The sequence below is a fragment of the Celeribacter halophilus genome (assembly GCF_900114135.1).
In the GTDB taxonomy this organism is placed as follows: domain Bacteria; phylum Pseudomonadota; class Alphaproteobacteria; order Rhodobacterales; family Rhodobacteraceae; genus Celeribacter; species Celeribacter halophilus.
On sequence record NZ_FORY01000020.1, the window covers coordinates 1 to 41,006 of the forward strand.

The 41,006-nt window shown below is 55.6% G+C and carries 28 protein-coding genes; 12 read left to right on the forward strand and 16 right to left on the reverse strand.

Annotated elements, in window-relative coordinates:
• Positions 1–216: 216 nt before the first annotated feature.
• On the reverse strand, positions 217–1,641 hold the full coding sequence (locus BM152_RS15745) for a hypothetical protein (RefSeq protein ID WP_139222522.1): 1,425 nt from the start codon (positions 1,639–1,641) through the stop codon (positions 217–219).
• Positions 1,642–2,330: 689 nt separating this feature from the next.
• Between BM152_RS15745 and ggt the strand changes: the two genes are divergently transcribed.
• The gene (gene ggt, locus BM152_RS15755; protein WP_066608254.1) at positions 2,331–4,055 is read left to right on the forward strand and encodes a gamma-glutamyltransferase; all 1,725 of its coding nucleotides are present in this window, start codon (positions 2,331–2,333) and stop codon (positions 4,053–4,055) included.
• Between the two features lie 595 nt (positions 4,056–4,650).
• Here ggt and BM152_RS15765 read toward each other — a convergent pair.
• Positions 4,651–5,589, reverse strand: a complete 939-nt coding sequence (locus tag BM152_RS15765) for an alpha/beta hydrolase (RefSeq protein ID WP_066608263.1) — start codon at positions 5,587–5,589, stop codon at positions 4,651–4,653.
• 1,593 nt (positions 5,590–7,182) lie between these two features.
• Here BM152_RS15765 and BM152_RS15775 point away from each other — a divergent pair.
• Complete coding sequence (locus BM152_RS15775) at positions 7,183–8,415, forward strand: Hint domain-containing protein (protein WP_074914453.1); 1,233 nt, start codon at positions 7,183–7,185, stop codon at positions 8,413–8,415.
• 689 nt (positions 8,416–9,104) lie between these two features.
• On the forward strand, positions 9,105–10,922 hold the full coding sequence (locus BM152_RS15785; protein WP_066608269.1) for an autotransporter outer membrane beta-barrel domain-containing protein: 1,818 nt from the start codon (positions 9,105–9,107) through the stop codon (positions 10,920–10,922).
• A 135-nt stretch (positions 10,923–11,057) separates the two neighbouring features.
• On the opposite strand, the gene BM152_RS15790 is transcribed toward BM152_RS15785, so the two are convergent.
• Positions 11,058–11,402: a hypothetical protein gene (locus tag BM152_RS15790; RefSeq protein ID WP_066601885.1), complete on the reverse strand. Its 345-nt coding sequence runs from the start codon at positions 11,400–11,402 to the stop codon at positions 11,058–11,060.
• A gap of 364 nt (positions 11,403–11,766) precedes the next feature.
• On the opposite strand from BM152_RS15790, the gene BM152_RS15795 reads away from it, so the two are divergent.
• A complete protein-coding gene (locus BM152_RS15795; protein ID WP_066608271.1) occupies positions 11,767–12,414 on the forward strand; it encodes a hypothetical protein in 648 nt (215 codons plus the stop codon).
• Between the two features lie 149 nt (positions 12,415–12,563).
• Here the strand turns inward: BM152_RS15795 and BM152_RS15800 are convergent, their stop codons facing one another.
• The 3 genes from BM152_RS15800 to BM152_RS15810 are packed head-to-tail and all read right to left on the reverse strand — an operon-like array spanning position 12,564 to position 15,417.
• Positions 12,564–13,514, reverse strand: a complete 951-nt coding sequence (locus tag BM152_RS15800) for a hypothetical protein (RefSeq protein ID WP_066608273.1) — start codon at positions 13,512–13,514, stop codon at positions 12,564–12,566.
• Positions 13,511–14,488: a formylglycine-generating enzyme family protein gene (locus BM152_RS15805; RefSeq protein WP_082715460.1), complete on the reverse strand. Its 978-nt coding sequence runs from the start codon at positions 14,486–14,488 to the stop codon at positions 13,511–13,513. Before BM152_RS15805 ends, BM152_RS15800 begins: the two co-directional genes overlap by 4 nt.
• A complete protein-coding gene (locus BM152_RS15810; protein WP_066608277.1) occupies positions 14,485–15,417 on the reverse strand; it encodes an alpha/beta fold hydrolase in 933 nt (310 codons plus the stop codon). The genes BM152_RS15805 and BM152_RS15810 overlap by 4 nt, the downstream gene beginning before the upstream one ends.
• 136 nt (positions 15,418–15,553) lie before the next feature.
• Here BM152_RS15810 and BM152_RS15815 point away from each other — a divergent pair, with 136 nt between their 5' ends.
• From BM152_RS15815 to BM152_RS15825, 3 genes are read left to right on the forward strand one after another with little or no spacing between them, the layout of a single operon-like run.
• The gene (locus tag BM152_RS15815) at positions 15,554–17,818 is read left to right on the forward strand and encodes an alpha/beta hydrolase (RefSeq protein WP_066608279.1); all 2,265 of its coding nucleotides are present in this window, start codon (positions 15,554–15,556) and stop codon (positions 17,816–17,818) included.
• Positions 17,815–19,953: a sulfatase-like hydrolase/transferase gene (locus BM152_RS15820; RefSeq protein ID WP_066608281.1), complete on the forward strand. Its 2,139-nt coding sequence runs from the start codon at positions 17,815–17,817 to the stop codon at positions 19,951–19,953. Before BM152_RS15815 ends, BM152_RS15820 begins: the two co-directional genes overlap by 4 nt.
• Before the next feature lie 13 nt (positions 19,954–19,966).
• Entirely contained in the window at positions 19,967–20,716 is a 750-nt protein-coding gene (locus BM152_RS15825; protein WP_066608284.1) for a hypothetical protein, read from the forward strand.
• Between the two features lie 81 nt (positions 20,717–20,797).
• Here the strand turns inward: BM152_RS15825 and BM152_RS15830 are convergent, their stop codons facing one another.
• Positions 20,798–23,023 (reverse strand): glycosyltransferase family 2 protein, encoded by a 2,226-nt coding sequence (locus tag BM152_RS15830; protein WP_066608286.1) that lies wholly within the window; start codon positions 23,021–23,023, stop codon positions 20,798–20,800.
• A 168-nt stretch (positions 23,024–23,191) separates the two neighbouring features.
• Here BM152_RS15830 and BM152_RS15835 point away from each other — a divergent pair, with 168 nt between their 5' ends.
• Entirely contained in the window at positions 23,192–24,196 is a 1,005-nt protein-coding gene (locus BM152_RS15835; protein WP_066608293.1) for a hypothetical protein, read from the forward strand.
• Positions 24,197–24,433: 237 nt separating this feature from the next.
• Here BM152_RS15835 and BM152_RS15840 read toward each other — a convergent pair whose 3' ends face one another.
• The 3 genes from BM152_RS15840 to cysD all read right to left on the reverse strand — a co-directional run bounded on the left by BM152_RS15840 (position 24,434) and on the right by cysD (position 28,000).
• On the reverse strand, positions 24,434–24,757 hold the full coding sequence (locus tag BM152_RS15840) for a hypothetical protein (protein ID WP_066608295.1): 324 nt from the start codon (positions 24,755–24,757) through the stop codon (positions 24,434–24,436).
• Between the two features lie 372 nt (positions 24,758–25,129).
• Entirely contained in the window at positions 25,130–27,037 is a 1,908-nt protein-coding gene (gene cysN / locus BM152_RS15845; RefSeq protein ID WP_066608297.1) for a sulfate adenylyltransferase subunit CysN, read from the reverse strand.
• 60 nt (positions 27,038–27,097) lie between these two features.
• On the reverse strand, positions 27,098–28,000 hold the full coding sequence (gene cysD, locus BM152_RS15850) for a sulfate adenylyltransferase subunit CysD (RefSeq protein WP_066608300.1): 903 nt from the start codon (positions 27,998–28,000) through the stop codon (positions 27,098–27,100).
• A 102-nt stretch (positions 28,001–28,102) separates the two neighbouring features.
• On the opposite strand from cysD, the gene BM152_RS15855 reads away from it, so the two are divergent.
• Positions 28,103–29,140 carry a helix-turn-helix transcriptional regulator gene (locus BM152_RS15855; protein ID WP_066608302.1) on the forward strand — a complete coding sequence of 346 codons (1,038 nt, stop codon included), beginning with the start codon at positions 28,103–28,105 and terminating at the stop codon, positions 29,138–29,140.
• 236 nt (positions 29,141–29,376) lie between these two features.
• On the opposite strand, the gene BM152_RS15860 is transcribed toward BM152_RS15855, so the two are convergent.
• Genes BM152_RS15860 through BM152_RS15880 form a run of 5 tightly spaced genes read right to left on the reverse strand, consistent with a single transcriptional unit; the run spans position 29,377 to position 34,630 of the window.
• The gene (locus BM152_RS15860; RefSeq protein ID WP_231730584.1) at positions 29,377–30,381 is read right to left on the reverse strand and encodes a TRAP transporter substrate-binding protein; all 1,005 of its coding nucleotides are present in this window, start codon (positions 30,379–30,381) and stop codon (positions 29,377–29,379) included.
• A gap of 21 nt (positions 30,382–30,402) precedes the next feature.
• Entirely contained in the window at positions 30,403–31,695 is a 1,293-nt protein-coding gene (locus tag BM152_RS15865) for a TRAP transporter large permease (RefSeq protein ID WP_066608308.1), read from the reverse strand.
• 4 nt (positions 31,696–31,699) lie between these two features.
• Positions 31,700–32,197, reverse strand: a complete 498-nt coding sequence (locus BM152_RS15870) for a TRAP transporter small permease (RefSeq protein ID WP_231730585.1) — start codon at positions 32,195–32,197, stop codon at positions 31,700–31,702.
• On the reverse strand, positions 32,190–33,614 hold the full coding sequence (locus BM152_RS15875) for a mannitol dehydrogenase family protein (protein WP_082715461.1): 1,425 nt from the start codon (positions 33,612–33,614) through the stop codon (positions 32,190–32,192). The genes BM152_RS15870 and BM152_RS15875 overlap by 8 nt, the downstream gene beginning before the upstream one ends.
• Positions 33,614–34,630 carry an L-idonate 5-dehydrogenase gene (locus BM152_RS15880; RefSeq protein ID WP_066608314.1) on the reverse strand — a complete coding sequence of 339 codons (1,017 nt, stop codon included), beginning with the start codon at positions 34,628–34,630 and terminating at the stop codon, positions 33,614–33,616. Before BM152_RS15880 ends, BM152_RS15875 begins: the two co-directional genes overlap by 1 nt.
• 151 nt (positions 34,631–34,781) lie before the next feature.
• Here BM152_RS15880 and BM152_RS15885 point away from each other — a divergent pair, with 151 nt between their 5' ends.
• The 3 genes from BM152_RS15885 (at position 34,782) to BM152_RS15900 (ending at position 40,444) form a co-directional block, all read left to right on the forward strand.
• A complete protein-coding gene (locus tag BM152_RS15885; protein WP_066608317.1) occupies positions 34,782–35,630 on the forward strand; it encodes a MurR/RpiR family transcriptional regulator in 849 nt (282 codons plus the stop codon).
• Positions 35,631–35,651: 21 nt separating this feature from the next.
• Positions 35,652–37,565: a bifunctional 5-dehydro-2-deoxygluconokinase/5-dehydro-2-deoxyphosphogluconate aldolase gene (locus BM152_RS15890; RefSeq protein WP_066608319.1), complete on the forward strand. Its 1,914-nt coding sequence runs from the start codon at positions 35,652–35,654 to the stop codon at positions 37,563–37,565.
• A 1,265-nt stretch (positions 37,566–38,830) separates the two neighbouring features.
• Positions 38,831–40,444 carry a Fic family protein gene (locus BM152_RS15900; RefSeq protein WP_231730586.1) on the forward strand — a complete coding sequence of 538 codons (1,614 nt, stop codon included), beginning with the start codon at positions 38,831–38,833 and terminating at the stop codon, positions 40,442–40,444.
• Between the two features lie 136 nt (positions 40,445–40,580).
• Here the strand turns inward: BM152_RS15900 and BM152_RS15905 are convergent.
• On the reverse strand, positions 40,581–41,006 hold a 426-nt coding region (locus BM152_RS15905; protein WP_211435253.1), incomplete at its 5' end, for a sensor histidine kinase.

Sequence of the window (41,006 nt, forward strand, 5' to 3'; positions counted from 1 at the left end):
GACGGTTCTCGCAGTAGCGCCCGGCTGAAGCGTCAACTCGAAAGGGTCTCGCGACCCCGGAAAATCCCCCTCCTTCAGGTGGGGGAAGATGTTAATATTTCTTTCACGTCAATCCCATGTCTTTTTTGGCTACGAGGGCCTGATTCCGAAAAGTTATGATCCCCCTTCACAACGGATAATGCGAAGGGGGAATGGTGTGGAGGCGCGGCACTCAAATCAGCGTGTGCAACTCAAGAGAACGCCCGAAAAATTCAGTAGGAAGGAACTGTCATCCAGTTCGTACACCGCTCCCAACTGTCCGTCTTTCAACGCGATGCTGAAGGCTGTGCCGTTCTTCCCGAGGGGTGTGACCTTTTCATAGGCGACGGTCGTGCCCAGGAAGTCGATTTCTACTTCGGTGTCAGTCAAATTGATGTTGGCCAGAACATCCTTCGCACCATCTTCGCGGCACGCCCATTCGCCTTGAAACGGGTAGAGAGAGGTCGCAGATGACATCGCGGGAGGCTCTTGCGCATCCGCCTCACTCACCTCAGGTTCCGGAGTTTCGGCGGGAGCCTTTTGAAGCTGTTGCTGGGTAGGTGCGACAATCGCTGCGGGTTTCAGTAGCCGCCGAACCAGTTCCCGCGCACCTTCTCTGCTTTGCATATCGGGCACGACGCCGTATTCGTGCGCTGTCACGATTGCCAGATTAAAAATCCCTGTAGCCGTGCCGCGCCCGAACAGACCGTCAATCGAGGAGCTATATTGCCCACGCTCCTTCATCAGCATTTGCAGTTCGCGCCGCTCGTTTGCACTCAAAGCATTGAACGCAGATTTCAAAGATTGATAGTCCGCAATATCCCCCAAGAAACGCGCGAATGTCAGCGGGAGAGGCGTCGTGATCGTGCCCGCGGGGGGGAGAGGGCCATCGCCGTATGGGTTTGTGAAGGCAAAAATCACATCGTCTGTTTCGGGATTTGCCGCCACCGCAATGCGAACCTTGTTGCAAACGCCGCGGCCACAACCCGTTGCAAACCACCAGTTCTTATCTTGGAAGAACGTCTGACCGGGGCCTGAAAAATACCCTCGCGCCTGATTGTATTCGTCTTCTCCCAAGATGCTCAAAATCTTGGGGCCCCAATACTGGTCCCCGAACAAATGACCAATGGAGCTCTCGGCGAAATCCAACGGCGGGGCCTTCAGCGCAGCCTCCGTCTCAAAAGTATACTTTCGTTCGGTGGAAATTTCCGAACCGCCCCAATACTTCGTTTCCCAAACAAAGGGCGCCGTAACAGAACGGGCTACGAGAGTTCCGTCAGGTTGGGCGGTGACATCAACGCTCTCCAAGCAGGCTCCGAAAGCGTCAGTAATTGCCGGCGTCGAGGACGTCAGATCAAGCCAGTAATGACTAACAGGGCAACCTGTTCCACCCGAGTTGGCCGCGACAAGAACCCGATCTCCCCATCGTCCGACGAGGTCAATGGATGCTGCGCCCAGATCGAAGCGCCGGCCGTTTGCCGAGAGAGAGCTACCATCATCGCTTACCTGGACTTCTGGCGCAATGCTGTCGGCGAGTACTGCGCATGGCACGAGCATAACCAGTGCCAATGCGCACCAAATGGTGTGAAGTATTTCAATGTTCTTTAACAGTGTTTTGGGCATGATGCGGCTTTTTCGAGTTTGAAATAGTATGGAGGTTACATGAGCTACTTAGACAGCGAATTTCTTATTCGCCCTCGATATCTCACTGATAAAATGGGTTTGATGGGTTTGATGGGTTTGGGAGGGATCGTTTCCTACGCAGAGAAGATCAATTGACCGGATGTCTTGGGTGAGGTGTTTATGAGCATCCGAGATGATGGGATTCACAATCCAGATGTTGTGTAAGAGCTGTTCAGGAATTTTGTTTGTGTATGTGAAAAATGGCTTTGTGATTTTGGAAAGAAAGCTGCAAAGGAACAAATTCATACCCACACTTAAGACAACGATTCCATCTTTGGTATGTATTGATGCATAGTCAATATCCGTCTGCAATCTAAAATTATGCGTATGCCATTTCGGAAAATCACTGAGCGCGCGTCGGAGAGTGTTCTGTGTTAGATGGATGTATTAGGAAATCATCCACTAGCTTGCAGATTTCTCGTCTAACCTATTGTTTTTAATTGATAGGATAAAAACATGTGACAGGCTGATGTCAAAAGTTGATGGTTTAATTCCCAAAAATTTAGACAGTTAAACCGCCCTAATGTCTCCGAAAACGCGTAGAATTTTCGCAGATGTTAACCTAGTTGCCTCATGCGCAAAAAACTGCAAGCCTTCGCTCACAAAAAATCGTAAGTGAGAGGAGTTTCATGAAACAGATCATCACCGGTGCGATATGTTTGGCCATGTCGACAGCCTCCACGCTATACGCGCAGGAAGCCGCGATCTATTCGGGATACGACCGTGTCCATCCTGTTTATGCAAAGCAAGGCATGGTCTCGGCACAAGAAGCCGTTGCGGCCCGGATCGGCCTCGACATTCTCGAAGCAGGCGGCAATGCTGTTGACGCCGGCGTTGCCGTGGCTTTTGCATTGGCCGTGACCTTGCCGCGTGCCGGCAACATTGGCGGCGGCGGGTTCATGCTCGTCCATGACGCGGAATCAGGTGAGACCAAGGCCATCGATTATCGCGAAATGGCGCCCCTGACTGCGGATCGCGACATGTTCCTCGATGAGGAAGGCAATGCCGACAGCGAACTTTCGCGCTTTACCGGGTTGGCCGTAGGTGTGCCCGGAACGGTTGCAGGCATGCAGATGGCACTGGAAAACTACGGCAGCATGACGCTCGCCGAAGTGATCCAGCCGGCGATTGAGCTCGCGCGCGACGGTATCGCTGTCACCCCCGGTCTTGCTGACAGCCTCGTAGGACTAGAGGCCCGCCTGAAGAAATGGCCGAGCTCCGCGAGCATCTTCTATAAGGAAGATGGCAGCTTCTATGAGCCAGGCGAGATCCTTGTTCAGTCCGACCTTGCCAACACCTTGCAAAAGGTCGCTGATGAAGGGCCGGACGGCTTTTACAAGGGCGAGACCGCGGAAAAGATTGTCGACGCTGTGCAGGCTGCCGGTGGCCGGATCACCCTTGAGGACATGGCCAATTACAAGCCGGTTCTGCGCGATCCGGTGCGCGGCACCTACCGCGGCTACGAGATCGTCTCAATGCCACCTCCCAGCTCGGGTGGGGCACATATCATCCAGATCCTCAATATTCTGGAGAACTATCCGATCTCGTTCCTTGGCCATAACTCCGCCGACACGATCCACCTGATGAGCGAAGCGATGAAACGCGCCTATGCGGATCGTTCGGAATACCTGGGCGACAGTGATTTCGTGGATGTGCCTTTGGCCGAGATTACCTCCAAGGCCTATGCCAAGGATATCAGCAAGCAGATCAGCCTGAATACGGCGACGCCGTCGATCACCATCAAGCCGGGTTCGCTCGCGCCTTACGAGTCCGACCAGACCACGCATTTCTCGATCGTGGACAAGGATGGCAATGCCGTTTCCAACACCTATACGATCAATTTTTCCTATGGATCTGGGATGGTTGCCGATGGCACCGGCGTTCTCATGAACAACGAGATGGATGATTTCGCTGCCAAGCCCGGCGTGCCTAATGCCTATGGCTTGATTGGCGGTGATGCAAATGCCGTCGAGGGGGGGAAGCGGCCTTTGTCTTCGATGTCCCCCACCATCGTGATGAAGGATGGGAAGGTGTACCTGGTTACCGGCTCGCCGGGCGGCTCGCGCATCATCACGACCACGCTGCAGGTCATCATGAATGTCATCGACCACGGGATGAACGTTGCCGAGGCCTCTTTCGCGCCGCGCATTCATCACCAGTGGTTGCCCGACGAGATCCGCATCGAGGATGGCATTAGCCCCGACACTATCGATCTGCTCGAACAGCGTGGGCACAAGGTTAGCCAGCAATCGGTGATGGGATCAACCCAATCGATCCTCGTTGACCATGAAAGCGGCTACTTGTTTGGCGCGTCGGACCCGCGCCGCGTCGACGCCGCGACCCTCGGGTATTAAACAAAGAAGGAGTAGCCCCTGTCTGCGCGCGGGGGCTACTTGCCACAAGACGCCGCTGCACAATTCGAAGGGGTGGAGCACTGCCTTAACATCTTCCCCAGCCTGAAGGCCGGAGATTTCCGGTTTGGCCGGATAGTTCTCGCTTCAACGGAGGCTCTATGGCCTTCCTCCACGAACATAGGCGCCGTGTTCCGACGCAAGATCACCTTTGCCGCATTGGTGTCAGCGGTTTCAAAGTGGCTGCAGCTTGTGCAGACAAAGCTCGCTTGGTTCTTCAACCTGATCTGGCGGACAAAATGCGTGTGTCAAACGCAGCAAAGCACAAACCTAAAACAAATTCCCAGACATCAAGTTACAGAGTACCCATTTATTGGCTCCGCCTGGTGCAAGACGAGCAGGTGGGCGAAATCATTGGCGGGCCCACGCTAGGGCGCGCAGACTGAGGCCTCTTTGGGCAAACGCACGGATGCGCATGCGGTTCTGACTGAGGTCACAAGACAGCCTGATAGGCGCGTGATCCATACATCATGCGACTGGTCCGCTGAAGAATGGTTGGATCTGCGATCTTGTGAGCCTCTTGTCTTGCCCCAACCTCTTACTCGCCATAGCCACGTGTCAGGACGGCATCGATATGCAGAAGGGCCTGTTCCAGCGACGTCCGCCAGAATATCCAGTCATGACCTCCCTCGCTGACCCGAAACCGGTGACGGATGCCCGCGTTGCGCAGGGTGACGTGCAGGTCTGCTGTGCCCTCGAAAAACGGATCATCCGCACCGATGTCGAAATAGAGGCGCGGCACGCGAGAAAAACGCGCTGCGTCTGTCTGCGCCACCAATGTCTCGCCCTGTATCGCGTCCCAAGCCTCATTCAGCCGCGCTTGCCCCTCCAGCTCCGCGCCCAAAACACCGGCGTAGCGGCTGCGATAGGCGTCTGGTGAGAGGCCGAGAACCTGATCTTCGGTCCGGAAGGCCGAGCTGAGTGCGGCAACACCGGCAAAGGCGTCAGGCGCGCGCAGTTGATAGACCACGCCGGCAAGCGCCCCCATCGAGATTCCCAGAATGGCGCGGGCGTCACCGCTGGCGATGGCCTTGTGGCGGGTTTCGACGGCAGGGATGAAATCCTCGAAGAACATGTCTTCCCAGAGCACCACGCCGTCCTGATCATTCAGAAAGTAGGTCGCCACCTCATTCGTCTCATCGCGGCGGCCATCGGGGGCAATGGCGATCAGCGGGCGGATTGTGCCGTCTTCGATCAGACGGTCGAGCATCTTGTCGAGACCGGCAAGGGTGAACCAGTCGCTTGGCTGGCCGCTGCCGCCTCCATGCAGGAGATAGAGGACGGGATAGCTGCGATCATCGGCATCATACCCGGGCGGCAGATAAATGGCGTAACGGACCGGCTGTCCCAAGGTGTCGCTGCGTGTCGCATTGTTAAACCGGACCTCCGCGTAGAGCGGGGTGCCGAGTGAACTGATCGCGAGAGACAGGCCGACCAAAGCCATGAACATGAACCGCTTGATCTCGAGACCCTCCATATGAGCGACCGAGAAGATCCCTGTCGCAAGATTCCTGCCCGTGATCAAAACGCGGGCACTCACAACCTATGATTGAGGAAAGGTCGGACAATGGCAATCTGTAACTTGATCGTCCCGATCAAGCTGTTCGCGTAGACTGAGCCTCCGAAGAGATTGCGCATGGGAAGGCCTCACACAATTGCCAAACCCGTGATCCGGGGTCGTGAAGCAGGGGGGGTGATCCAGTCAAGAGAGTCTCGAGCTTGCGGCGAGAGCTGTTGATGGCAGGGATAGGGCAGCTGCACGGTTTGCGGCTCGCAAAATTCTGCATCGGGCAAATTCATCCTGAGTAACTTCAGCTTTGTGCAACCACAAATCCGGTCAATCGAAGATCCCGCCGAAGATCCCGCGTGCCGATTGCCCGGTTCTCAATTTCGCGGATGTTTCCTCTTGGTGATGGAGGGTTGAAAATTTAGGGCAGCACGCGGCCAAAAATCCCCCAAACGAAAAGCCTCAAAAACGCCCCTCAGAGGCCATTAAAAGTCTTTTGGCTCAGTACACCTAAAAAATCTCAAACGCCACTCAGCGGCCCGCATATCGCCTCTGCGGGCGCTTTGTGCGGCAGGGGAGGGGCTAATGTCGAAATTCGTGGAACCTTTGGCGTGTTGGCAATCAATCAGCTCGAAAAACAGAGCTTAAAAACGCCCGATTTGGTGACGGGATTTGAAGGGTCGCCCGTCACCGGTTTTTGATACACCGAAAATCGGAAAAATTCAATGTTCTCTCGTACATAGTTAGACAGCGGTGTAGGGTTTCGTACACTTTCAAACAGCGGTATAACATACGTTACGCTGTTTACGTCTGTACGAAAAAAACTTAAAATGGCCTTTTTCCGTCAGCGGTTTTCAAACTTTTTAGGTGTCAAATTTAAGCGCTTTTTCGCGGTAAAAAATAGGGGTGCCGACACGCTGCTTGTGAGCCGGAAATCAAACCCCAAAAAGTGCCCAATAGAGGCTGTCAGTCCGCCTTCGCTCTCTCCAGAAACAAGAAGTTTCAGGTCGCACTCAGGGCCCCTCATGTCGCCTCTGTGGGTGTCTTTTGTACTCGGGAATTGGTTCCCGGAAGGCCTTGAGTCAATTGGCGGCTGGTGAGGCCCCATGCGACCGTTTTACGTCGCCAAATTCCCCTTTTGAGCTGTCCGGTTTTTTGGGGGGAGGGCAACTTGATTGCACGTCGGATGGCTATGCGAAATGAGGTGGCGGGGACGCCAGGAACATGAACCGCTTGATTTCGAGGTCTTCCATATGAACGACCGGGAAGACCCTCCGTCGGAAGGTTTCTGCCCGTGATCAAAACGCGGGAGATTTCAATCTATGGTTGAGCGTGGCGGGCAATGGCACGCTTGCAGTGTCGTATCAACTCGACCACGTAGTGCGCGAACATATGAATATCGAGCGCAGTGAGGGAAGGGCAGCCTCAGGCCTTATGGTCATTGCATTCAAGTCATCAACCAAAGCGAACACTGGAAAAACAATTTAATACTTTAAGTTGCATAATCCTTTTAAAGGCGTAGCCTTTTGCTTGGGTGGTGTTGTGATAGAGGATAGATAAAGCATGCCATATTCAACCCAATTGCCTAATGGAGTTATTTCATTAGATGCCGATGGCCTGCCCGTCGTGGATACCAATTTTATCAGTATTCTCAATGATCTTGGAGAAAGCACGGAGTTTACGGATTACAATGTCCCTGGAGAGCAGGGCCTGACGGAACTCAGCTATGGTGATGACTTCAATATCGTCAATGATGACGGTGCGGGAACGAGTACCAGCGTGGGCTCTGGCACGTATTTGGGAAGTTTCACCCTATCGACGGCAGATGTTTCGGCAAATCTTCTTGGTTTGGCTGAGGTCACCGTGTCCTTAAATCCGATTGAGGGCGAACTTTACCAGGATGAAGATGGTAATTTCTTTATGATAACGGATGAGCCTCTCGACGAGGACCATCTCGGGATCACTATCGAAATAGATACGTTCCTTGGGGGCGTGACATCTGTTGATCTTAACCTTTCTGACCCCTTGGACGATGTTCCTGTCGTCGGAAATGCCGTGGCCCCACTGGTTCAAAGCCTTTTGGATACAGCGGTTGTGACTTTTGAAGTCGATACGACCGGCACGCTCGCGTTTAACGATACCGATCTTGTTTGTTTCACCTCGGGTACATTGATCAAAACTGCTCGTGGCGAAGTGCCGGTTGAGAAACTCCAGTTGGGAGATCAGGTTCTGACACTTGATGTGGGGTATCAGGAGGTCCTCTGGATAGGGTCCCGTACTCTTTCTTCAACGCAATTGAAGGCGCATACGAAGTTCCTCCCCATTCGCATTGCCGCAGGCGCACTTGGCGTGAACCAGCAGGAACATGAGCTCCTGGTTTCGCCTCAGCATCGGGTCTTGATTCATTCGATCATTGCGGAGCGGATGTTTGGGCACTCCGAAGTTCTGGTGGCTGCAAAGCAGCTTCTTGAAGTGGATGGAATTGAGATTGCGGATGATGTTGCGGCAGTGACTTACTGGCACTTCATGTTTGATGCTCATCAGATTGTTTTCGCAAATGGCGCCGCGACAGAAAGTTTGTACACGGGCTCTGAGGCATTGAAAGCGGTTGGAAGAGAGGCGCGCCAAGAGATACTCGGTATTTTCCCTGAGCTGGGCAAAGAAGACTTGTATGCTTTTAAGCCTGCTCGGGTTTTGGTTTCGGGGCGTCGTGGTCGTCGTCTGGCGAAAAGGACAGCGCTCAATAACAAAATGTTGGTGGCAAGGCCGGAACTGGCTGTATCAGTCCAGCATTAAGCAGAAGGCTATTGAATAATACCCGTAACACGCAGTTGACGCCTTCCGGGATCAGGCTCACGAGGTGGTCGCCTTCACTCATCGTTTGCCTCGCTGGATACCCGGTCCTTCAGGGCGGGGAGGAATGCGTTGCGATACACTGCAACATGCGTTAATTTTTCGCTTGAGTGAAACGGTGATAACCAAGCCGCTTCTCCTTTTGTTTTAAACGGCGGTGGAACACACCGTTGCTGGACGTGGACGGTTCTCGCAGTAGCGCCCGGCTGAAGCGTCAACTCGAAAGGGTCTCGCGACCCCGGAAAATCCCCCTCCTTCAGGTGGGGGAAGATGTTAAGTCGATATCAAGATCAGGATGGTCGGCGAAATACTCCGGCAGATGCGGCATTACATAATGGCGTGTTAGTGTGACGTGAGCGTCGATGCGCAGTTGCCCTTTCGGCTTGGCTCCGGCGAAGGCCTTTTCGCGCCCCTCAACATCGGCAATGATTGCAAGACATCTTTGCTAGTAGGCTTCACCATCCAACATTGGCGTAACGGTGCAGGAGTATGTTCTGCAGTCATCCGCTCGACGCGCCTATTTTTTGAGGAGTTAGAGGTGCGATCTGAGCGTTTTTCTAGGCGTTGGCACATGTCTGTTACAAACAACCGCTAGGGCAGAGCAAATTTGTCTCCAATCCACAGGTTTGCCTATGCGTGTGACGTTTCTTTGCTCTTTGTCCTCCCTTGCTTTGATCACGGCTCTGGCCTTGCCCCTACAGGCGCAATCTCTTGAAACCTGCACGCCATCGTCGCCCAGTGACGGCGATGATGTTGTCTGTTCGGGTACGGGAACCGGACTTCTCGACGATGGTTTTGACGATGGCACAATTACCGTTTCTGAGGGGGCGGTGATCACGGGGGACGACCAAGGGTTTGAGTTTGATGATGGCGTTGCTTTTACCAATTCAGGCACGATTACAGGCGAAAATGATCATGGTGTGCAGGGTGACAATGATGTGACTGTCATCAACTATGGCACGATCACGGGAGAGGATGGCGACGGCGTTAATATTGATGACGACGGCGTGGTCGAAAACTACGGCACAATCATCGGGTCCGATGATGGGGTGCAGCTTGAAGAGGGCGCGACGGTGGTCAACTATGAGACCGGCGTGATCGAGGCCGAAGATGAGGGCGTCAATATCAATACTGACGGTGCTGTGCTGGTCAATTATGGCACGATCACCGCAGGCGACGACGCGGTGAATGCAGCCGCTGATGCGCAAATTACCAACTATGGCACGATCCGGTCTACCGGTGATCAGGACGGTGTCGATCTCGACAGTGGGACAATTTTTAACGCAGGCCTGATCATCTCGGACGGGGCAGAGGACGGTATTGACTTTGACCCGTCAACAGAGGCCTCGACCGTCACCAATACAGGCCGGATCGAAGGCACCATCGGGATCAATACCGATCCCGCCGATACGGGCGCCCAGACGGTGATCAACTCCGGCACGATTGTCGGGCGCGGCGGCACAGCAATAAGTCTGGGGGAGGGCGACGACACGTTGGAAATCCACGGTGGCACAATTGTTGGCGACGTGGATCTTGGCGCGGGCACGGATACGCTTAGCGTGGTGACAACCAGCTTTGGGGCCATCAGTTTTACCGACGATCCGGAGGTGATCGACCTTCAAGTGGATACGGCACTGTATGCCAATCAGACGCTGGTGATGGCGGATGCCACAGCCTTCGGGGCCGCAGATACCCTCATTGCGGGCTTGGTCTATGACATCACGCGCACAGGCTTTGGCCCGCTGGAGCCGGGGAAATTCTGGGTTGCAGGTCAAACGCAGCTCGGAGAGGACGATTGGCGTGATGGGGCGCTGAGTTTCGGTCGCGATTTTGAGACCTACGGCCTGTTCTTCAGCGTTTCTGGTGGCGATGCAGAGACGGGTGACATCACAACACGCAACGTCGCTTTGGGCGGGCGCTACGCGCGCAACCTCTCGGCGCAAACACAAATGAGCGCAGTGGCGTTTGTCGGCGCGGGTGAGGTAACCTATGGCGATGCGGGCGATGCAGCGACAGATGCGATGTTCGCGGGGCTTGGCGCACAAGTCACCCACGCGATGACGTCGGGCTTCACGATGTCTGGAAACGCCGGGCTCAGCCTCTATCGGATGGACAGTTTTTCCGCCGACTATCTGGCCGGTGCCGCATTTGACGCGCGCACAGTGACCAACGGCTTTGCCGGTCTTGAGGTCGGGTATGACCTTGCACTGTCCGGCCTGAACCTCACGCCATTTGTCGGTGTCGCAGGGCTTTTTGTCGATGGAGACGCTGTCGCCATGTCGTTGGCGGGTGCCAGCACCAGCTTTGCAACAACGAGCGAAGACAGTATTGGATATTTGAGCCTCGGAATGGACGTGAAGAGAACCGATATCTGGTCCGCTCGTATAGAGGCCCGCGTTGATGATGCGGGCGAGCCGTCGGTCGTGCTTTCTGCGCGCACGTCGTTCTAATCGTTAAGGTTTAGGGTTGGCGCTTTAAGTGCTCTTGCCCGCCAACACAAAAATGCCGCCGGGAGGGGACTCCGGCGGCATTTCTGATTTCCATCCACCCTGAGCACTTTGGCTCAGAGCGAACGGGACCACCTTTTATTGGTAGTTATTGATGCTTTTGTCGGCGAGGGTTGCGCCGTTGGAGCCGACGAGGACGAACTCAAGGTTGGATTGAGCAGCGCCTGCGTCAAGGCTGACTTTCACATCGGTGTTTGCGCCGGCGTTCACGTCGGTCGAGCCGAGCAGAGCCACACGTTCGCCACCGTGGACGGAGTAAACTTCGAGAGTGGCCGGAGCTTCGGCCCGCACGAGTTCAACATTGGCGACGGTTTTGGTGGAGGACTGGTTGCCCGGGATGATGTAGTTCGGGCCTGCAACGGCGGCAGTACCTGCAACAGCAACGATAGCGGCGGCGGTCAGTGTTTTGAGGGAGAATGTCATGGTTGTGGTCCTTTTCAATTCATTTCTATTTGTGGGTGACGCGGTCTGTTCGTTTTTGCGTCTCTCGATGGAATAATATTTAGGGCCTCACCCTGAATGTGTAAAGGTGAACAAATATCAGGTTTTTATCTACATTAGTGTGCGTATGCGCATATCAAATTTCAGCGACCCATACGCCGATCTTCGTGATCTCTTGTAACAATGTCGAAAACGATCAGATTCAGGGAATTTCTGTGCATGATCTGTGTATGTGTGAATATGCACTGAACGTCTGGGGTGCAGCGATGCGCATGTTTTTTCCTATGGCGAAGAATGGCCCAGACAGCGATTGCCCTTTTAGGGGCTTTGCCTGTAATTCACCTTAATGACTGCAAGAACATTCTCGATTGAGGCGCAGCAGGGCGGTGGCGCCAAACTCACGCTCAATTATAAAGTGGCCGGACAAAGCGGCTTGCAGCGCATGTCCTGCGCTGTGTCGCAGGGTGACCTGCTGCAACTGGTGCTCTATGCCGAGGCGCTTAGCCTGCGTCGGCACTTCGGGCTTCCTGTGGCGTCAGAGGTTTCGGCGGACGGGCTGACACTGCGCTATGATCCGGACAGTCCTGAACTGCATGTGGAGCGCCGCTCTGGCTACACCACGCAAAGCGCAACGATCCCCGTGCGCAGCTTCCTGTCTCGAATGGCGGAAATGACCGACATCTGCATTGCAGAGGGCGAGGCATCAAAGCACGGGCCTGCTCTGAAGTCGTTGCTGGGTGAATGCGCCAGACCTTCCGGGCTTGGAGCGATTGCGGAGCCGGACGCCGCGGATCAGGCCCTGCACCAGATACAGGAGATCGCGTTTCTCCTGTTGGTCCAAGACACCTCCACGCGTGGCTCGGAACTGGCCCGAAACCTGCGCAAGAAGGCATCCAAGGACCAAGCGTTGAAAATGGCAAATGCGACCCTCTGCGCGCTTGTGACCGAGTTGCTGCCGCCTTGCTTAGAGCTGAATGAAACAAGGAGGCAGTGATGTCAGGCACTAGGTTTTTAACGTGAACTGAACATCAAGACGCTGCTGGGAAGCTTTATGTACGGTTTCTCAGGAACTAAGAAGGCGTTCCTTGGTACGCTAAAGGACGTGGAATCTGAGATGATCCGATATTTCCGTAGCCCATATGATCACGGAGAGATCTTTCCAGGATCATAAGCCGGCAGGTCGAGTTGTCTGGCAATCTGGTTCATCTGATTGGCGAAATGCGGGCGTCGAGCTGGATGAGATGCCTTGAGCACTGCGTGACAATAGCGATATGTCAGACGCGGCCGCTTCATCTCCTGAAGGCGCTTGAGGAGCAGTTTTTGATAATATGGTAGCGTGCGGCGGGAGCGGAGCAGCCGGTAGACACCAAATTCATCGAGATCATCATTGACCAGCCCATAAACAACCGGCTTCAGCACCCCCATCATGGACATCACCGATCCCAGATTATGTCCGAAATGCCGGCATCTGATATGTGTGGTATTCGGGTGTCGGAACAAAGCTGCGTGAATGGCATCCTGACCTGTGTAGGGATCATAAAACACCCATGCTTTTCGGGCCGTTGCGACTTCTTCGGGTGCATATCCGTAGCGCCCGTCAAAATCCCGGCGCCAAGCCGCCCGAAACCGGGTTTCCCAGCCGCCTGTTATATCGCGGTCCAAGGTGGCCTGCGGTGAAAGTGCGATCACCGTGGCACCGGGGGCGGCGGATGAAAAGGCCGCCGCGGCATATCCGGCCATAGATGTTCCGTAAAAGACCACCCGCTTGAACTGGTCAAAGAACTTGCTGTCGCGTAATTCGTCGAAAAAGTCGCAGACCTCTTCTGTGCGATACCACGTCCATCCGTGTGCAGCGATCCCCAGTGCCGACCAGCCTTGGGAGTTGATGAATTTCACCCCCCAAGGGAGCCTGTCTTCGACCTTCTGTCGCGCGTCGTCCAGATTGTCGAAGGTCACCACCAAGGTATCATCCCCGCGCAGGAACAGGGCTTTGTGCTCGGCGTCAATCTGGCGGAAGAAACCGTGTTCGGCACCGAGTTTTTCAAGCTGGTTGGTCCAGGCAATCTGTTTGTCCGCTTGGGCGGAAGTACTCATTCTAAGCCCCCTGTTTGGGTCGCAACACGAAACCCTATATGGCCCGTTGAACTGTCGGGCGTATTATGTGTGCGGGAATGTACGAAATATCTCTGACAATAGGAGGCATGGCACAGATGCGAGCCGCCTCTCATAACGCGTCCGGGGCCTTGTGAAGAACCTGCCGGATCAGTGACCGGCGGCATTGTGGCGGGAGGCAGGGCGCCGAACCAGTCCGCGCACCAATCCCAGACATTGCCGGTCATGTTATACAGCCCATACCCATTGGGCGCGAAGCTTTGAGCCGGAGCGACACCGACAAAACCATCCTCGCCGGAGTTCTCGGTCGGGAAGCGCCCATGCCAGATGTTGTGCATGTATTTATTCTCGGGGCGCGGATCATCGCCCCAGGGGAACAAGGCGTTCTGCATGCCGCCCCGCGCCGCGAATTCCCATTCGGATTCTGTCGGTAGACGAACCCCGCAAAATTCGCAAAACGCGACGGCATCTTCCCAACTGACATGCAGAACGGGATGATCTTCCCGACCTTCCAGACCCGTTTCCGGCCCTTCGGGGTGGCGCCAACAGGCTCCGGGCACAGCGCGCCACCAAGGGGCGTCCACCGGTCCGGCAAAATCGGCCCCCTGATCGGGGGCAAACATATAAAAAACGAAAGACCATCCTTCGCGTTCAGCGACTGTTTGATAGCCGCTTTCAGCCACAAAGCCCTCAAAGATTTCATTGGTGATCTGCGTGGCCCCGAGCATGAAGGGAGACACGCGGACATATCTGGCCGGACTGTCGAGATCGTCTGAATATCGCGGCTGGTTTGTGCCCATATTGAAAATGCCGCCGGGGATTGGACGCAACAGAGCCGCAATTTTCTGTTTCAATCCGGCAGAGGCTGCATTCTTTTGGATCGGCGCAACGGGCGAGGACACGGCTTCCGTCCGAGTGGTGCCGTGACAGCAGCCATGCTCCGGTTGCACCGTCATTTCGAGCCCCGTTGCGCTTTGATCTCTGCCAGCGCCTCTTGTCTTGCCTTGACAAAAACAGGCCCCCGCCGCTCACGCATGACAGCATCGGCCCAGCGGATGACCCATCTGTGTCTTTTGCTCTTTTGCAAATGGGCAAGGACTGCCCGTTTATACGTCAGGGATGTGTGCCTGTTCCGCATGAGCCGTGCAATACTGCGACGTGTCGCCGTCCCGTCGATACAGGACGACACAACAGGCTTCAGAATGCCCATGTCGCGCCAGACGGACAGCATGCCGTGTCCCATAAAAGGACATTTGACCTTTTCTATATTGGCGCCCCTGAACAGGGCGACATGGGCCGCATCGCCAAAAATCCGGCTGTCATAGAACAACCAGACCTTTTCTGCGGACTTGACCATGTCAGGAGCAAATCCATACCGACCTGAAAAATCATTATGCCATGCCGGGCGGAAACGCCGTTCCCATGCCGCATATTTGCGCGCAAGCGTGGCCTGCGGGTTGATGGCAACGACCGTAGCCCCCGGAACTGCGGCGGAGAAGGCACAGGCTGCATAGCCCCCCATAGAGGTGCCGTAGAACACCACACGACGGAAACGGTCAAAGAACTTTTCGGATTTCAGACGGTCAAAAAAATCCAGCACAGCCTCGTCGCGATACCATGTCGCGCCATGTGCCATAAAGCCGAGCGCGGACCACCCCTGCGAACTGATGAAATCAACGGCCCAAGGGAGGCGGTCTGTTTTCTGGCGCACATCATCGAGGTTGTCGAATACCACAACGAGCGTGTCGGCCTTCTCTCCCGCGGCAGGGATAAAGATTGCCTTGTGCATATCCCCGACGTCTTCAAAAAAACCTTTGTCGCGCGCTTGTGCCAGCAAGGTCTGTCGCCAGGCTTCTGCGCGGCTTGATGTCTGCTTTTCTGTCATGACTATTTACCCGCTGTACCGGATCACTCGTCCGGATATGAGAGATAACCTAATTTGTTATAAGGCGTAAATCTTTACCTTTGCACGCTAATCAGCGTAAGTTTTCGGGAAATTGGATCAAAAGAGCAGGATCATTATGGCCGATACCTCTGACACTCAACAGGATGCATCTGGCGACAAGCTGCCTGAGTGGTATCGCGAAATTTTCCCCGCAGGTGCCCATGACGGTTTCTATGAAAAACTGGGGCAACATGCTCTGATCCATGTTGATCGTGGAACTGAAGTTCTCGTGGTCACTTTCGACAATCTGTCAGATGCCGGTTACCCTGATTATGATGTCAAAGCATGGGCAGAGAAATTCATTCGGGACAGCGGCCACAGTCATCTGGGCGTTGTCGCACAGGGGCCAACCTGGTTTCGGGATGCCCGCCTGATCGAGCGGATGGAAAAACTCGCTGCAGACGGATTTTTTGCCCGCTTTGATCGGGTTGTCATGGCAGGGACGTCCATGGGCGGGTTCGGGGCGCTTGCTTTTGCAGATCTCGCGCCGGGTTGTGATGTTATTGCATTCAGCCCGCAGACAACACTGTCTGAAGAGCTTGTGCCTTGGGAAAAACGTTTTGGCCCCGGACGCGCTCAGGACTGGACATTACCGCGGTCGGACGCGGCCAAAACGGTTGGAAATGTCAGAAAACTCTGGGTCATTCTGGATCCTTTCTTCACGCCGGATATGAAACAGATCCAGCGCTTGCCCGAAGATAAAATATCGGTTTTGAAATCCTTCGGGCAGGGACATAAAACGGCACTGGTTCTGCGCCGGATGGACCTTTTGAAAGACACGATGACAAAAGCCATCGACGGCACATTGAGCGAAAAATGGTTTTATAGCGTCACACGCAAACGCAAAGACCTCTACCTCTACCGCAAGACGATGGAAGACCACCTTCAGGCACGCGGGAAACAGCATCGCATTCCCGCTTTTGTTGCTGCGTTTCGGACACGCGCCCGTGCCCGACAGGCTCAGGAGGCTGGCAAGGAAGGCTCTTCCTCCGCAGCATCTTCCTCTGATGCCGACACCCCTCGAAGGGCCGTTGCGGCGATGAGTAGGCAAAACAAAACCGATGCGCAGATCACTGTAGAAACAGAGCTACAGTGCCCGTCACGCAAGCCCCGAACGCTTGGAAATGTGTGGAACCTCTCCGATGACGGGGTCACCCTGCGCTATTTGTCCGATCAATATCGCCATCAGGTGATGGGATTTGAAGAACGCAACGGTGTCACGCTGGCCCAAAGCCCCGAGGTGGCGTTGGGTATGGTTTCAATCGGCGGGACAACGGCCATTCCCCGCCCGTTGCCGGAGCGGTTTGAATACCACATACGGGACGAGTTTCTGTCTCAGGACACGGCTCCACAAGGTGCAGAAGCACAAGGAGTCGCGGTTCTGTCTTATGAGCGTGCCCATTGCCGTGCGCTACGTACCGTTTTTGCCCTGTCCCACCCCAAACCGGGGATCACCGCCGCAGAGGCCCATCCGGGCTCTCCCTATCTGCAAGATGTTCTGGACCGGATTCAGGATGCGAAAAACAGCGCTCAAGACCATGATCGCATCTTGTATATTGACCGCATTTCCATGGATCTGCTCGCGGGGGATATCGTAACCGACGAGCTGTCAGCAGCAAGCCACTATATCGACACGATCCGCACCCTGCGCGAACATGTGGCGCGCGCCGCAGACCAGATCAGCTATCCTCATGTGATCGTCACGCAAAAGCCGGGCACACGGACAAACGGGGAATCCGAGGTCGCCCTTGCTGAAGGTCGACTCGATATTCATGAACCGGGTCTTGGCATCTTGGTGGCCAGCCCGAGTTACATGCTGGAATTCATGCCCGATACAGTCGCAACGATTGCGCCAAAAGACCGGATGTGGCTGGATGAGCTTGAAGCCCTCGCCGTTAGGGCCGCGCAAAATGGCGAACGCTGGTTCTGTCCCTCCATGCGTCAGGTGTTCCGGCGCGGCACGGATCTGGTGGTCGAGTTTGCCACCATGACTCCCTTGGAATTAGACCCTATAGCCGCCCGAAACGCTCATGGGTTCGCATTGGATGGTTGTGTGAATGATGCGCAGATCACCGGTCTGCATTTCGAGCCGGCCTTTCAGGGAGGGCAGCGGCTTGTTCTGTCACTTGATCGTTTCGCAGAAGGCCCCTGCCTTTCTGTAAACTATGCCTGGGGCATGATGCGGGAGGCCCCCGACGGGGAACGCCCGGCCAACCATGGCGCATTGCGTGAAACCTGGTCCAGACCAAGCCTTCTACAACCCGAGCGCAAGCTCTACCGTTATGCGCTGTCGGGCCGACTTCCGGTCATGCCGTCCGAACTGGCAGGAGGCGTGCAATGACAACTCCCGAGCGGCCTAATATCCTGCTGATCAGCATGGATGATGCCTTTGCCTTCTGGCGCTTTCGCAATGCTTTCGGCGTAGAGCTTCAAACCCCCAATCTGGACCGCATCTGTGCGCGGGCCACGGCATTTCATGCCGCCTATTGCCAGACACCGGTCTGCGGTCCTTCGCGTTCCAGTTTCATGTCGGGGCTGGCTCCACATCAAACGGGTATTTTCGACAATTACAGCGAGATTTTCGAACTGCTCCGGCCTGAGCAAATGTGGTCCTATCGCCTGAAGGAAGCCGGTTATTTCTGTTCAAGCGGAGGCAAGATACACCACGGCTACAAACCTCGCCCGCCCGAAGTGCATAACGCCCTGTATTCCCATGAGGCACAGGAATGTCACTTCGGTCCGTCCCGCACGGCGCCGCATAAGGATTTTGGTGGGGCCGGAAGGGGGCTCGGGACCACCGACGAGGCGAATGACAGTCAATATTACGACCACACATCCGCGGATTATGCGATCGACTTTCTACGCCGCTATAACGGGGATGCGCCGTTCTATCGCGAGGCAGGGTTCCACAACCCCCATCCGCCGTTCAGAACGCCCGCCCGTTTCAAGGAAATGTATGATGAAAACGATTTCATCATGCCCGAGGAGTGGAAGCAGAAAAGGGAACCGGATGCCTTTGCCGAGGCCTCTTTTCCGCCGAATTTTCCGCTCAAGAATGAAGCTGCATGGCGCAAGACGATCCGGAACTATTTTTCCTGCTATAGCCATGTTGACTGGCATATCGGACGTGTCTGGGATGCGCTTCAGGCTTCCACGCATGCAAAGAACACGCTTGTGATCATCACGGCCGATCACGGCTATCACATGGGCGACAAGGCGCGTTTCCGGAAATACACGCTTTGGGAAGAGGCTGCCGGTGTCCCGCTGGTTATCTATGATCCGCGTCAGGACAAGGGGCAGGTGGTCAAGGACCCTGTCGCGCTGCTGGATATCGGGCAAACCGTTATGGACTACGCGCAACTGCCGCCATTGCAGGGCAGCCCCGGCCGGTCTTTGCGTCCGCAGGTTGAAGGCACGGCGCAAGAGGACCGGTCGGTGCCTACGTTCTTTTTCGGCTCGACCGGCATCCGTCATGGACAGTTTCGCTACATCTCCTATCAGGACGGAAGCGAAAAACTGTATGATCTGGAGAGCGACCCTTGGCAATTGCGTGATGTCAGCCCCAATCACCCTGAGCTTGCCGAAATGCGGACGCGCCTGAAGCAAACGGCCCGCCAGTATGGCATGTTCATCTGTGATGATGAAACCTGTGAGCCGCCCCCAACCGAATATGTCTCGGTTCAGGAACATGGGAAACAACCGGCCTCGCCCCCGACAAACGGTCAGATTGCATTTGGGCCGCCCGATCCAGACATGCCCGACTATCCCGGATGGCGCCGGTATTTCTTGCGCCCGCGCACGGACATGAGCATTGATTTGCCCAAGGCCTGGAGGGAGCTGTATTACCCCGGAGACATCGGGGACAAGGCGGACCATCTTGAAGTACGCTGCAATGATTTGGGCTGCCACATCGACTTTATGGGCGGGCATCAACGCATTGCGCTCCGCATCTTTGGTGGGCGCGGAAATGATCGCATTGAGACGGCCCATGACCCGATTACGGCCTATCTTCAGGCCGGTGACAATACGGTTGAGGCCGGATTTGCGGATGCCACAATCATCGGCGGGTCCGGATATGATCGCATAGAGTGCCAACGTGCGGAAAACCGTGTGCATGGCGGCACGGGGGACGCGCATATCATATGTGGCACCGGCCATGATATCATCACGACAGGCGACGGCAGGAATGTCGTTCGAGGCAATGCCGGCACGTCAGATGTGACCATCGATGGCGGCACAAACGTGATCGAGGTCGGCCCCGGAGACATGGTTCTGCACTTCCAAAGGACCGGACTGCCGCAGGTCGTAAAGGGCTATAAAGGCGGAGAGTTGGACATTTCGGACTGGAGTACCCTTGGCCCGTATAACCTGTCATCCGATGGCCGCGATACGATCCTGACCTGCGGGACCGAACGGGTTCGCTTTGTTGCAACCGATGTGGCAGTCTTGCGTCAGGCACTTGTCGATATTGAATGAAAGACACAGTCCCATGCTCTTATCTTCCAAGCCGGATACAGACATCACAACCTTCAAGATCTATGGCGAGCGGTGTTCAGGCACGAATTTCGTCGAGACCCTCATCAAACAGAACTTTCCCGCAATCCGTCAGGGGAAACGGTATAACTGGGAAAAGCATAATTTCGTCAATCCGCCCTTTGCATTGGACACTGCTCTGGCGGTTGTCGTTGTTCGGGATGTTTTCGAATGGCTGAAAAGCCTGCACCGTAGCCCGCATCAGGTTGACTATTGGTATCGAGATGTCGATTTCTCGGGTTTCCTGCGCCATGAGTGGTCCGGAGTTTTCAACGGATATCTGATCCCGAACCAGCGTCAATTGCCCGTGCGTTTCAAGGAATTGACGTATGAACGCCACCCGATGACCGGAGAGCGGATCAAGAACGTCATTGAACTGCGCAATCTGAAACTGGCGAGCCAGTTAAAAGTGCGAAACCTGTATCGTAACTGGATCATTCTGAGATTTGACGAGGCTCGGGACGCGCCACACTCTCTGGTGAAACACATTGCCGAGCATTTCGATTTACATGCCGCGCCGGATTTTCTGCCAGTGAAAAAGGATGTGTCACACTTTGCTCTCCCCGGAGATGTCGAGGGCAAAGGGCGCCAACGTGAATATGCTTCCTTTACCCCGGAGGACCGCGCATTCGTGATGGAAAACCTGAATATGGAAAACGAAGCCCTCCTTGGCTTTCCATATGCCATTACAGGCGTGGGTGCGTGATTTACTTGTTGACCGTGGGATTACGGTGGATAGCGCGATGGTTTAAGCACGCGGATTTCCTGCTGAAACCTGCAGTTTACATTAATGCGCCGTCTTACCGCGTTCCACGGTGAAAAAGAACTCCTCGTCTACATCCTTCTCTAGCACTTCGTCGGGCACGCATTCGGGGCCGGAGAGGAAGACGTTGGCGCCGAAATGGCGATGCATCCGGCTGAGTTTCTCCATCCGCGCGCTGGTGAGTTCTGCGTAGAAATTGCTGTAGTTCTCGGTGGCCCGCAGTTCCGTGATCTTGTTTTTATGGGCGATGACACAGGCGTCATGCATGGCGCGGATGTCCGGATCGGCCATGAGGCGGTCGAATTCTTTCTGGAGTTTGGGGATCATGCGCTGGATCGAGCGTTCTTCCTCAAAGTTGTTGTTCATGCGGAACCAGTAGGCGAGCCCTTGGTCCCGATCCACATGGTTCACGCGGCCCCGGTCGCGCTTGACCAGAAAGCTTTCGGCAGAGCGCACGGCGTAGTGGTTGAGCTGGACGACATCATAGCCATAGGTCGAGGCGTTGGAGCGCCATGCGTTGCGGTATTCGCCCTCAGGCATCGGTTTGGCCGACCCGTTGTACCAGCGGATCTTATCCCAGACCTGCGGCTTGAGGCCCTTGGGACGATGCACCCCGAGCTTTTTGAACAGGCCGACGTTTTTGAAGAGGGTTTTGAAACCCCAGGCCTGATGCGGTTTGTTGGCAAATTCAGGGGCCGCGCGGAAGAATTGTTCGACGAGAAAGCGATCTTCGTAGTCATGCACGTCACTATTGCCGAACAGCCGCCATGTGCAGGAGATCAGGTTCGCATCCGGCACTGTGTCAAACAGCGCGGTCATGGTCCCGTCCCCGACCTTGATGTTGATGAACTCGTCCACATCCATGGAAATGGCCCAGTCGCTTTCCATGATGACGGGTTCTTTTTCGGCCTGTTGTAGCGCGTGGTGCTGGGGCTTGAGCCCCGTGCCGTGGAACTTGTTGTCGCGGTGCTGGACGTAGCCTTTCTCCTGCAACAGATCGAGCAGTTCATCCGTGCCATCTGTGCAGTCGTTGGTATAGACCAGAAAACCTTCGATCCCGATGACGCGGTGATAGGCCAGCCATTCAAGGATAAATGGCCCCTCGTTTTTCATACATGTGACGATGGCGACGGAATTGTCGCCTTTGGGCGGTTTGGTGATGTCCTCTTGGGGCATGGAGACGGGTTGGTGCTTCCATTCGCGCTTCGCTATTTTCAGCAGCGGCGCATGTTCGATCAAGGAGGCTTTGGGCACAATCTTTGACACGGATGGCGCGCGGTGGCGCAGGGCCATAAAGCGGTAGAACGGATAGGAGACGCTAGGCTCCACCCCACCGATGCGTACCAGCCGGAACACGGCCTGATCCGGTAGAACAGACATGGCCGCACACCAGCGCCCGCGGCGTTTCTTGGCGTCGAACTGGACGCAAATGTGGTCGGCAAATTGCACGGGGTCATCCTCGCGCACCCGCCACGGGTAGCATTGTTGACCGACGAGTTGCACGACGCCGCCTTTGGCGTCTTGGGCCAGATTGAACATGGTGCCGCGCGGATCGGCGGGGACCAGATCGTAAATCTCGATATTGGCCACGGCGCGGGCCTTTGCCAAAAACAGATGCCGTAGCATCTCGTAGATCAGAACATCACCCAACGGGGCGGTCCAAGGGTCCGCTTGTGGCACCTTCATCCGGTCCTTACCTGGCGCGCCAGGCGTGACATAGGGGTGATGTTCCGGCGCCGTGTCGGGTAGCCCCAAGGGCACGTCGCAATCGACGAGCACTACGGTCATATCCTTCAGTTTTTTCAGCCCTTTGTTCAAGGCTTTGATAAAAGCTTCATCCGTGTCGGGCTTCGCGCGATCAAGGACTACCGCTCCCGTCATGCCTTGATGTTTGGCGTGATAGGCAAGCCACTGGAGAATCGTCTCGGCAGTTTCGCCATTGCGTGTGGCCAGCGCCACGTTGCGACCGGACATCATGTCAAGTTGTGGCTGCTCAAGCGGGATTTCGACCAGCTTGCTGTCGACAAAGGTTTGTATCTTGTCCGCAGGACGCGGGCCTGTGAGCCACGGGGCATCTCCGACGCTGCGGATTTCCGCGCCAGCCAGAAGGTTCTCCGCCATGATAGGGCTTAACTGTGAATCTTTGGTGAAGAACAGATGCGCTTGCCCGTCACCCGTGTTGAGGGCAGCCAGAACAGTCGACGTGCCGAGAGTGACGGCTTTGATATGATGCCGTTGTAGCTGTGCCATACCAGGCCTATCCTCATCTCACGCCAAGCGGTCTTGTCGCTTGATTTCTTTCATAAACGGGTCTCACATGGGCCGGTATGTGTCAAGTTTTCGGCAGTGGCCTCTCAGGCAGATTATGATAGGCTCAGGGGCGTAGTGTCAGGTCAAAAAGAGCAGGTATTCGGCAAAATGGACAGGTTACCCGAGATTGCGTCCTTGTGGATTGGTGGCAAGTTGAGCTGGCTCGAACAGCTTTGCTTGAAGAGTTTTGCCGATCAGGGGCATCACATCACGCTCTATTCCTATGAGCCGATCCCGAATGTGCCGCCGGGGGTTCACATCGCCAATGCCGCTGATATCTACCCTGCCGAGCCGATGCTGCGTCACGCGCGCACGGGCAGCCCCGCGATTCATGCGGATATGTGGCGGCTCAATCTGCTCAAGAAGACCGACAAGATCTGGGTCGATGCGGATATGTATTGCTACCGGTCCTTTGATTACAGCTCTCCCTATGTCTTTGGTTGGGAAAAGCCGGGGCTGGTATGTAACGCGGTTCTGGGTCTACCATCGGACAGCAAGACGCTTCATGGGTTGCTGGAGTTTTTCGAGGACGAATATGCCATCGCACCGTGGCTCAAACCCGAGCAGATTGCCGAGCTGGAGGCCGAGCGCGATGCTGGCACGCCGGTCCATATGACGGAGCAGACCTGGGGGTTCACAGGACCGTCCTCTGTCACGCATTTTCTCATCGAGACCGGAGAGATCGAACATGCCCAACCTGAAGCGGCCTTCTATCCGGTAAATTTCAAAGAGCGGAACCATCTCATTTTGAGCCGATTCAAGCCCGAAGAGCGGTTCACCGAAGACACTCGCGGGGTGCATTTCTGGGCACGCCGGATGAAGCCGCGTCTGGAGGAAAAAGAAAACAACACGCCGCGCCGCGGGTCTTTTATGGACGGGTTGATCAAAAAACACGCCATTGATCCCGCCGCAGCTCCTATTCCGGCCAAGAAGCCCAACGCCAATGCCAAAGCCCCCGTCACGGATCCAGCCTTTCAGGCCAAAATCGGCTTGGAAGCTCTTAAGGGCGAGGTGTCGATGGACAAGATTTGTCGGGACTTTCTTGTGGACAAGAAATTCGTCAAAGAATGCCGCGCGACCATCGAAGAGAAGGCTGTGACCCTGTTTGAGTAATCAAGACTACAAATCGGGTCATGGCAACGTGGCAGTCTTTGGAAAATCATAAAAAAAGGGCCGAACCTTGCTCAAAGAGCTTCCGTATGGGACTGTAATTGGCACTTCAGAAGCCCGTTGAGGATATAATCGCGGCGGGCGATCATGGGACAGATCGAGCCCGCCGCTTACGACAAACCAAGCGCGATGGGGGGGGATGGTCCCGCGGCCTGTCGTATTCCTATTTGGTTTTTGGACTTATGGACCGGAGGGCGGGGGTGTGTCATCGTCGCTGATGCCGACTGTACTCGTCGTCGTGTAGAAATCAGGTGGGTCCAGTTCTGATGCGATTAGGGCAGCTATGATATCTGCCGTGGTGAACGCTGGTTGTTTAACCGTATCATCAAAGCCCGATAAAATTTCAATCCTTTTTGCATCCTGATTTTGACGACGGTTCACTTCTTCAATGGTGATTGCACAAAATGGTCCGGTGTCACTGTCTTCGGTCAAGGGCGCCGCATTGGTCGCAAAGCTGCAGACGAGGGCCAATGTGGCGGAGAGGGGGAGTGTTTGCGCGGTCATTAGCGTCTCTCGGTGTGCATTCAGTTGCGATGCAGCCGGTATGCACTCTCTATGCGCAGTGAAATTGCAGGAAATTCGCAGAGTTGATGCAGAGTGCAAAAAAATCCGTTTTGTTTTCTAGAGGTCACAGAATTGAGGCCTAAACCGGGAAGGCTGTCCTTCTGCGATCAGGTCTCATATGGCTTGTGATGTTGTTGAAAAAGTTCGGTCTAAATGGCGCGTGTGGTGGTGTGTTTGCCTCTTATCCAGTGAGCTTTCACCGGATCTTCAAGAAGCAGGCTTCATAGGGCCACCGAAATAAATTTCAGACGTAGATCATAACTGCAAAGGAGACCCCGCCCGAAATATATCGGACGGGGACAGTTTAGTGTCTTACGGGATCAGCCGGTCGATGATCGCATCGGCGGCTTCTTCCGGTGTCATTTTGGTCGTGTCGATCCGCAAGTCCGGTGCCTCGGGATATTCATAGGGGCTGTCGATGCCGGTGAAGTTCTTCAACTCACCCGAGCGCGCTTTCGCATAGAGCCCTTTTACATCGCGGCTTTCGGCCACTTCCAGTGGTGTATCCACGAAGATTTCAAGGAACTCGCCCGGCTGCATCATGGAGCGCACCATGTTGCGTTCGGAGCGGAAGGGCGAGATGAAAGCGGTGATCACGATCAGGCCCGCATCGGTCATCAGACGCGCCACTTCACCGACGCGGCGGATGTTTTCCACACGGTCGGCCTCCGTGAAGCCCAGATCCTTGTTCAACCCGTGACGCACGTTATCCCCGTCCAGAAGGAAGGTGTGGCGGTTCATCCGGGCCAGCTTTTTCTCGACGATATTGGCGATGGTCGACTTCCCCGAGCCGGACAGACCTGTGAGCCAGAGCACGGCAGGTTTCTGGTGCTTCATCGAAGCGTGGTGCTCGCGGCTGATATCTGTGGCCTGCCAGTGAATGTTCTGCGCCCGCCGCAGGGCGAAGTGAACCATCCCTGCGGCCACGGTCTGGTTGGTGATCTTGTCGATCAGGATGAAGCCGCCGAGATCGCGGGAGTCCTCATAGGAGGCGAAGGGGATTTCGCGGTCGGTGGTGATATTCGCTACGCCGATGGCATTCAGGTCCAGCGTTTTCGAGGCCAGATGTTCCTGCGTGTTGACGTTCACCTCATATTTCGGCTCATGCACGGTCGCCGACACGGTCTGGGTGCCGATTTTCATCCAATATGCACGACCAGGTAGCAAGGCGTGCTCGTCCATCCAGACCAGTGTGCTTTCGAACTGGTCGGCCACTTCCAGCGGCGATTGGGCCGCGACAATGACCTGTCCACGAGAACAGTCGATCTCGTCGGTGAGCGTGAGTGTGACGGATTCACCGGCAACGGCCAGATCCTGGTCACCATCAAAGGTCACGATACGCGCAATCTTGGAGGTCTTGCCTGAGGGCAGAACCCGCACCTCGTCACCCGGCTTGACTGTGCCTGACGCGATGAGACCGGAGAAGCCGCGGAAATCGAGGTTCGGACGGTTGACCCATTGAACCGGCATGCGGAAGGGCTCGGCCTGTTCCAGAGCATCTTCGACCTCGACGGTTTCGAGCAGCGGCAAAAGCGCAGTGCCCTCATACCAAGGGGTGTTGTCACTCGGGCCGGTGATGTTGTCGCCCTTGAAGCCGGAAATCGGGATCGCGGTGAACTCTTCGATGCCGATGCTGTCGGCAAACTCGCGGTAATCGGCGACGATCTTGTCGAACTCGGCCTGATTATAGTCGACGAGGTCCATCTTGTTGACGGCAAGAACGACATGGCGAATGCCGAGAAGCTTGACGATATAGCTGTGGCGGCGGGTCTGGGTCAGGATGCCTTTGCGGGCATCGATCAGGATCACGGCTAGATCGGCGGTCGAGGCACCTGTCACCATATTGCGGGTATATTGTTCGTGACCCGGTGTGTCGGCAACGATGAATTTGCGCTTTTCAGTGGCAAAGAAACGATAGGCCACATCGATTGTGATGCCTTGCTCGCGCTCGGCGGCCAGACCGTCCACCAGAAGGGCAAAGTCGATTTCTTCGCCTTGTGTGCCGGAGCGTTTGCTGTCGGCTTCAAGGGCGGCGAGCTGATCCTCAAAGATCATCTTTGAATCGTAGAGCAGCCGCCCGATCAGCGTGGATTTGCCGTCATCGACGGAGCCACAGGTGATAAAGCGCAGCATGGTCTTGTGCTGATGGGTTTCGAGATATGCGTCGATATTCTCGGCGATCAACGCGTCGGTTTTGTAGATAGGATCCGGGGTCGTCATGGGAATAGGTACCTGAACTGAAAGGGGCGATAGGAGGCGATCCGGGCGCGCGAGGCGTCCTCAGAAATAGCCTTCCTGCTTTTTCTTCTCCATCGAGGCCGCTTGGTCGTGGTCAATCGCACGGCCCTGACGCTCGGATGTGGTGGTCAGGAGCATTTCCTGAATGACTTCGGGCAGGGTCTTGGCCTCGCTCTCCACCGCGCCGGTCAGCGGGTAGCAGCCCAGCGTCCGGAACCGCACGGAGCGCATCACCGGCTCTTCGCCGTTCAGCGGGAAACGGTCATCATCCACCATCAGGATCAACCCGTCACGCTCAACGGTCGGGCGCGGTGCGGAGAAATAGAGCGGAACGATCTCGATGCCTTCGAGATGGATGTATTGCCAGATGTCCAGCTCGGTCCAGTTGGAGATCGGGAAGACCCGCATGCTCTCGCCCTTGGACTTGCGCGCATTGTAGAGATGCCAGAGCTCGGGGCGCTGGTTCTTCGGGTCCCAGCGGTGATTGGCGGAGCGGAAGGAGAATACGCGCTCTTTGGCGCGGGCTTTTTCCTCGTCACGGCGGGCACCACCGAAAGCGGCGTCAAACCCGTATTTGTCGAGCGCCTGTTTCAGACCTTCGGTCTTCCACATATCTGTGTGTAGGGAGCCGTGATCGAACGGGTTGATGCCGCGTTCCACCGCTTCGGGGTTCTGATAGACCAGAAGCTCCATGCCGGCTTCCTTGGCAGCCTTGTCGCGCAGCTTGTACATGTCCTGAAACTTCCAGGTCGTGTCCACATGCAGCAACGGGAAGGGCGGTGGAGCCGGATAAAAGGCCTTTTTCGCCAGATGGAGCATAACGGCACTGTCTTTGCCGACGCTGTAGAGCATGACGGGGTTTTCCGCTTCCGCGACAACCTCGCGCATGATGTGGATGCTTTCGGCTTCCAGATGCTGGAGATGGGTAAGGGTTTTGCTGGCCATCAGGCGTTCTCTGACTCTTCTGAATTGAATATTCCGACCATTTAATCTTATCTGGGCGTCGAATAACCTCCCATATGGGAGCATTTGATCTGTGGAGCGGATATGCCGAGTGAAACCGAACTTCTAACGGCCCTGTTTGCCGCGGCTATGGGCGGGGCTTTGGCTCCACGTTCTATGACGGCGCCTGCGGATAAAGTTGCGACATGGGAAGATTTCCTGTCAGTGCTCTTAGAGATGACTCATGCTGACACCGCCCAGATGCAACTGGTCGAGAATGGGCGCCCTCTGCAGTTCTGGCAGGTGGGAGAAGGCAGGGATGGTCTGAACATGGCCGAGAGCGGCCAGATGCGCACAAGCCGGGTCTACTCCCGCTCCGATCTGCCAGCGGGGCTTAGTCCAGCGAGCGAGGCCTGTCCGTTGCGGGCGGTGCGCTGGCGGTTCGGGGCGGATGCGTGGGGCGTGATCACACTCAGACGCCGCAGCGAGGATTTCCGCGCAATCGACGGGCAGCATATGTCCAACCTTCTGCCCTATCTCGCGCCTGCGGTGCAGGGCTGGCAAAAGCGTGCGCGAGAACGCTGGCGCGCTGCGTTAGAACATCAGATTTGTGCCGGTTTTGGATCTAGTTGGGTTTTGTTTTCACCCTCAGGGCAGGTCGTTGATATGGCGGCGGGACTGGGCGAGCGACTGGAGGCCGTGGCCGGTATCCGCCTGAGTGCCGAAGGGCGGTTTGTGCTGGCAGAGGAAAACGCACGGGCTCTGCGGGAGGCGGTCAGCGAGCTTGCGCGCGACCCGATCCGCACACCTGTCCTGTGGCTCTCCAGTACCCCGCCGGTGCAGATGATGCTCTCTGTCGAAAACGGAGACCTGCTGGGCCGCGTCCGCCATGAGATGAATGCCCGCACCCTTCCGCTGCCACAGGTCATGGCGGCGTTTAACCTGAACCGCAGCGAAGCACGACTGGCCGTAGCGCTTTGCGATGGTCTGAGCCTGTCGGAGGCGGGGGAGACGCTGGGCTGGACCCTGGAAAGCACCCGGACCACCTCCAAGCGGCTGTTTGCTCGCATGGGTGTGAGTGGTCAGCCCGGTGTCATTCGCGCGATGTACCAGAGCGTAGTTTGGCTAGGTGGGATAGGTTGACGCGTGGCGGCTGCGCTTCTTTTTGCAGATATCCGCGAGAGTGTGGGATAGTCTTGTTGGGGGAACAGTCTCAACTTGCATGTTTCCGGCGGTAGCCGGAAGTAAGTTGCCAAGCAGGCCCAGCCACATAGCTGGACCCGCCTATCTTGTTTGGTTGATGCATATGTCTCAGCCTTTGAGACATTGATGCGTTTTAAGGTCCTCAGGCTTTTTGTTGCCTTTTACTTGGCAGAAATTTACTTGGCAGCAATCGCGTCGTTCATAATTTGAGTTGCTTCCTCCAGCCATTCAGCCCCACCAATGTCAGGTGCAAACTGGGGCCAAAGGGCCTTTGCTGCACTCTGCCATTTTTCCTCGTCTACCGGCGCACCGGTCAGGACCATGCCCAGTTCCACGAGTTCTTTTTTGGCCGCTTCAGTCTCTTCTGCAGACACAGCGCGCTCATAATCAGCAGCTTCGCGTCCAGCCTTATCAAGCGCTTCTTGGAGATCTTCCGGCAGCCCCTGATAGAAGCGCTCAGACACGATGATCGGACCCGACCAAATCAGATAGTGAACCTCGGTGATGTATTTCTGCACTTCGTAAAACTTGGAAGAGATCGCCGTGGTGTAGGGGTTTTCCTGTCCATCAATAACGCCTTGTTGCAGCGCAGGGAAAACTTCAGACCATGCCATCGGAATTGGGTCCAGCCCCCAAGACTTGAAGGTTTCAATGGCAATGTTGTTCTTGGATACCCGAATTTTCAGCCCTTGCAGATCTTCAAGGGAGTTCACTTCACGCTCGCCATTGGTCAGAACACGGAAGCCTTTCTCGAAAAAACCGAGCGCACGTACGCCGGCTTCTTTGGGCAAGCGTTCGTTGAGCGGTCCGGTCAGGGCGTCCATGGCCGCATGGGCCTCTTCATTGGACGTGAACGCATATGGCAGCATCATCACCCCTACGGAAGGAGCCAGCGGCACGAGGTTTCCTGTGTAGAGGATTTCTGACTCGATTGACCCCATCCGGAGCGCTTGGGCCACTTCCTGTTCCGAACCAAGCTGGTTGGACGGGAAAATTTGAACGTCGATACGGCCATCCGAGTATTTCTCGACGAGTTCTTCGAACTTTAAAGCCCCTTTGTGGGTGGGGTTGTTCTCATTGTCGCCATGGCTCAGACGCATGGTGTAATCGGCGGCTGCCATAGGCAGCGCAACCGACACCGCCAAAGCGGCCGTTGCAAGAGTTTTCATAAGTTGTTTCACGTTGGTCTCCTCCTCTAAAAATCAGTTTGTGAAGCCCAGCAAACGGGGCAGCCACATTGTCAGCTGGGGAACAAAAGCCACCAGAACCATTACGGTGATTTCAGCCAGCAAGAATGGAATTGATGCTTTTGAGACTTTCTCAACCGTCGTCTTTCCTATCTCGGAAGCAACGAACAGGTTCACACCCAGAGGGGGCGTTGAATAGCCGATCTCGCAAGCAATGACGAAAATGATGCCAAACTGGATCGGATCAATCCCGACATTGGCAACTACTGGCAGAAGCAAAGGCGTCAAGATGATGATCTGTGTCAGGGTTTCCATCCACATGCCGATGAAAACGAGCATGATCAGAACCAGCACAATCAGCATGATCGGGTCAGAAACCGAGTCGATCAGGAAGCCTGAGACGAGCTGCGGGACCTGAAACATCGACAGCATACGACCAATAATCCGTCCAGTGACCAAGACCAGCATGACGGTGCCGGTGATGCGCACTGCATAGATGACAGAGTCAATAAACAACGGGATTCGTATCTCACGATAGATAAAAACCCCGACAAAAAGCGCATAGAGAACTGCGACCACAGAGGCCTCGGTGACTGTGAATATCCCCGTATAGATCCCGCCGAGGATCAGAACCGGAGCGGCCAGAGCCCATTTGGCTTCCCATGCTTTTTGCCTGATATCTTTCAGATTACGGCTTCCGACCCCGCCTGAGCTATAGCCACGCTTGACCGAGATGAAACGGCTGGTGAGCCAAAGAGCAACAGCCAGAAGCAGTCCCGGCACCACGCCGGCAACAAACAAGGCGCTGATCGAGGTTTCCGACGTAATCCCGTAGATAATCATCGGGATCGAAGGCGGGATGACGACGCCAATGCCTCCGGCCGAGGACGTAATCGCGGCGCTGAAACCCTTGTCATAGCCGTCTTTGACCATAGACGGGATCATAATGGAGCCAATCGCTGCCGTGGTCGCCGGACCAGAGCCCGAGATCGCTGCAAAGAATGTGCAGGCAACAATCGTCACAGTTGCCAGGCCCCCGGGCGCGGGGCCGACGATTGCGCGAGAAAAGCCGATTAACCTCTGGGTCAGGCCGCCCTTCTCCATCAGCGTCCCTGCCAGAATGAACATAGGCACAGCGATGATGGTGAATTCGTCTACTGCTGAATATGCAGTTTGGACGAGGTAGGACATGGGCATGTTTGCCGAGGTCATAGCCAGAACAGCCGCCAGACCAATCGAAATGCCGACAGGCACGCCGATCAGGAGCATGACAACAAAGGACAGCGCCATCAAAAGTGTCGGATCCATGGACTTATTCCCCCATCCGTGCGTCTGCGGGGCCTTGGCCCGTGCGCCAGCGCTTTATCATCACCTGTAGGATACGCACCGACATGAAGGTAAACCCGATCGGGACAATCATCTGGACCCAGACAAGATTGATGCCTGTGGTTTGAGAAATGTACGGGAATTCAAACATCGACATGGTGAACCAGTAGCCATGCCAGATCACGACGGCGTTGAAGACCAGCCAGATCAGGTCAGCGAGAGTGAGCATGACCAAGCGTGCTTTGGGCGGCAAAAGCTCGAGATGCAGGGAGACGCGGATATGGCGGTCAGCTTCGGCGGCAATGACAAAGCCGAAATACACAGACCAGACGAAGGCGAAGCGGCTGACCTCTTCAAGCCAGCTATATGACCGCCCCATTCCGAAGCGCGCAACGACCTGAAATCCTAGCAGCGCTACTACAATGGTCATGAGGATGGCCCCAAGCCACTCTTCCGGTGTGCGACCTCCCAAATACTTACGCATTCAACCTCTCCCTTGAGAATTCTTCGATAGCTGCACGCCGCTGTTTTGCGGTTGCGTGAGAGAAAAGACCGATCCATTTGGCCGTATTGGCGACGAATGTCTCATTCTCTCGCAGCTGTGCTGGCCAAAGCGGCATGTTCAGCAGCCCCAGTGCAAGCTCGTCGGCATTATTGCTACGCGCCCGGAGGGCCACCAATTCATCTCCCAGTGGATCGGAAGTCACGACCTCTGCATGATCAGGGCAGCGATCCCCGCCTTGAAGCGCCCAGCTTGCCAGAACCATGGCTTGCGCTTCTGCGGAGCGGCCTGACACAAGCAAATCAGCCGCCGGTGCGGCAATGCGCTGTGGCAATTTGAAACTTGCATCGCTGGCGATCTGGTTGAGTGGGTGATGAATTGTGGGGTTTTGTAACCGTTTGAGGCTTACATGCCCGTACGTCTCCAAATTCTCGCCATCAGGGCAAATGAGCGTCAATGCCTGATCTTGCAAAAATACAGAGGCCCAAAGCGCGAGCGTTGGATCAGTAGAAGCACCATATGAGCTGTCGTGCCCGCACAAACGGCCCAGTTCTGCATAGGCGGATTGTAAGCCGTTCAAAAGGCGATGCTTCATATGTTCGTATGGCGCGAGGTCTTCAACGATCTGCACACCTGCCATTTCAAGTTCGGGGCGCGGCCCTGCAAACCGGTTTTCAATGACCCACTGGCGAAATGGCTCCGCCACCACCCCGATTGAATCCGGCCGTCCACAGGCTGCCTCAAGGCGTGCACGGGCGTCATCAGACATCGCCGGCACGATCCGGTCCACCATTGAGGTGGGAAAGGCGACATTATCTTCAAGCCACACAATCAGATCCGGAAATGCGCGTTCCACATAGTCCCGCAAAACCGACCCGAGCAACACACCATTATCGGCAACATTATCGCAGCTGGCTAAAGTGATCGGACCACCTCTTGCTCTGCGCCGTTTCTCAAGCATCCATGCAAGATAGCCGATTGCGGTTTCCGGCGTTTCCGGCGCGGCCAGATCAGCTGCGACCTTCTCTATATCCAGAGTGGAACTGCCTGCATGATGGCAATAGCCCTTCTCGGTGATCGTGAGTGTGACAAAACTGATCTCGTTCCACTCCACATGAGCCGCGTTTGCACGATCATGCATTCGTAAAAGAGTGCCGATTTCCCGACAGGTCTGGTCTTCTCCATCTTCTGTCAGCAACGCGTAGGTGCCACCTTGCCGTTGATGGTCCGTCCGAAGATCGGGGGCTGTCAGGTTGATCCCAACGATACCCCAGTCTGCACCTTGCCGCGCAAGGTCATCATAATAGCTCTGTTGATGCGCACGGTGGAATGCACCGACACCGATGTGAGCTGCCCGCGCTCGAAGCGCATTGCGATCATATGACAGTCCATACATCATTAGAAATGAACCATGACTTTCAGCGTTTCAGTTTTGTCGAGCGCACGCGTAAACACCTCTTCCGGCTGTTCTAGAGACAAGTCGGCAGAGATCATTGGCCGTAAATCCACTTCTTCGGATACAATCTGGCGGACGGCTTCTTCGAATTCATCGATGAAACGATATGTGCCCACCAAACTGATTTCTCGCGTCAGGAGTTTGGCGAGCGCGACCGGCGACTTGGGGGGCAGAAAACCCACCTGAACCAGCACGCCGCGTGGTTTGATGGCAGAGATTGCCAAATTCAGCGCAGGCGCTGCCCCAGAGGCTTCAAAGACAACATCACAGACAGGCTTCTCGACCAGGTCAGCTAGGGTTTCGTCAAAAATGTCATCGGCACCGAGCTTCTTGGCGCGCGCCAGTGCCTGTGGAGAGATGTCGCTCATAAAAATGCGTTCGGCACCGGCGGATCGCGCGGCAGTTGCGCACATCTGACCGATTACCCCGGCCCCGGTCACAAGAACTGTGGCGCCACGGAGGTCCCCGGCCATCTTCGCTGCGTGCAATGCGACAGCATAGGGCTCAGCCATTGCGACATGCCGCAAATCAGCATCCGCGGGTAGTTTAATGCACTGACGCGCCTCTACGACCAGTTCGCTCGAAAAACCGCCATCGCAGTGGGGAAAGCGTGCCGCACTCCCCATGAACGAGACATCGGTACATAGGTTTGACAGGCCCCGCTCACAATAATCACAGCGCTGACACGGAAGAGCCGGATTCACGGCAACCTTGTCGCCGGGAGCCAGTCCTTCGACCCCCTCTCCGAGCATCGCAACAGTCGCGGAAAACTCATGCCCTAGGACCATGGGAGAACGCAGCACGGAATCGCCGACACGACCATGTTGGAAGTAATGCAAATCCGATCCGCACACGCCGCCAAATGCAAAGTTCAGCTTGACCTGCCCGGCTTGCGGCACAGGGCTTGGCGCATTTTCACTGACGACACGGCCCGCGCCGTGAATCACACATCGTTTCACAATTTCCTCCCTAAGCGCTCGTAGTTTGCGCTTGATATCGATTATTTTAGAACATAACGTTTATTGTATAGTCAACATGAAATATTTATTCTAAAAATAAGAAAGGCTCCATGTATGCGTTTAATCATACCGAGGAGAAGGAGGTTAAAGAATGCAGATGAAGTATGACGACAGCAGTGATGAAGCATTCGAAGCCCTGCGTGAGCAAATTGCAGAGGACTATGAAGGGCTAAGCAAACGGCTTAAGCTGATCGCCGACTTCTCATTGCAGGACCCATCAGCCATTGCGTTGAATACGGCTGCCAGTTTGGGCGAAGAAATCGGTGTCGCCCCCTCGGCTCTCGTGCGCTTTGCAAAGCATTTCGGGTTTTCCGGTTTCTCGGAGATGCAGGCGATCTTTCGAGACCACCTGCAGGTGAGCTCAACCTCCTACAAAGAACGCATCCACGCCTTGGCCGAAAGCGGCGCCACACGCGATACTGGCGAGATGACGGATCGTTTCATTGAGGCGGGAATTGCCTCTTTGAGAGATCTTCAACACTCTATCTCACCTGAGCATATTGAAACGGCCGCCAAGCTTATGGCCGATGCCCGCATTGTCCATATCCTCGCCCAAAAGCGTACATTTACGGCCGCAACATATCTTGCCTATAACCTATCCCGCCTCGACGTACCGGCCAATCTGCTGGATGGTCTTGGGGGCACGCTCGAGCAGCAAATGGTCACTGTATCACCCGAAGATACTGTTGTTGCGATTTCATTTAATCCAAGTGCGGGCGAAACGGTAGAAGCGTTCGAACGCGCGCGCGATATTGGCGCACGTACCATCGTGATTACGGATCTGGCGCGCGCTCCCTTCATTCACGCCGACAGCTGGTTTCAGATTTCAGAAGCCAGTGTTGATGGCTTCCGCTCACTCAACGCGACCATTTCTCTTGCGCTCATCCTGGCCATTCGTGCCGGGACGATGTGCGCGGAAATGAACACCGAAAACTCCTGATAAAGAAGACCAAGGAATCTCATGTCCAATCAGCCCACACCGCAATACGATATTATTACTATTGGTCGGACCTGCGCGGACCTCTATGCCGACCAGGTTGGTTGTCGTATGGAAGATGCGCGTAGCTTTTCCAAATATGTTGGTGGTTGTCCCACAAACATTGCCGTTGGCGGCGCACGACTAGGCCTAAAAACCGCTCTTTTGAGCCGGGTTGGTGACGATCAGATCGGTCGTTTTGTTCGGGAAACACTCGAAGCCGAAGGCGTTGAAACCTGTGGCCTGAAGACCGACCCTGAGCGGCTCACCGCAATGGCTTTTCTCGGCCTTGAAGATGATAAAAACTTCCCACTGCTTTTTGTTCGCAATGACTGCGCTGATGCGGCTCTGAGCGAAGAAGATATTGACCCTGACTTTATCCGCTCTGCTGCTGCGATTGTTGTGACGGGTACTCATTTCTCGAAGCCGCACTTGGAAGCCGCCTCCTTCAAGGCAATGGAGATTGCCCGCGCCGCAGGTCGCAAGATCATCTTCGATATCGACTATCGCCCCAACCTTTGGGGGCTGCTGGGCGCAGGGGAAGGTGATGTGCGTTTTGTGGCGAACCCTGAGGTTACGGCACGAGTCCAGCGCATTTTACCGAACTGTGATCTTGTCGTAGGTACCGACGAAGAAGTGCACATCGCTGGTGGTTCAACGGATACGCGAGAAGCTCTGCTCAATATCCGTAAAGTAACAGACGCCATGATCGTGCTGAAGACCGGCCCGAAAGGCTGTCTTGTTTTCCCGGCGGACATTCCGGGAGATCTTGAACAAGGTATTTCCTCTCGAGGTTTTCCCGTCGAGGTGTTCAACGTCCTTGGCGCGGGAGATGGCTTTCTAGCTGGCTTTTTACGTGGCTATGTTCGCGACTTGCCGCTCGAAGAATGCTGCCGCATCGCCAATGCATGTGGTGCTTTTGCTGTGTCACGGCATGGCTGTGCCCCTGCTTATCCCACATGGGAGGAATTGCAATTTTTCCTAAAACGAGGCGTTATCAATCCGCGCTTGCGTGAGGATGCTGAGCTTGAGCATGTCCATTGGGCGTCAACGCGCCGCGGCACATGGGATAATATTTGTGCCTTTGCAATCGACCATCGCTCCCAACTGGAAGATATGGCTGCCCAATGCGGTGCAGCACCTGAGCGGATCATGCAATTCAAAGATCTTGCGGTCGATGCCATGCTGGAAGCGCGCCGTCCGGATATCCAGCTCGGCACGCTTCTTGATAGCACATACGGAAGGCAGGCCCTTTTTCGCGTGGAGAAGGAAGGCCTCTGGATCGGCAGGCCGGTCGAGAAACCCGGCTCCCGTCCTCTAACATTTGAGGGTGCAGCATCTTTGGGAGCTGAAGTCGCGTCGTGGCCCACTGACCACGTCATCAAATGCCTTGTGTTTTATAATCCTGATGATCCCGAAGAACTCCGTCGAACACAGATTGACCAGCTGCACCGTCTAGCCTCGGCGGCCAGAAAAACGGGCCACGAATATCTGATTGAGATCATTAGCACTCCGGAAGGCAGCAATCACCCGTCCGCCACAGCCGAAGCCATGCAACAGATCTATGCAGAGGGCATTCGCCCTGATTGGTGGAAACTGTCCGATCAAACAGAAGCTGGATGGGGCGCTGTCGGAGACGTCATAGAGCAAAATGATAAGTGGTGTCGGGGGGTTCTTCTTCTTGGGCTGGACGCGTCTGCTGAAAGCTTGGCTGCAAGCATTGCTCGGGCCGCCGCTTCACCTCATGTACGAGGTTTCGCCGTTGGGCGTACGATTTTTGCTTCAACTGCCAAAGCATGGCTGTCAGGCGACATTGGCGACATTGAAGCTCGCACTGAAATGAAGCGCGCTTTTTCTGATCTCATCGATATCTGGATAACTGCGCGCAAGCTTAATTAACCACGGGCTTTCGGTATTAAGCCAAAGCGCAGTTGTGGCATCTTCCCTGAGATAATCTCCGGGGAAGATGCTCGTTCAGATGGTTGACTTTGAAAACGAAAGCGGACGGTGTTAATCGCCTATAATCGCATACTTTGCAGGCAATTTTATCGCCCGACACAACCTATAATTGCATTCGGCGTATAATGTATTGCTAAGAGTATAAGCATAATAGAAGTTCTTGGCGGAGGCTGATAAAGCTTCATTATCACTTAACATTTCTGGGTTTGGGGGAATGTTTTTATGTATCGTCTGTTATGTTTTTTCGGACTGCATAAATGGCGCGATAGTCACCGTATGCCCGAGCGGGTTTGCACGAGATGCGGTAGACGGGAGCGTTCTTTATAACGCGCCAAGCAGTTCCAGTGTATTAACGATTTTATATCAAAAAAAGTAAAAAGCCCGGCTATATGGCCGGGCTTTCTCTCGTTAGCGACTTGAAGCGGCGAACTTTCTGGGGGGCTCGGCAACGAGCTATTGTCAAACCGTTTTTTTAACATCTTCCCCCACCTGAAGGAGGGGGATTCTCCGGGATCGGGGGACCCTTTCGAGTTGACGCTTCAGCCGGGCGCTACTGCAAGAACCGTCCACGTCCAGCAACGGTGTGTTCCACCGCCGTTTAAAACAAAAGGGGAAGCGGCTTGGTTATCACCGTTTCACTCAAGCGAAAACCCAACGCATGTTGCAGCGTATCGCAACGCATTCCTCCCCGCCCTGAAGGATCGAGTATCCAGCGAGGTTGACGATGAACCTGATCTTTTATGATCATGTCCATTTTCCTGCTTCACCGTGGCCGGTTTCACGGCAGGATCAGCCCCGCCGCCAGAGCCTTCCACTCCACAAACTGACCGAGAGCGGAAGAGCCTCCGCTTTGGCGTGGCATGCCGAACAGGTCTTGCTCGAGGCAAAGAACCTGTCTGCGACAACAAGAGAGAGGTGGTCGCGTAAATTCGGACCATTGTTTAAGGTGGATAGCACTTTGTCTGCACAAGCTGCGGCCACTTTGAAAACGCCGACACCAATGCGGCAAAGGTGATCTTGCGTCGGAACACGGCGCCTATGCTCGTGGAGGAAGGCCATAGGGTCTCCGTGGAAGCGAGAACTATCGGTGAGGCAAAGAGCCAAACCGGAAATCTCCGGCCTTCAGGCCGGGGAAGATGTTAAGCCCCATCACCTCGCTGACCCGAGGGTGACAGCGCTCCGCCATCAATTTTCGCAAGACCCCATTGATTGCAATCGATATTCATGAGATATGCCAACTTGAGATCAATTATCGAAACCAAAAACTGATTTTCATGGATCACATGCAAATAAATCCATTTTCAGGCGCCGTAACCGTTTTTCACGAGCGCTGGCTTCCCGAGGAGGCCACACCTGCGGGCTATGCTGCGCTGATCGATGCCTATGCGCTCGCAACGCCCCTACCCCGGACACTTTCCGCCATCGGCCCGCGTCACAAGGTCTACGAGGCCGACGGCTGGCGTCTCTACACGCCCCGCCATGAACCCGAGGCGAGCCTTATCGGTCATCTGACCTTCGCGCTGCGCTATGAGGGGCTGGATCTGGCAGTTCTCAAGCGGCTGTTCAAGGCAACCGGCCCAGAGCCGATTCAGGCCATTGTCGAGGCCGCTCCGACGGGCAGTTACGCGCGCAGGATCTGGTTCCTCTACGAATGGCTCCTCGGCGAGGAATTGGATCTGCCCGACGCCACGCGCGGCAATTACGCGCCCGTGGTCGATGCCAAGCTCCAATGGGATGCAGAGGGCGCCCCCTCGCCGCGCCACCGGGTCCGTAACAACCTGCCCGGCACCCCGGATTTCTGCCCGATGATCTTCCGCACTCCGGCAATCGAAGCCTTCATCGCCCGCGATCTGGCAGCCGAGGCCCGCGCGGCGCTGGCCGAGGTGCCCGCCGATCTGCTGGCGCGTACTGCGGCCTTCCTGCTGCTCAAGGATTCGCGGTCGAGTTTCCAGATCGAAGGCGAGAACCCGCCCCAGGATCGCATCCGGCGCTGGGGCCAGATCATCGGCGAAGCCGGGCGGCATCCGATCGACCGGGCAGAACTCGAACGCCTGCAACGCATCGTCATCGGCGATGCCCGTTTCGTCCATCTGGGCCTGCGGCAGGAGGGTGGGTTCATTGGCGAGCATGACCGCGCGACCGGCGCCCCCCTGCCCGATCACGTCAGCGCCCGGCATGAAGACCTGCCTACGCTGATCGCCGGGCTCGAAGCCTTCGACCGCGATATCGCGCCGGGGCTCGACCCTGTTCTGGCCGCCGCCGGCCTCGCCTTCGGGTTCGTCTATATCCACCCGTTCGAGGATGGCAACGGGCGCCTGCATCGCTACCTGATCCACCACGTGCTTGCTGCACGCGGCTTCAATCCGCCCGGGCTGGTCTTTCCGGTGTCGGCGGTGATCCTCGAACGCATCGACGCCTATCGGCAGGTGCTCGAGAGCTATTCGCGTCGACTGCTGCCCCATGTCTGCTGGCACCCAACCGATCGTGGGAACGTCGAGGTGCTGAACGACACCGGCGATTTATATCGCTTCTTCGATGCCACGCCCCATGCCGAATTCCTCTTCGCCTGCGTGGCCCAGACAATCGACTATGACCTGCCAGCAGAGACGCGGTTCCTGCGTGCCTATGACGGGTTCAAGTCCCGCGTCTCGGGCCTGATCGACATGCCCGACCGCGTGCTCGACCTGCTGTTTCGCTTCCTGCACCAGAACGGTGGCAGGCTTTCCGGACGCGCCAGAGCGAAGGAGTTCGCCGCTCTAACCGACGAGGAGGCCGACCGGATCGAAGCCATCTATACGGAGTTGCAGGACGAGTTCTGAGGCGTTGCACCTCACCCGAACCGCTGCCCAGCCTCGGTGAACGTGTAGCCGTTGGCGATAATGGCCACGATGGCTGGCCTCGGCACGTAGTTCCTGATCTGGCGCGGGGGGCCCTCACCTGACAATTACAGACCTTTCACGTCGTGCCTGTTTTAAATTTCACAATGAAAGTCGTGCCCTCTCCCAAGGTGCTTTTGTAACTAATCGTCGCGTTATGCTGTGCTAGGATTTGGCGACAAATATGCATGCCAAGCCCTGTTCCACTCGCAGGGCGGGTGTCGGAACTGTCGACCTGTGTGAACAGGCCAAACACCTGATCCTCAGCGCCTTCAGGAATGCCTACGCCGTGGTCTGTGACGGAAATTTGCGGACCGCCTTCTGTATCGCTCAACTCGACTTCGACCTGCCCGCCGGGATTGGAAAACTTGAATGCATTCGACAGTAGGTTGGCCATGACGCGGTCAAGCTGTTTGCTATCCCCCTGTACAATACAGGCATGATCTGTCGACGTCGTGAACGTCAATCTGACATCTTTATCTGCGGCATAGCTTTGATAGCTGTT

What these genes read in the sequence shown, in the direction of transcription:
- BM152_RS15830 (WP_066608286.1), bottom strand. Translation starts at nt 23,023, where the DNA reads ATGGCACAGCTACAACGGCATCATATCAAAGCCGTCACTCTCGGCACG.
- BM152_RS15890 (WP_066608319.1), top strand. Translation starts at nt 35,652, where the DNA reads ATGTCCAATCAGCCCACACCGCAATACGATATTATTACTATTGGTCGG.
- BM152_RS15855 (WP_066608302.1), top strand. Translation starts at nt 28,103, where the DNA reads ATGCCGAGTGAAACCGAACTTCTAACGGCCCTGTTTGCCGCGGCTATG.
- BM152_RS15870 (WP_231730585.1), bottom strand. Translation starts at nt 32,197, where the DNA reads ATGCGTAAGTATTTGGGAGGTCGCACACCGGAAGAGTGGCTTGGGGCC.
- cysD (WP_066608300.1), bottom strand. Translation starts at nt 28,000, where the DNA reads ATGGCCAGCAAAACCCTTACCCATCTCCAGCATCTGGAAGCCGAAAGC.
- BM152_RS15775 (WP_074914453.1), top strand. Translation starts at nt 7,183, where the DNA reads ATGCCATATTCAACCCAATTGCCTAATGGAGTTATTTCATTAGATGCC.
- BM152_RS15825 (WP_066608284.1), top strand. Translation starts at nt 19,967, where the DNA reads ATGCTCTTATCTTCCAAGCCGGATACAGACATCACAACCTTCAAGATC.
- BM152_RS15840 (WP_066608295.1), bottom strand. Translation starts at nt 24,757, where the DNA reads ATGACCGCGCAAACACTCCCCCTCTCCGCCACATTGGCCCTCGTCTGC.
- BM152_RS15785 (WP_066608269.1), top strand. Translation starts at nt 9,105, where the DNA reads ATGCGTGTGACGTTTCTTTGCTCTTTGTCCTCCCTTGCTTTGATCACG.
- BM152_RS15835 (WP_066608293.1), top strand. Translation starts at nt 23,192, where the DNA reads ATGGACAGGTTACCCGAGATTGCGTCCTTGTGGATTGGTGGCAAGTTG.
- BM152_RS15885 (WP_066608317.1), top strand. Translation starts at nt 34,782, where the DNA reads ATGCAGATGAAGTATGACGACAGCAGTGATGAAGCATTCGAAGCCCTG.
- BM152_RS15795 (WP_066608271.1), top strand. Translation starts at nt 11,767, where the DNA reads ATGACTGCAAGAACATTCTCGATTGAGGCGCAGCAGGGCGGTGGCGCC.
- BM152_RS15790 (WP_066601885.1), bottom strand. Translation starts at nt 11,402, where the DNA reads ATGACATTCTCCCTCAAAACACTGACCGCCGCCGCTATCGTTGCTGTT.
- BM152_RS15805 (WP_082715460.1), bottom strand. Translation starts at nt 14,488, where the DNA reads ATGACGGTGCAACCGGAGCATGGCTGCTGTCACGGCACCACTCGGACG.
- BM152_RS15865 (WP_066608308.1), bottom strand. Translation starts at nt 31,695, where the DNA reads ATGGATCCGACACTTTTGATGGCGCTGTCCTTTGTTGTCATGCTCCTG.
- BM152_RS15810 (WP_066608277.1), bottom strand. Translation starts at nt 15,417, where the DNA reads ATGACAGAAAAGCAGACATCAAGCCGCGCAGAAGCCTGGCGACAGACC.
- BM152_RS15820 (WP_066608281.1), top strand. Translation starts at nt 17,815, where the DNA reads ATGACAACTCCCGAGCGGCCTAATATCCTGCTGATCAGCATGGATGAT.
- ggt (WP_066608254.1), top strand. Translation starts at nt 2,331, where the DNA reads ATGAAACAGATCATCACCGGTGCGATATGTTTGGCCATGTCGACAGCC.
- BM152_RS15800 (WP_066608273.1), bottom strand. Translation starts at nt 13,514, where the DNA reads ATGAGTACTTCCGCCCAAGCGGACAAACAGATTGCCTGGACCAACCAG.
- BM152_RS15875 (WP_082715461.1), bottom strand. Translation starts at nt 33,614, where the DNA reads ATGATGTATGGACTGTCATATGATCGCAATGCGCTTCGAGCGCGGGCA.
- cysN (WP_066608297.1), bottom strand. Translation starts at nt 27,037, where the DNA reads ATGACGACCCCGGATCCTATCTACAAAACCGACGCGTTGATCGCCGAG.
- BM152_RS15765 (WP_066608263.1), bottom strand. Translation starts at nt 5,589, where the DNA reads ATGGAGGGTCTCGAGATCAAGCGGTTCATGTTCATGGCTTTGGTCGGC.
- BM152_RS15745 (WP_139222522.1), bottom strand. Translation starts at nt 1,641, where the DNA reads ATGCCCAAAACACTGTTAAAGAACATTGAAATACTTCACACCATTTGG.
- BM152_RS15815 (WP_066608279.1), top strand. Translation starts at nt 15,554, where the DNA reads ATGGCCGATACCTCTGACACTCAACAGGATGCATCTGGCGACAAGCTG.